39 protein-coding genes (1 of these 39 running past the window's edge) are annotated in these 40,591 nt (G+C 62.1%); 17 read left to right on the forward strand and 22 right to left on the reverse strand.

Annotated features, from left to right (window positions below; all coding sequences use genetic code 11):
- From NKH19_RS18660 to NKH19_RS18695, 8 genes are all read right to left on the reverse strand, one after another.
- Positions 1-402 carry the beginning of a type II secretion system F family protein gene (locus NKH19_RS18660; protein WP_352870169.1) on the reverse strand. Its footprint begins 612 nt before the window's first position, so 402 of the gene's 1,014 nt are visible here — the first part of the coding sequence; it begins with the start codon at positions 400-402; the stop codon falls past the left edge of the window.
- Positions 403-431: 29 nt separating this feature from the next.
- Positions 432-1,934 carry a TadA family conjugal transfer-associated ATPase gene (locus tag NKH19_RS18665; protein ID WP_352870168.1) on the reverse strand — a complete coding sequence of 501 codons (1,503 nt, stop codon included), beginning with the start codon at positions 1,932-1,934 and terminating at the stop codon, positions 432-434.
- A gap of 29 nt (positions 1,935-1,963) precedes the next feature.
- The gene (locus NKH19_RS18670; RefSeq protein ID WP_352870167.1) at positions 1,964-3,253 is read right to left on the reverse strand and encodes a CpaE/TadZ family protein; all 1,290 of its coding nucleotides are present in this window, start codon (positions 3,251-3,253) and stop codon (positions 1,964-1,966) included.
- A 38-nt stretch (positions 3,254-3,291) separates the two neighbouring features.
- Positions 3,292-4,029 carry a CpaD family pilus assembly protein gene (locus NKH19_RS18675; RefSeq protein WP_352870166.1) on the reverse strand — a complete coding sequence of 246 codons (738 nt, stop codon included), beginning with the start codon at positions 4,027-4,029 and terminating at the stop codon, positions 3,292-3,294.
- 14 nt (positions 4,030-4,043) lie between these two features.
- The gene (locus NKH19_RS18680; protein WP_352870165.1) at positions 4,044-5,564 is read right to left on the reverse strand and encodes a type II and III secretion system protein family protein; all 1,521 of its coding nucleotides are present in this window, start codon (positions 5,562-5,564) and stop codon (positions 4,044-4,046) included.
- A complete protein-coding gene (cpaB, locus tag NKH19_RS18685) occupies positions 5,561-6,373 on the reverse strand; it encodes a Flp pilus assembly protein CpaB (RefSeq protein ID WP_352870164.1) in 813 nt (270 codons plus the stop codon). The genes NKH19_RS18680 and cpaB overlap by 4 nt, the downstream gene beginning before the upstream one ends.
- A gap of 210 nt (positions 6,374-6,583) precedes the next feature.
- On the reverse strand, positions 6,584-7,102 hold the full coding sequence (locus NKH19_RS18690) for an A24 family peptidase (protein WP_352870163.1): 519 nt from the start codon (positions 7,100-7,102) through the stop codon (positions 6,584-6,586).
- A gap of 174 nt (positions 7,103-7,276) precedes the next feature.
- Positions 7,277-7,453: a Flp family type IVb pilin gene (locus tag NKH19_RS18695; RefSeq protein ID WP_352554696.1), complete on the reverse strand. Its 177-nt coding sequence runs from the start codon at positions 7,451-7,453 to the stop codon at positions 7,277-7,279.
- A 335-nt stretch (positions 7,454-7,788) separates the two neighbouring features.
- Here NKH19_RS18695 and NKH19_RS18700 point away from each other — a divergent pair, with 335 nt between their 5' ends.
- The 3 genes from NKH19_RS18700 (at position 7,789) to NKH19_RS18710 (ending at position 9,596) form a co-directional block, all read left to right on the forward strand.
- Complete coding sequence (locus NKH19_RS18700) at positions 7,789-8,211, forward strand: pilus assembly protein N-terminal domain-containing protein (RefSeq protein ID WP_352870162.1); 423 nt, start codon at positions 7,789-7,791, stop codon at positions 8,209-8,211.
- Between the two features lie 139 nt (positions 8,212-8,350).
- Entirely contained in the window at positions 8,351-8,932 is a 582-nt protein-coding gene (locus NKH19_RS18705) for a TadE/TadG family type IV pilus assembly protein (protein ID WP_352870161.1), read from the forward strand.
- Positions 8,933-8,978: 46 nt separating this feature from the next.
- Complete coding sequence (locus tag NKH19_RS18710; RefSeq protein ID WP_352870160.1) at positions 8,979-9,596, forward strand: TadE/TadG family type IV pilus assembly protein; 618 nt, start codon at positions 8,979-8,981, stop codon at positions 9,594-9,596.
- Between the two features lie 99 nt (positions 9,597-9,695).
- Here NKH19_RS18710 and NKH19_RS18715 read toward each other — a convergent pair whose 3' ends face one another.
- Positions 9,696-10,583 (reverse strand): phosphate/phosphite/phosphonate ABC transporter substrate-binding protein, encoded by an 888-nt coding sequence (locus NKH19_RS18715; RefSeq protein ID WP_352870159.1) that lies wholly within the window; start codon positions 10,581-10,583, stop codon positions 9,696-9,698.
- Positions 10,584-10,823: 240 nt separating this feature from the next.
- Here NKH19_RS18715 and NKH19_RS18720 point away from each other — a divergent pair, with 240 nt between their 5' ends.
- The 9 genes from NKH19_RS18720 (at position 10,824) to NKH19_RS18760 (ending at position 20,720) form a co-directional block, all read left to right on the forward strand.
- The gene (locus NKH19_RS18720; RefSeq protein ID WP_352870158.1) at positions 10,824-12,065 is read left to right on the forward strand and encodes a phosphopentomutase; all 1,242 of its coding nucleotides are present in this window, start codon (positions 10,824-10,826) and stop codon (positions 12,063-12,065) included.
- A complete protein-coding gene (gene mutM / locus NKH19_RS18725; RefSeq protein ID WP_352875869.1) occupies positions 12,058-12,945 on the forward strand; it encodes a bifunctional DNA-formamidopyrimidine glycosylase/DNA-(apurinic or apyrimidinic site) lyase in 888 nt (295 codons plus the stop codon). Before NKH19_RS18720 ends, mutM begins: the two co-directional genes overlap by 8 nt.
- Before the next feature lie 31 nt (positions 12,946-12,976).
- The gene (locus tag NKH19_RS18730; protein ID WP_352870156.1) at positions 12,977-13,750 is read left to right on the forward strand and encodes an enoyl-CoA hydratase; all 774 of its coding nucleotides are present in this window, start codon (positions 12,977-12,979) and stop codon (positions 13,748-13,750) included.
- A 182-nt stretch (positions 13,751-13,932) separates the two neighbouring features.
- On the forward strand, positions 13,933-14,199 hold the full coding sequence (rpsT, locus tag NKH19_RS18735) for a 30S ribosomal protein S20 (protein WP_013533694.1): 267 nt from the start codon (positions 13,933-13,935) through the stop codon (positions 14,197-14,199).
- An 851-nt stretch (positions 14,200-15,050) separates the two neighbouring features.
- Positions 15,051-16,595 (forward strand): chromosomal replication initiator protein DnaA, encoded by a 1,545-nt coding sequence (gene dnaA / locus NKH19_RS18740; protein WP_352870155.1) that lies wholly within the window; start codon positions 15,051-15,053, stop codon positions 16,593-16,595.
- Positions 16,596-16,900: 305 nt separating this feature from the next.
- Positions 16,901-18,019, forward strand: a complete 1,119-nt coding sequence (gene dnaN, locus NKH19_RS18745; RefSeq protein ID WP_352629705.1) for a DNA polymerase III subunit beta — start codon at positions 16,901-16,903, stop codon at positions 18,017-18,019.
- A gap of 187 nt (positions 18,020-18,206) precedes the next feature.
- Positions 18,207-19,346, forward strand: coding sequence for a DNA replication/repair protein RecF (gene recF / locus NKH19_RS18750; RefSeq protein ID WP_352870154.1), 1,140 nt, complete (start codon positions 18,207-18,209; stop codon positions 19,344-19,346).
- Between the two features lie 125 nt (positions 19,347-19,471).
- Positions 19,472-20,227, forward strand: coding sequence for a molybdopterin-synthase adenylyltransferase MoeB (locus NKH19_RS18755; RefSeq protein WP_352870153.1), 756 nt, complete (start codon positions 19,472-19,474; stop codon positions 20,225-20,227).
- Between the two features lie 4 nt (positions 20,228-20,231).
- Positions 20,232-20,720 (forward strand): GNAT family N-acetyltransferase, encoded by a 489-nt coding sequence (locus NKH19_RS18760; RefSeq protein ID WP_352870152.1) that lies wholly within the window; start codon positions 20,232-20,234, stop codon positions 20,718-20,720.
- Positions 20,721-20,750: 30 nt separating this feature from the next.
- On the opposite strand, the gene NKH19_RS18765 is transcribed toward NKH19_RS18760, so the two are convergent.
- Positions 20,751-21,752, reverse strand: a complete 1,002-nt coding sequence (locus tag NKH19_RS18765; RefSeq protein WP_352870151.1) for a 2-hydroxyacid dehydrogenase — start codon at positions 21,750-21,752, stop codon at positions 20,751-20,753.
- Between the two features lie 159 nt (positions 21,753-21,911).
- Here NKH19_RS18765 and NKH19_RS18770 point away from each other — a divergent pair, with 159 nt between their 5' ends.
- Positions 21,912-22,472 carry an SH3 domain-containing protein gene (locus NKH19_RS18770; RefSeq protein WP_352870150.1) on the forward strand — a complete coding sequence of 187 codons (561 nt, stop codon included), beginning with the start codon at positions 21,912-21,914 and terminating at the stop codon, positions 22,470-22,472.
- A 46-nt stretch (positions 22,473-22,518) separates the two neighbouring features.
- Here NKH19_RS18770 and NKH19_RS18775 read toward each other — a convergent pair whose 3' ends face one another.
- Both NKH19_RS18775 and irrA read right to left on the reverse strand, forming a co-directional pair.
- Positions 22,519-22,893 (reverse strand): DUF4260 domain-containing protein, encoded by a 375-nt coding sequence (locus NKH19_RS18775; protein ID WP_352870149.1) that lies wholly within the window; start codon positions 22,891-22,893, stop codon positions 22,519-22,521.
- Positions 22,890-23,321 (reverse strand): iron response transcriptional regulator IrrA, encoded by a 432-nt coding sequence (gene irrA / locus NKH19_RS18780; protein WP_024503471.1) that lies wholly within the window; start codon positions 23,319-23,321, stop codon positions 22,890-22,892. The genes NKH19_RS18775 and irrA overlap by 4 nt, the downstream gene beginning before the upstream one ends.
- A gap of 242 nt (positions 23,322-23,563) precedes the next feature.
- Here irrA and fabA point away from each other — a divergent pair, with 242 nt between their 5' ends.
- From fabA to NKH19_RS18800, 4 genes are all read left to right on the forward strand, one after another.
- Positions 23,564-24,079 carry a 3-hydroxyacyl-[acyl-carrier-protein] dehydratase FabA gene (gene fabA, locus NKH19_RS18785; protein ID WP_352870148.1) on the forward strand — a complete coding sequence of 172 codons (516 nt, stop codon included), beginning with the start codon at positions 23,564-23,566 and terminating at the stop codon, positions 24,077-24,079.
- 49 nt (positions 24,080-24,128) lie between these two features.
- Positions 24,129-25,349, forward strand: a complete 1,221-nt coding sequence (fabB, locus tag NKH19_RS18790) for a beta-ketoacyl-ACP synthase I (RefSeq protein ID WP_023758107.1) — start codon at positions 24,129-24,131, stop codon at positions 25,347-25,349.
- A 33-nt stretch (positions 25,350-25,382) separates the two neighbouring features.
- Positions 25,383-26,195, forward strand: a complete 813-nt coding sequence (fabI, locus tag NKH19_RS18795) for an enoyl-ACP reductase FabI (RefSeq protein WP_109666399.1) — start codon at positions 25,383-25,385, stop codon at positions 26,193-26,195.
- Between the two features lie 207 nt (positions 26,196-26,402).
- Positions 26,403-27,947, forward strand: coding sequence for a putative bifunctional diguanylate cyclase/phosphodiesterase (locus tag NKH19_RS18800; RefSeq protein WP_352982613.1), 1,545 nt, complete (start codon positions 26,403-26,405; stop codon positions 27,945-27,947).
- A 15-nt stretch (positions 27,948-27,962) separates the two neighbouring features.
- Here NKH19_RS18800 and NKH19_RS18805 read toward each other — a convergent pair whose 3' ends face one another.
- The 10 genes from NKH19_RS18805 to rimP form a co-directional block, all read right to left on the reverse strand.
- Positions 27,963-28,982, reverse strand: a complete 1,020-nt coding sequence (locus tag NKH19_RS18805; protein WP_352870146.1) for a class I SAM-dependent methyltransferase — start codon at positions 28,980-28,982, stop codon at positions 27,963-27,965.
- A gap of 96 nt (positions 28,983-29,078) precedes the next feature.
- Positions 29,079-31,226, reverse strand: a complete 2,148-nt coding sequence (gene pnp, locus NKH19_RS18810; protein ID WP_352870145.1) for a polyribonucleotide nucleotidyltransferase — start codon at positions 31,224-31,226, stop codon at positions 29,079-29,081.
- A gap of 279 nt (positions 31,227-31,505) precedes the next feature.
- Positions 31,506-31,880, reverse strand: a complete 375-nt coding sequence (gene rpsO, locus NKH19_RS18815; RefSeq protein WP_352870144.1) for a 30S ribosomal protein S15 — start codon at positions 31,878-31,880, stop codon at positions 31,506-31,508.
- A gap of 78 nt (positions 31,881-31,958) precedes the next feature.
- Positions 31,959-33,053 carry a magnesium/cobalt transporter CorA gene (gene corA / locus NKH19_RS18820; protein ID WP_352870143.1) on the reverse strand — a complete coding sequence of 365 codons (1,095 nt, stop codon included), beginning with the start codon at positions 33,051-33,053 and terminating at the stop codon, positions 31,959-31,961.
- 43 nt (positions 33,054-33,096) lie between these two features.
- Positions 33,097-34,128, reverse strand: a complete 1,032-nt coding sequence (truB, locus tag NKH19_RS18825) for a tRNA pseudouridine(55) synthase TruB (RefSeq protein ID WP_352870142.1) — start codon at positions 34,126-34,128, stop codon at positions 33,097-33,099.
- Positions 34,128-34,553: a 30S ribosome-binding factor RbfA gene (rbfA, locus tag NKH19_RS18830; protein ID WP_352601443.1), complete on the reverse strand. Its 426-nt coding sequence runs from the start codon at positions 34,551-34,553 to the stop codon at positions 34,128-34,130. Before rbfA ends, truB begins: the two co-directional genes overlap by 1 nt.
- 126 nt (positions 34,554-34,679) lie before the next feature.
- Positions 34,680-37,253, reverse strand: a complete 2,574-nt coding sequence (gene infB, locus NKH19_RS18835) for a translation initiation factor IF-2 (protein WP_352870141.1) — start codon at positions 37,251-37,253, stop codon at positions 34,680-34,682.
- Positions 37,250-37,900, reverse strand: a complete 651-nt coding sequence (locus tag NKH19_RS18840) for an RNA-binding protein (protein ID WP_352870140.1) — start codon at positions 37,898-37,900, stop codon at positions 37,250-37,252. Before NKH19_RS18840 ends, infB begins: the two co-directional genes overlap by 4 nt.
- 38 nt (positions 37,901-37,938) lie before the next feature.
- A complete protein-coding gene (nusA, locus tag NKH19_RS18845) occupies positions 37,939-39,534 on the reverse strand; it encodes a transcription termination factor NusA (RefSeq protein ID WP_352870139.1) in 1,596 nt (531 codons plus the stop codon).
- A 49-nt stretch (positions 39,535-39,583) separates the two neighbouring features.
- On the reverse strand, positions 39,584-40,228 hold the full coding sequence (gene rimP, locus NKH19_RS18850; RefSeq protein WP_352870138.1) for a ribosome maturation factor RimP: 645 nt from the start codon (positions 40,226-40,228) through the stop codon (positions 39,584-39,586).
- Positions 40,229-40,591 lie beyond the last annotated feature (363 nt).

Consider the following 40,591-nt stretch of genomic DNA (forward strand, 5'->3'; position numbering starts at 1 on the left):
GGCGAGCATCGGCGCTCCGGCCACAAAGGCGGCCATCGTCAAAACGACGCCGCATACTGCGGAATATATGTAGAAGCGCTCTACGGTCGCCTTCAGGCCGGCCTGACGGAGTTGGGCTTTCAGCGGCGGTTTCTTGACGGCGCTGTCCTTGGTCCTCTGCTTTGCGTCGAGCTCGTTGAGCGAATCCTGAACCGATTTGCGTCGCTTGGTGGCTTCCGCCGCGCGATCGCGCGAGGCCTTGACGACCGAGCGATCCGTCTCGGCGGTCCTGATCGTTTCGAGCCGCTTGCCGACCTGTTTCTCGTTGCTGATCCGAGTGAACAGAAATGCATAGGCGACGGCGCCGGCGCTGAAGCCGGCGAGTACGATAAACGCCAGTACTGTACCGTCAATTCCAAACATTGGCCCGAACCCTTACGCCCCAGGATGCGTCAGTCAGCGCGTTTCTCCATCGCCTCGAGTGCTATGGCGAGGCGCTGCTCCTCGCCATAGTAGCGGGCACGGTCCCAGAAATGCGGACGACCGATGCCAGTCGATACATGTTCTCCCAGCAGCCTGCCATTGGCGTCCTCGCCCTTGATGTTGTAGAGGACGATATCCTGCGTAATGATGACGTCGCCCTCCATCCCGATCACCTCGGTGATGTGGGTGATGCGGCGCGATCCGTCGCGCAGACGCGCCGCCTGGATGATCACGTCGATAGAGCCGACGACGATTTCGCGCACTGTCTTCTGCGGCAGCGAATAACCGCCCATGGCGATCATGGATTCGATACGGTTCAGGCATTCGCGCGGGCTGTTCGAGTGGATCGTTCCCATCGAGCCGTCATGGCCGGTATTCATCGCCTGCAGAAGGTCGAACACTTCGGGTCCGCGCACTTCGCCGACGATGATGCGCTCGGGCCGCATGCGCAGGCAGTTCTTGACCAGGTCGCGCATCGTCACTTCACCCTCGCCCTCCAGATTGGGCGGGCGGGTTTCGAGGCGGACGACATGCGGCTGCTGCAATTGCAACTCGGCCGAGTCCTCGCAGGTGATGACGCGCTCCTCGCGGTCGATATAGTTGGTCAGGCAGTTTAGCAGCGTCGTCTTGCCCGAGCCGGTACCGCCCGAGATGACGATGTTGCAGCGAACGCGACTGATGATCTTGAGGACTTCGGCGCCCTGCGGTGAGATCGCGCCGAACTTGACCAGCTGATCGAGCGTCAGCTTGTCCTTCTTGAATTTGCGGATGGTGAGCGTGGCGCCGTCGATGGAGAGCGGCGGCGCGATGACGTTGACGCGGGAGCCGTCGGGAAGGCGGGCATCGCAGATCGGGCTGGACTCGTCGACACGGCGGCCAACCTGGCTGACGATGCGCTGGCAGATATTGAGGAGCTGCTGGTTGTCACGGAAGCGGATGCCGGTCTGTTCGACCTTGCCGTTGACTTCGATGTAGACGTTCTTGGACCCGTTGACCATGATGTCGGCGATGTCGTCGCGTGCGAGCAGCGGCTCGAGCGGCCCATAGCCGAGCACATCGTTGCAGATGTCCTCGAGCAACTCTTCCTGCTCGGCGATCGTCATCGCGAAATTCTTGATCGCGATGATGTCGTTGACGATGTCGCGGATTTCCTCGCGCGCGCTCTCAGGATCGAGCTTGGAAAGCTGCGACAGATCGATCGTGTCGATGAGCGCGGAGAAAACCTGGCTCTTGGTGTCGTAGTAAGTTTCGCTCCTTTCGCGCTGTGCCCGCTTCGGCTCAGGCGCCAATGGCGGCGCCTCGACCGCACGGCGCGCCGGCGGCGCGACAGGTGCGCTTGGCGCGGCCGCGGGCCGGGCCAGAACCGCCGTGTCCGCGGAACTTGCAGCCGGCGGCGCAACAGGCGCCGGTGCTGGCTGGCGAAATTCCGGCGTGAACCGGCTGCCGTCGTCGCTGCCTCTTTTACCAAACATGATCGACTACCGATTCCACTGCTGAAGCATCACTTCTTGTTGCGCGAGAGCTTGCCGAGCAAATTGCCAAGCCCGGCCTTCTTCTTGGCCTTGATTTCGCTGCGCCCGGTCAGCACATGCGCGATTTCGTTGATCATTGCGACAACCGGGTTCTTGGCATCCATTTCGCCGAGCATGCGTCCGTTGTTGGCGGCATTGCCGAACAGCAACGGATCAAACCCGATGACCGACATCGGCGACAGGCCGAGCGGCTCGGCGAAATCGGACGGCGAAATCTCCGGGCGCTTCGGGACGCCGGCCTGGTTGATGATCAGCTTCGGCGGCGGGTCGTTGGGACGAAGCCGCTTCAGCATGTCGACGAGGTTCTTGGTGTTGCGCAGATTGGCCAGTTCCGGCGTCGCCGTGATGACGATCTCATCGGCCTTGATCAGCGTGTTCTTGGTCCAGCCCGTCCAGACATGGGGAACATCGAGAACCAAAAGCGGCACGCTGCGCTGAGCGGTGTCAATGAGCTGCGTGAAGGCCTCGGGATCGAAATCATAAACTCGATCGAGCGTCGAAGGCGCTGCCAGCAGCGACAAATGCTCGGCGCATTGAGTCAGCAGCCGGTCAAGATAGACTTCATCGATACGCTCCGGCGAAAACACCGCCTCGGCGATGCCTTGCGCCGGATCCTGGTCGAAGTTGATGTTGGCCGTGCCGAACGCCAGATCGAGATCGGCGACGACCACTTCGGATTTGAACAGGGTGGACATCGCCCAGGCGACATTGTGGGCAATCGTCGAGGAGCCGACACCACCCTTGGCGCCGACAAAGGCGATCGAGCGGCCGAGCGGCTCGGCTTCCGGATCGATGAAAATCGACGATATCACGCTGACGATGTCGGCCATCGACACCGGTGCGATCACATATTCGGAAATGCCGTTGCGGATGAGTTCGCGGTAGAGACCAACATCATTGTAATGACCGATCACCACCACCTTCGAGGTCGGATCGCAATATTCCGAAAGCTGGGCGAGCTGCTCCAGCAATTGCTTCGGCTCGCTGCGCGATTCCAGCAGGATCAGGTTGGGCGTCGGCGCTGACTGGTAGAATTCAATGGCGGTGGGGACGCCGCCCATATGGACCTTGAGATGCGCCTTCGTCATGCGGCGGTCCTCGCCGGCGCGCTCGACCGGATTGGCCACGCCCTCGGTCTCGCAGAATGCCTGGATCGAGATGCGCGGGATCGGCCGCAATGCCTGCATCGCGGCGATGTCCTGCTGCGAGGTATCGCTGCCGTCCACCGGGGCGTCGTAGGCAAGGTTGCTCATCGTCATGCTCTTTCCCGTGGCCTGTTCAATCCGAGACTGGCGGCTCAGTACGTCACTTCCGAATTGCCGAGGAACTCGTCCGAAATGCCTCTTGCACGATAGACATCGATCACCGCACCACGATTTTCAGCATCGATTGTGGAGGGCTTGCGCGGGCCGAGCAGATCGGCCGGATTGGCCATCTGGGCGGCAAGATTGTTCTGATAGGAGCAGCCGAAATCGGCATAGTGCTTGTTTTCCGAGGTGTCGCCCAGGTCATCGGGCCAGCGTCCGCATTTGTCGGTCTGGGCCTTCACCGAGATAAAGGCGACGCGAACCGGGGCCGAGGCCTCGGCGGAATCAGATTGATAGGACGTCATGACGATCCGGTTGCGCTTGATGCCGCTGGCGACCGCCAGCCTGGCGAAATCGCGCCCGGCAGCGGCCGCGGCGATCTCGTTGGCCGAGCCGATCGGGATTGCGATCGTCAGCGCCGGGGCGGCGCTCTTGTCGTAACCGTCGAGAAAGCCCGAAAGCGTATCGCGCTGATAGCCGGTCATCCCGCGATCGCCGGCGCCCACCGGCAGGTCTATCTTCTGATTCTTCTCCGCGATCACGATCGGATGGTTGGTGCGATAGTCATCCGGGATGGCGCCGACGGTGATGCTGTCGCGATGGGCGCAGCCGGCGAGCAGCGCCACAACCGCAACCGCCACGACCGGAACGGCTCGCCGGCAGACCTGCGAACGGCCAAAGCGCATCGTTGTGGCGATGGTGCTTGCCTTCAATGCTAACTGAGACATGTCCGCTTCCCCGCTTACTTGTAGATGAAGCCGACGACGCCGTGGTAGCGGCCGTTGGGCTTGTCGGTCTGCATGGTGCCGTAGACGCGATTGACGCGGCCGAGGAACATGCCGGCGCCATCGCTGGCGGCGTTGAAATTGTCGTCCGGCTTGGCAAGGTCGTTGCGCGCCACCGGCTTCACCAGATAGGGCGTGATGATGATGACGAGTTCGGTCTCGTTGCGCACGAAGTCCCTGCTGCGGAAAAGCGCGCCGAGCACCGGTATCTTTGTCAGCCCGGGCAAGCCGTTGACGGCTTGCCTGACATCGTCACGAACCAGGCCGGCGATCATCATGGAGCCGCCAGATGGCAATTCCACCGTCGTGTCGGCAAGACGCTTGCGCAGCGAAAGGGCATTCATGCCGATACTCTGATTGTCCGTGGATGCCGACACGGACCCCTCGGTTGTCGGTTCGGAAACCGAGGTTCGGACTTTCAGGCTTATGCGGCCGGGAGACAACACCACCGGTTGGAATTCCAGGCCGATGCCGTACTCGATCTTTTCAACGCTGTAGGTCTTCAGGCCGGTCTGGTTGTCTTGCGATACGTTCGCGGAAACGCCGGTCACCATATTGTATTCACCACCGACCTTGAAGGTCGCCTTCTCACCGGACACGGCGGTCAAGGTCGGCTCAGCCAGGGTCTTCATGACCCCGGACTGCTCCATGGCGTTGATATAGGCCTGCAGCCCCGAGGCGGCGATATTGAAGCCCGCATTCGACAGCGGCTTGCCGAGACCCGTGAAAGGGTCACTGAGCGCGCCGTAGCTGATGCCGTTGCTGCCGCCGCTGCCGACCATATTGACGCCGAGCTGCTTCATCACCGAACGGCTGACTTCGGCGACCGTCACCTTCAGCGTGACCTGATCGTCGCCGATGATCTGGAGCAGGTTGACGATCTTGCTGGTGCGGCGCTCCTGGTCCGGATTGTTGATATCGACACCGCTCTGGGCCGAACCGCCGGCCGCGGTCTGCGAATATTGGCCCGTCGTCGCTTCACCGCCCGAAACGAAGATCGTCGCCAGGTCGACCGCGCGTTTTGCGTCCAGCGGCGTATCGACCGTTCCGGTCAGGACGACGTTGTCATTGAGCAGTTCCACCTTGATGGCCGACGTCGGGAGGAAGCGCCTGATATAATCCTCAAGGCCAGCAACGTCGCGTTCGACAGCCAGATCCAGACTGACGATCTGCTCGCCATTCGGGCCAAAGACAAAGATGTTCGTATCGCCGACCGCCTTGCCGAACAGGTAGATGCGCCTTGCGGTGCGGGTCACCGCATCGGCCACCGCCGGGTTGGCGACGAGAATGTCGTAGGCATCGCTCGGCAGGTCGATGACCACCGACTTGTTAAGACCAAGCTTGACGCGCTGGGTGGCCGTCGATGCCGTGACCTGGGCATTCTTTGCCTCGACAGCGCTGCCTTGCACATTCGTTCCGACGAGCAGCAGGCCGAATGCCGCGGCTGCGATTGCCGGCAGTTTACCACTTAGCCTCATTTCCTTGCCCCTACTTCGGAAACTTCGCCCGACTTGATCAGCCTCACCGTTCCCCTGTGGCCATTGCCGGAAACGAGGTAGTCGGCCTCACCCAGATTCTTTTCCTGCGTATCCGCGACCGCCCTCAGCGCCAGGGTCAAGCGATCGGCCATTTGTTGGGCGACAGTGATGATCTCCGCCTGCTTGGGCGTCAGTTCCAGCGTGGCGGTCTGGCCCACCCTGGTCTTCTTGCCTTCCTCGTCCTCCTGAATGGTCTGGTCGATGGCCAGGACGCGGATGTTCTTGAGGATGGTCTCGGTGTTGAAACCGGCGCCAGCGGCGCTGGCATCGGCTCTGCGGGTCATGATCACATCGACGAAATCGTTCGGAAGAATGAAGCCGCCGGCCGACGTGTCGGCCGAAATAGCCGTGGCGACCGCCCGCATGCCGGAAGGCAGGATCGACGACATGAAGCTTTGCCCCTCGCCGATCAGCTTGGAACGCCGCAGAGGCTCTCCGGCATACATCGCCACACGGGCAAGGGAGCTCTTCAGCTTCTCCAGCGCCTCGGGCTCGGCGGTGCGGGTGATGAAATTCGCATTGACGCCGTCGGCGGGCCAGGATTGCCAGGCGATGTTGTTTTCGATCGGGCTGCCCATCGGAACGTCGCCCGAAAGCACAAGCACATCCTGCAGAGCCACGGCCGGGGCCTGGGGGCCGGAATCGACGACGACCTGGGGCGGCGGTGCCACCATGTTTTTCGCGACATAGCCCGCGCCGCCGGCCGCGGCCACCGCCACGCTCAGAATTATCAATCGCGATGCTGGCATCTGTCCGAACCCTTGCCCTGGCAAACCACGTAGCCAGGCCGGACTTTGCAGCGGCAATCGTCAAAACAAGGTTAATGTAATGCTTACGATCGTGATTAATTTAAGGTTTACATAAATTAGCCGGAATGCGCCCTGATCGGCCAAAATGGCCGGGGCCGGGCCTGTTGAGAACCGGTTGCGGCAATGCTGACAGATAAAATTAAATCGCGGTCAGGCCGCGAGCCTGGTGAGCGCCCATCCCATCAAAGGCGAATCCGGATAGGTCAGCAACCCACCAAGGCCGAGCGCTACGCCGTAGGGAACGCCTTTTGCCTCGTCGGCGAAATGGCGCAGAAACGGATTCTGGCCGGTAACGGCCGCAAGCAGCGACTTCCGGTAGAGGATGATCGCGAGCGTCAGCAGGCCACCGATGATTGTCGAGGCGACAAGATACTCGACGAGACTGACATTGAGACCCATCCACATCGCGGTGGCAGCCAGAAGCTTGGCGTCGCCGCCGCCCATGCCGCCCAGAGCGAACAAGCCGAACGTCACGGCCAGGACTAGGGCGCCGGCGGCGAAATGCCCGCCATAGGCCGCCCATCCCATGCCCGTCAGCGGCGCAACCAGCGCGAAGACGACGACGAGCAGCACCGGCACGCGATTGGCGATCGTCATCGACAGCATGTCGGAGATCGCGGCAAACAGCATGCAGAACGGAAAAACGACGAAGATCAGGGCTTCAAGCATCGGCGCTGTGCCTATTTGTCCGAATTCCACGGGCCCCAATCTAGGCATGTTCGATTAACGATTGATGAGGCCGAGAACGAAAGGACGACGGATGTTGGCAGCGGCATGGAAAAAGGACCGCCATGTGGCGGCCCTTTTCGAGAATGCAATCCAAGCGCTCAACAATATGGCAGATTAGCCGCCGCTGGTATTCAGGGTGGAACCGATAGCGGTGAACTTGCCGTTGAGCGCATTGCCGAGTGCGCCGGCGCCGGTGATGATGGCGAGCGCGATGAGAGCGGCGATCAGACCATATTCGATAGCGGTCGCGCCGGATTCGTCCTTCACAAAACGTGCGATGAGATTAGACATTCGAGAGCTCCTACTCCACGTGTTACAGCACTTCCGTCAACTTCTGTGATGGTTGATCGGATGCTGCCAATCTAGGGAGAAGCTCTTTCGATCGGCTTAATAAACAGCCTTACCGATTCCTTTCCCGGTTCGAATATATTGCGTGGTTAACTTCGGGCTAAAGTGCCGCCGGACCTTCCAATCCCGGGTTTGGCGGGGCTTGCGGCCCCGACCGGATCGCGCCTCGCGGGCGCCCTTGCCGGTCATGGCACCATTGGCAGCACCGCATGCTTAACCGTTGGTTCACCAATCTCGTTCATGTTCCGTTGATCAGTCTGCTTGCGTGGAGCGCCTCAATGGCCCAGCCGAGATCGTCAATCGTGATTGCCGCGCTTCTTGCCGCCACGACCTTCGTCGCGCCAGCCATGGCCGGCCCCGGCATCGAAGTCACGATGAACCAGGCCAAGATCGTCAAACTGTCGCGCCCGGCCGACACCATCGTGGTCGGCAACCCGGCAATCGCCGACGCTTCCGTGCAGGACGCCTCGACGATCGTGCTGACCGGCAAGGGCTTCGGCGTCACCAATCTGGTCGTGCTCGACACCGACGGCAGCCCAATCGTCGACGAGCAGGTTACCGTCGTGCGCCAGGCCGCCTCGTCCGTGCGTATCTATAGGCGTGCCGAAATCCAGACGATGTCCTGCACGCCCTATTGCGAAAGCTCCTACAAGAGTGATGCGGAGAAGTCCTCCGAAGCGGAAATGAGTGTCAGCCATTAGGATGGTGCAGCCGAATGCCGTTCAGGTTATCGGCTGGTTAAGAAGCCAACGCCGACTTTAACGATCATCCAAACCGGACCTCAATCGGTTTGCGCTAGTTGCTCCTTCCGAGACCGCATAGAGATCGGCAGGATCAGACATGAGCAAGGAATTCGGCTGTGCAGGCGAACACAAGGCGAGACGCCCAAGGTTTTTCGCCCGTTTTCTTCGTGACCGCCGCGGCGCCACGGCAATCGAATTCGCGATCCTTTCCGTCCCGTTCGCATTGCTTGTCTTTGCCATTCTGGAAAGCTGCATCTCGTTCGCCGCGCAGGAAGTGATGGCCAACATCACCGACGATGTCGCGCGACGATTGCGCACCGGCCAGTTGAGGGCGGCCGACATCGCTGGAACCAATTTGCGGGACATGATCTGCACAAAACTGCAGATCATCGTTTCCCAGGATTGCAAGGATCAGCTGCAAGTGGATCTTCGCCAATATACGACGTTCGCCGACGCGGCCGCGGCCGGTTTCAAGATCCAGGGCGGCCAAATCATCCTGACGAACGGCACCGCCGAGCCGCCCTTTGCTGTTACGGCGGGTGCGCCGGAATCGAGGAACATGCTGCGGGTCTTTTACAAATGGCCCATCATGACCGACCTTTTGGCCCAGTCGATGGGCGGCAACAAGACGCTGCATTTCGCATCCGTGACCTGGCAGAACGAGCCGTTCGACAACTGAGTTCGAGGCGGATGCACGAGCAGCAAAAAGAAAAAGGGCAACGGGCATGATGCGTGCGGGGGCACATCTCAGGACTACGGGAGTTTGGCGGAAAGCAGGTCGATTCTGGGCCGATCGCCGCGGCATCGCGGCGGTCGAATTCGCCTTGATCATGCCTATTCTGCTGATCATGTATTTCCTGACAATGGAGGCGTCACAGGCCATCGAGACCAGCAAGAAGGTCAGTCGTATCGGCAGCATGGTGGCCGATCTCGTCACCCAGCAGACAAGCGTCCTCAAAGCGGATGTCGACGCCATCATGAAGATCGGCACCGTCACCCTTCAGCCCTACAGCCGCTCGGCCCCGAGCATCACCATAACGGCGATACAGGTCTCGGCCGATGGGACGAAGGCATTGGTGGTATGGTCACGCAAGTTGGTCGCGGGCGTCGCCAGCCCCGGCGCCGCCGCGACCACGGAGACCACCGTTCCAGCATCGCTCAAGGTCGCCAACACCTTCCTCATCCGCGTCGAAAGCACTCTCGGCTACACGCCGGTCATCGCCTGGTCGGCGAGCAACCAGCAGAAGCTCGGATTGACCTCGGCTTTCAGCAACATAACGATGGGCGAAACCTACTATCTGCGCCCTCGCAGAAGCGTGACGGTTACTTGCGGCGACTGTTGAACCGGGACGGCCGGGCAGTTTGCAGAACCGCTCCGGCTCTTAATCCCACGCGATTGCAGGTGAGAACCCGTTACGCAGATTTTCCGTTTTGGAATTGCGCTACTGCTGCTGACCTCTGCCCGAGACGAAGCGCACGATAGAAGCGGCCATCTCGTAATCCTTTGTTGTCACGATGGCGAAGCCGCCGGAATGCTTCGATTCCAGGAGGTCGTAGATATCAGGCGTCGTCGACTTGAGGTTGGTGAGGAACACGGTGAGCCGACGCTTGGCTTCAGGATCAAGATCGCTGCGCACCGCATGAGGACCATATCTCAGCAGGCCCGACGTCCACACGATCCGAAGTGCCATAACCGAAAGCCCTGCCGCTTCAAGCCTGGCCTGCGTGCCCGATGCTTCCGGCTGACCGTCGGCAGCGGCCGTCGCCCAGCCGAACAGGCCATCGGCCCTACCATCGATCAGCATCGTCTCGGCGGCCGCGGCCGAGTCGGCATGGATCAGAAACGGTGCGTCTTCAGCGACCTCGCGGCCTTCCCCGGTCAAAGCCGCAAGTGGCAAGAGGGAACCGCCGACGCTGTCAGAAGGCGCCATGGCGATGCGATGGCTCTCCATCGCAGCTAGGTCGGGCAGCTTGCCGTCCCGCGTCAGCAGAACGGAGCGGATGCCGATCGCACCGTCGGAATCGACCGGAGCCACAAGCGGCTCGATACATTCGCAGCGCTGCGAGGCCGTCGCATAGGCGGTCGCCGAATAGATCGCGTATTCGATGCGGGCATTGGCCTGCGCCTCGATCAGCGCCGCATAGTCGTGGGCAACGACAAACTCGACCTTCATGCCCAGGGCCTTGGTGTAGGCGTCGGTCAACGCAGCCAGCCCGGGAACGGTGTTGCCGGCGCCTGGCTCGGCAACGATGCCGATGCGAAACGTGCCTATGTCATCGCGCCAGTCGGCATGCGCCGGACTGGACCAGACCACGGCCTGCACCAGCATGAGGGCAGCAGAGGCCTTCAGTGCAACGCTCCGAACCGCCGTCTCGTTTCCTCGACCCATACCCATCCGTCGCATCGTTGCGACATGCATTCCTTGTTTGTGCATGTCGTTGCCCAAAACCGCCGCGCACCTTTGGGCGACATCACTGGACTATCGCGCCAAGCCGTTGCCGTTTGGTTTCCGAATTGCCAATGAAGTCGCGGAACCCTATGTCTGGTCGTTCAAACTGGCAACCAACCGATGGCGCGCGCTTTTCTCTTCGTTCTGGACTCTTTCGGCATCGGTGGCGCGACCGACGCCGACCGCTACGGCGATGCCGGCGCCAACACATTCGCGCACATCACCGAGGCCTGTGCCGAAGGCCGCGCGGATCGCGAGGGGCTTCGCGGTGGACCGCTGTTTGTCCCCCACATGGCCTCGCTCGGGCTTGGCAAGGCTGCCGAAACCGCGACGGGACTGGGCTTTGCCAGCAGCGGGGCGGATCTGCTCGCCACGGCCTTCCACGGCGCCGCGCAGGAGATTTCAAGCGGCAAGGACACGCCATCGGGCCATTGGGAAATCGCCGGCCTGCCGGTGCGCCTGGACTGGGGCTATTTCCCGGATACGGTTCCCGCCTTTCCGGCTGAACTGACCGAGGCGATGATCCGCGAAGGCAAGGTGCCGGGCATTCTCGGCAATTGTCATGCATCGGGCACCGAGATCATCGAGCGGTTCGGCGAGGAGCACATCCGCACCGGCAAGCCGATCTGCTACACGTCCGTCGACTCGGTCCTGCAGATCGCCGCGCATGAAGTCCATTTCGGCCTCGATCGGCTTTATGAATTCTGCAAGGTGGTACGCAAGCTGGTCGACCCGCTGAGGATCGGACGGGTTATCGCACGGCCTTTCGTCGGCGAAACCGCCGCCACTTTCGAGCGGACCTACAACCGCCATGACTACGCCGTGCCGCCGCCGGAGCCGACCCTGCTCGACCGGCTGACGGCGCGTGGCAGCCGTGTCATCGCCATCGGCAAGATCGGCGACATCTTCGCTCATCGCGGAATTTCGCAAGTGCGCAAGGCGGCGGGCAACATGGCGATGTTCGACGAGGCGCTGGGCGCGATGGATGATGCCGGCAACGGTGATCTCGTCTTCGCCAATTTCGTCGACTTCGACACCGAATTCGGTCATCGCCGCGATGTTGCAGGCTATGCCGCCGCGCTCGAAGCCTTCGACCGGCGACTGCCGGAGGCATTTGCAAGGCTGCGGCAGGGCGATCTTCTCATCCTGACGGCCGATCACGGCAATGATCCGACCTGGCGCGGTACCGATCATACGCGCGAGCGCATTCCGGTGATCGGCACCGGACCGGGTTTCAAGGGCGGCGACATCGGGCTGAGAACGACATTCGCCGACATCGGTGAAACCGTGGCCGAGCATCTTGGGCTGGCGCACGGCCGCTATGGCACTTCTTTCTATACGGCGATTGGCGGTCATGCCTGAATTGCCGGAGGTCGAAACCGTCCGGCGCGGACTGCAGCCGGTTCTGGAAGGCGCAACCATTGCCCGTGTCGAGGCGCGCCGACCGGATCTGCGCTTTCCATTTCCCGAGAAATTCTCGCAGCGGCTGACCGGCAAGACGATCACGGCACTTGGTCGCCGGGCCAAATATCTGACGATGGACCTGAAAGGCGGTCCCGTGCTGATCTGCCATCTCGGCATGTCGGGCTCATTCCGCATCGAAACGGCGGACGGCAGCGACACGCCTGGCATCTTCCAGCACGACCGTTCGAAGAGTTCCAACCACGACCACGTCGTCTTCCATGTCGTATCTCCGGCGGGCGCCCGATCTCGCGTGATCTTCAATGATCCGCGCCGCTTCGGCTTCATGTTGTTTGCGGAAGGGCCGAACGTTCATCCGATGCTGGCCGGACTGGGCGTTGAGCCAACGGGCAACACGTTGGACGGCGCCCTGCTTGCCTCATTGATGAAAGGGCGGCGATCGCCGCTGAAGGCAGCGCTTCTCGACCAGAGGCTGATCGCCGGGCTCGGCAACATCTATGTGTCGGAGGCGCTGTGGCGCGCCGGCCTGTCGCCGCTGCGCGAGGCGGGCACGATCGCCAAGCCCGGAAAGAAAGCCCAGGCCCAAAGCGAACATCTCGCCGAAGCCATTCGCTCGGTGATATCAGATGCGATCGCGGCAGGCGGGTCCTCACTGCGGGACTATATGCAGACCGATGGGTCCCTGGGCTATTTCCAGCATTCCTTCGCCGCCTACGACCGCGAAGGCGAGGCCTGTTCGAAACCCGGCTGCGGTGGCCACATCGAACGGATCGTGCAGAGCGGCCGATCGACCTTCTATTGCCGGACATGTCAGCGGTGAGTTAGACGAGCGCGAGCGAGGAGAAGCAGTCATGACCTATGAAACGATCATCACCGAGACGCATGGCAAGGTCGGACTGATCAGGCTGAACAGGCCGCAGGCGCTCAACGCGCTGAACTCGCGGATCCTGACCGAAGTGGTCGCGGCCGTGAACGGTTTCGGTGCCGATGCCGGTATCGGCGCCATGGTCATCACCGGTTCCGAAAAGGCTTTCGCCGCCGGCGCCGACATCAAGGAGATGCAGTCGATCTCCTATGCGGACGCCTACGCCCAAGACTTCTTCGTCGGCTGGGAGGAGCTTACGCGGGCGCGAAAGCCTGTTATCGCGGCCGTAGCGGGCTATGCACTCGGCGGCGGCTGCGAGTTGGCGATGATGTGCGATTTCATCATCGCCGCCGACACGGCAAAGTTCGGCCAGCCCGAAATCACGCTCGGCGTCATTCCAGGCATGGGCGGGTCGCAACGGCTGACCCGCTTCGTCGGCAAGGCGAAGGCGATGGACATGTGTCTGACCGGGCGGATGATGGATGCCGCCGAAGCCGAGCGTTCGGGCCTAGTGTCGCGGGTCGTGCCCGCGGGCGACCTTGTCGAGGAGGCGCTGAAGGCGGCCGCCAAGATCGCCAGTTTCTCGCTGCCATCGGTGATGATGGCAAAAGAGGCTGTCAACCGCGCCTTCGAGACGACGCTTGCCGAGGGATTGCGGTTCGAGCGCCGACTGTTTCATTCGCTGTTTGCGCTGGACGATCAGAAGGAAGGCATGGCGGCGTTCGCCGAGAAGCGGAAGCCGAATTTCACCAACCGCTGACGCCAATCCTTCAACTGCGAAGAAGATGGTTGTTGGCCGCCAAAAAGAAGGCCGGGCAGCGTTGACGCGCCGGAAAAGCTGAACTATAAGCCCCACCAACCGAGGCGGCCCCGTGGCTGCCCGTTTGTTTTTTGCGCCCTGCGGCATCCCGCATGCGCCGACCAGATCAGAAGAGAGGCATCATGGCCAATACATCCTCGGCCAAAAAGGCAACGCGCAAGATCGTACGCCGCGCAGCGATCAACAAGAATCGCCGCTCGCGCGTGCGCACCTATATCCGCCAAGTCGAAGAGGCACTTGCCTCCGGTGACAAGGCCGCCGCGCAGGCTGCGTTCAAGATCGCGGAGCCGGAATTGATGCGCGCCGCTACCAAAGGCGTGATCCACAAGAACACGGCGTCCCGCAAGGTGTCGCGACTGGCTCAACGGGTCAAAGTCCTGTCAGCCTGACATTACTTGCCTACACTGACGTTGTTCGAACCCGGCCGTTTGTGCCGGGTTTTTTCGTTTGCCGGCAAGCACTTAAAAAGAATGTCCGGAAACGACGTTCTATGCGGATTTCACCATTGGGAATACTTTGCCGGCATATGCATGCCTGCACTTGATCAGCACGCTTGGAAATGACCGGCTTGCGGATTCTTAGCTACCAGAAATAGTCTTTAATTTTCAGACGTTTACCGGCGGTGATCCACAGCTTGTCCACATCGAGCCGGGGCGATGGGGGACAAGTGGCTGTCAAGTGAATTATTTCAGAATATTTCTCTCAGCGCCCGGTTTTTCATATTCGCCGGAAAAGGGTTTGAATCACAATGGCTTTGTTAAAATGTGCCGTTGCGGTACGCCACCCGAACCCGCCTCCAGTAACCAGATTCCTTAAAAATCCGTTAGACGTGGCCTTGCCCTATCCACAGCGATTTCGGTAATGTCGATCTATCGAAAGGGACGGGCCTCTGGCCCTCAACCAGCCTGACACGGACCAGCTTAAATTGGCGGGATTTGCAACGCGGATCAAGTCTGCGGACGGGTTTGGTTTGTCTTTTTCGATGCGGTAGGGGACTGGCGTAACTAGACATGGCGGGTAGACGGCGGCCGGCGATCTTTTCGACGGACGGTGTTTTGTTGCCCTGACATACCCAACGCGGACTGGCTTCCATGAGCCGGCACCGGTTCCCGCAGACAATGGGCGACGTTCATCTGCCGGCGGCGGCAGCGGACATCGCAGCAAAGACGCAGTCGCCGGAACCGGATGCAGGAGGCGCATCCCCGGTGGAAAACAGGTACGGAAGGACAAGGAAAAGATCATGCAGAGCGGCATCGAAAGGGAACTTACGGGCGACCTCCCATTTCCTGGAACTTTGATCGGAGCAAAAGACATGGCGGTGTCCAGCGACGCGGAGCAAAAATTCGACCGGGTCAAGACTCAGTTGAAGGCGCGTCTGGGAACCGAAGTCTATTCGAGCTGGTTTGGCCGCATGAAGGTCGCGGAGGCTTCCAAGGGCATTGTACGCATCTCGGTGCCCACCGCCTTCCTGCGCTCGTGGATCAACGGCCACTATCTCGACCTCATCTCCGAGCTGTGGAAGCAGGAGGATCCTGATCTCCTCAAGATCGACATTGTCGTGCGCACGGCGACCCGTCAGGGACGCAGCCAAGCCGAGCCGGAGGTGGTACCGGCACGCAAGATGACGCGGCAGACGCAGACGGCGCTTGCCGCGGGCACCGTCAGCCCCGGCCGGACAGAGCGTGCACCGGTTCCGCGTCCGGGCACGCCGGTCGAGAGCGAATTCCGGCACAATGTGCTGGGGTCACCGCTTGATCCTCGCTATACGTTCGGCTCCTTCATCGAGGGCCCGTCGAACCGGGTGGCCTTCGCCGCCGCCAAGGCAGTGGCGGAATCGCAATCGAGCGCGGTGCGCTTCAACCCGCTTTTCCTTCACGCAACCGTCGGGCTCGGCAAGACACATCTGCTGCAGGCTATCGCCGCGGAATCGCTGAAGCAGAATCCCAAGTCGCGCGTCGTCTATCTCACGGCCGAGTATTTCATGTGGCGCTTTGCCACCGCTATCCGTGACAACAACGCGCTGACGCTCAAGGAACAGCTGCGCGACATCGACTTGCTCATCATCGACGACATGCAGTTCCTGCAGGGCAAGTCGATCCAGCATGAATTCTGCCACCTGATCAACATGTTGCTCGATAGCGCCAAGCAGGTCGTCGTTGCCGCCGACCGGCCGCCGTCGGAACTGGAATCGCTCGAACCGCGGGTCCGTTCGCGCCTCAATGGCGGTGTCGCGCTTGAAATGTCGGCGCCCGATTTCGCCATGCGCCTTGGCATGCTCAAATTGCGCCTTGCCACCGCCAGGGTCGATGATGCGTCGCTGAACATTTCGGAAGAGATCCTCAACCACGTTGCCCGCACCGTGACCGGCAGCGGACGCGAACTGGAAGGCGCCTTCAACCAGCTGCTGTTCCGTCAATCCTTCGAGCCGCAGATCACCATCGACCGGATCGACGAAATCCTCGGCCACATCTATCGAACCGGCGAGCCGAAGCGGGTCCGTATCGAGGACATCCAGCGCATCGTCGCGCGCCACTACAATGTGTCGAAGACCGAATTGCTGTCCAACCGGCGCACGCGCACCATCGTCAAGCCGCGGCAGGTGGCCATGTACCTGTCGAAGGTGATGACGCCGCGCTCGCTGCCCGAGATCGGACGGCGTTTCGGCGGCCGCGATCACACTACGGTGCTGCATGCCGTGCGCAAGATCGAGGACCTTTCCGGCAACGACAACACGCTGGCGCAGGAACTCGAGCTCTTGAGGCGGTTGATCAACGACCAAGCCTGACCGGTCCGGGCGAGCCCGAACCGGAACAACACCGGAATTCAATGGCTTGCCTGTGCGGTCCGGGGCCCGGAATGGGCTCGTGGCGCCGCCTGGAAGCGGCCCGGATTTCGGTTTTACAACACCGGCTCGCGGGCTTCGTGCCCTTTATCCCCAGAAAGCCCGCGCAGCCGACCCTTACCGGTGGCGCGGGCTTGCGTTTGCCGGTTTTTTCCTGTCAGTTTACGCAGATTCTGAGCCTGTTCAGACCTTTCGCGGGACGCCGCTCATTGGTGCCCCGTCATTCATTCAAGCGAGCCTGTTTCGTCATGCGTGTTATCCTGGAACGGTCAAACCTCCTGAAGTCGCTCAACCACGTCCACCGTGTGGTCGAGCGGCGCAACACCATACCGATCCTGTCCAACGTGCTGCTCAGCGCCGAAGGCGCCAGCCTTGAAATGAAGGCGACCGATCTCGACCTCGAGGTGACGGAAGCGACGCCCGCCAAGGTGGAGCGCGGCGGGGCGACGACGGTTCCGGCACATCTGCTCTACGACATCGTTCGCAAGCTCGCCGACGGCGCCGAGGTGATGCTGAAGACGGACGAGGACGGCAACGCCATGACGGTGACGTCAGGCCGCTCAAGCTTCCGCCTCCAGTGCCTGCCACAATCCGACTTCCCCGAGCTTTCGGCCGGATCGTTCTCGCATATCTTCCGTCTCGACTCGGTTGCCCTGAAGGGCCTGATCGAGAAGACCCAGTTCGCCATCTCCACCGAGGAGACACGCTATTATCTGAACGGAATCTACCTGCACACGCATGAGGTCGGCGGCAAGCTGAAGCTGCGCTCGGTGGCGACCGACGGCCACCGCCTGGCGCGCGCCGAAATCGACGCGCCGGCGGGTTCCGAGGGCATGCCGGGCATCATCATTCCACGCAAGACGGTGAGCGAGCTGCAGAAGCTGGTGGACGATCCGGACGTCGCGGTGACCACGGAACTGTCGGACACCAAGATCCGCTTCACCATCGGCAGCGTAATTTTGACCTCGAAGCTGATCGACGGCACCTTCCCCGATTATCAGCGGGTCATTCCGACCGGCAACGACAAAAAGCTGATCATCGACCGCCAGAGTTTTGCCGCCGCTGTCGATCGCGTCTCGACCATCTCTTCCGAACGCGGCCGCGCGGTGAAGCTTTCGATCAGCGAGGGTCAGGTGACGCTTGCGGTCAACAATCCGGATTCAGGCAGCGCCACCGAGGAACTCGCAGCCGACTATTCGTCGGATCCGATCGAAATCGGCTTCAATGCCAAGTATCTGCTCGACGTTGCCGCGCAACTGACCGGCACCGAGGCCAAGTTCATGCTGGCCGACGCCGGTTCGCCGACGCTGATCCACGACATGGCCGACGAAACCGCACTCTATGTGCTGATGCCGATGCGGGTGTAGCCTAGGCCGAGTCATCAATCCGGCTCTGCGGCCGGGACCGGCTATGAGAACCATGGTTGCGGCGACTTCCAGAGCAATTCCAGGAAAAGTGTGAAACGGTTTTCCGTCCGGAATTGCGTCAAAACAAAGAGATAGGGCCGTTCGGCGTTTACGTGAAACGATGAACCGCTCTACAGGCGGATAGCGGTTGCCGGCACAGACCTACATAAGTAAGCTTACGCTTACTAATTTTCGCAACTACGCGGCGCTGACGATCGATCTGGCGCCGGGTGCCGTGGTTTTTTCCGGCGACAATGGTGCCGGCAAGACCAATCTCCTCGAAGCGATCTCCTTTTTGACACCGGGGCGTGGCTTGCGCCGCGCCCCTTATGCGGATGTCGCGCGTGAGGGTGGCGATGGCGGCTTTGCCCTGCATGCCCGGCTCGACGGAGCTGACGGTCAAGTCGAGATCGGAACAGGCATTTCCGGCGGCGACAGCCCCGGCGAAGGCGGCAGGCGGGTGCGCATCAACGGAGCTTCGGCACGTTCGGCCGAGGACATGCTGGAATGGCTGCGCGTCGTGTGGCTGACACCGGCGATGGACGCCTTGTTCACAGGACCGGCCGCGGATCGACGGCGCTTTCTCGACCGGCTGGTGCTTGCGATCGACCCCGGCCACGGGCAACGTGCGATCGATTACGAAAAGGCGATGCGTGGCCGTAACCGACTGCTTACCGAAGGATCCCGGGACGACCGCTGGTTCGACGCGATCGAGACGCGGATGGCCGAGACCGGTGTGGCGATCGCCGCGGCACGGGCCGAGATGGTGCGCCTGCTCGCCGCCATGATCGACAGGCTGCCCGACACGGGGCCATTTCCGCAGGCCGATATCGGCCTTTCGGGGGATCTGGAGGCCGAGGTTTCCAGCATGCCAGCAGTCGATGTCGAAGAGCGCTTCCGCAGGACGCTTGCCGAGGGACGCGACCGCGACCGCGCCGCCGGGCGCACGCTCGAAGGGCCACACCGTTCGGATCTGGTGGTTCGGCACCGTCCCAAGGCGATGCCGGCCGAGCTCTGTTCGACAGGCGAGCAAAAGGCGCTGCTGGTCGGCATCGTGCTATCGCATGCCCGGCTGACCGGCGAAATGTCGGGCATGACACCTATCCTGCTGCTCGACGAGATCGCCGCGCATCTCGATGGCGGGCGGCGCGCGGCGTTGTTTTCCATCCTTGAGGAATTGAACTGCCAGGTGTTCATGACCGGAACCGATGCGGCGCTGTTTTCCAGTCTCAAGGGGCGTGCGCAATTCCTGACTGTCGACCACGGCACGGTTGGGCCAACGATCTAGATATTTGACGCTTGCATAGGTCATCATCCCAGAACCGCTTCGCACTTTTGGGCGACCCGCCGCAGGTTTATGCATGTCATGGATTAGCCCCTGACAAGGTTTTTCAGCCGCTATATGATCCGGCGATGACCCCTGCCGCCCTGAACGCCGACGAGATCGAACGCTATGCCCGCCACATCGTGCTGCCCGAGATCGGCGGCGCCGGCCAGCAGAGGCTGAAGCAGGCGCGAGTGCTGGTCATCGGCGCCGGCGGGCTGGGCGCGCCGGTGCTTGAATATCTTGCCGCCGCCGGCGTCGGCACGCTCGGCGTGGTCGATGACGACACCGTTTCGCTTTCCAACCTGCAGCGTCAGGTCATTCACGGCACCGATAGTGTCGGCATGCTGAAAACCCATAGCGCCGAGGCGGCAATCGCCCGCATCAATCCCAACACCTTTGTCGAAACGCACACGTTCCGGCTGACCACGGACAATGCCCCCGCCCTCGTCGCCGGCTATGACATCGTCGTCGACGGTTCCGACAATTTCGAAACCCGCTATGTGGTGGCCGATGCCTGCGCGAACGCTGGGAAACCGCTGGTGCATGCCGCTGTCGGACGCTTCGACGGCTCCGTCACGGTGCTGAAGCCATTCGAGGACGGCAAGGACGGCAAGCCCAATCCGGGCTACCGCGATCTGTTTCCCGAGGCGCCACCGCCTGGCCTGGTGCCGTCCTGTGCCGAAGCCGGCGTGCTTGGTGCGCTGACCGGTGTCGTCGGCACGCTGCAGGCAATGGAGACGATCAAGCTGATCACCGGCGTCGGCGAGCCGCTGGTCGGCAGGCTGCTGCTCTATGATGGGCTGGCGGCGCGCTTCGACACGATCCGCTACAAGAGAAACTGACTGCGTGGAGCGGACCGAAGCTGTCTCCATTGCGCAGATTCCGGCCGATTTCGACCGTTGGAACGATGTGCTCGCACTGATCATGCGTGCCTTCGCCTCGATGGACGGGGTTATCGACCCACCCTCCTCCGCCCACCTGCTGACCGCGGACAGCCTGCGGGACAAGGCTCGGCGGGAGACCGGCTTCGTGGCACTCAACGGCGACAGGATCGTCGGCTGTATCTTTGCCCTTGAAAGGCCGGCGGAACTCTATGTCGGCAAGCTCGCCATCGCGCCGGACTGGCAGGGACAGGGCATTGGCCGGCGGCTGATGCAGGCGGTCGAAGATTTTGCCCGCAGCCACGGCAAGGTGGCAATCGAGCTTCAGACGCGGATCGAGCTGACCGGAAACCATGCAGCCTTTGCCCGCTTCGGCTTTTATGAGACCGAACGGACGGCGCATGAGGGCTACGACAGGCCGACCTCGATCACCATGCGCAAGGTGCTTGTGTAAGCCCGGTCTTTCATCTGCGTTTCGATTGCGTCAGGTTCGCAGTGGCAGCACGCGGTCCGGCGGGCGATGGCCATCGACGAAGGCGCGGATGTTGATGATGACCTTTTCGCCCATGTCGATGCGGCCTTCGAGCGTCGCCGAGCCCATATGCGGCAACAACACGACCTTGTGCTTGGCGGCGAGCTTCAGCAGCTTGCCGTTCAAAGCCGGCTCGTGCTCGTAGACATCGAGGCCGGCGCCGGCAATCTTGCCGTCCTGGATCAGCTTGACCAGTGCTTCCTCGTCGATGATGTCGCCGCGCGCGGTGTTGACGACATAGGCCGTGGGCTGCAGCAGCGCCAGCCGCCGCGCCGAAAGCAGATGGAAGGTTGCCGGCGTCGATGGGCAATTGACCGAAATGATGTCCATGCGGGCCAGCATCTGGTCGAGGCTTTCCCAATAGGTCGCCTCCAGCCCGTCTTCGACGGCCGGCAGCACGCGATGGCGGTTGTGGTAATGGATCGACAGGCCGAAGGCCTTGGCCCGCCTGGCGACGGCGGTGCCGATGCGCCCCATGCCGACAATGCCCAGCCGCTTGCCCCAGATGCGCCGGCCAAGCATCCAGGTGGGCGACCAGCCGGCCCATTTCTTGTCGCCGGTGAGCACGTTGGCTCCTTCCGCCAGCCGCCGCGGCACCGCCAGCATCAGCGCCATGGTCATGTCGGCCGTGTCCTCGGTCAGCACATTGGGCGTGTTGGTGACGGTGATGCCCCGCTTAGCCGCGGCCTCGACATCGATCTTGTCGACGCCGTTGCCGAAATTGGCGATCAGCTTGAGGTTGTCGCCGGCCTGGGCGATCAGTGCCGCGTCGATGTGGTCGGTCACCGTCGGCACCAGCACGTCGGCCTCCTTGACCGCCGCCACCAGTTCCGGCTGCGTCATCGGCCTGTCCTCGACATTCAGCCGGGCGTCGAACAGTTCGCGCATGCGGGTCTCGACCGGGTCGGGCAGCTTTCGCGTGATGACGACGAGAGGCTTCTTTTTGCCTACCATTGTTTCCTCGTACCCCGATCTCGTTGAGACCTCTTTAACCAAGACCGGCGAAACTGAAAGCCGGTCGCGGTACCGATTACCTCATGTAACAAGCGGTGCCGCCGAAGACAAAGAAAAAGGGGCGCCGCTGCCGCCAGGCAAGCGCCGAAAGGAATGAAAGTGTCTGGTTTCGCGTCGTTTCGCCTGACCCTCAGCGCAGCACTTCTCGGCGCTTTGCTTTATTCTCCGCTTGCCGCGGCGCAGAGCGCGGCGGCACCCGCGCAGAGCGTCGTCACGCTCGGGCCGAGCGGTTTGCCGCTGCCGCGATTCGTCAGCCTGAAATCCGGCCGCGTCAACTCGCGCGTCGGCCCCGGCGCCAACTACTCGGTCGACTGGATGTATATGAAGGCCGGCCTGCCGATGGAGATCATCCAAGAATTCGATACATGGCGCCGCGTGCGCGATGCCGATGGGTCGGAAGGCTGGATCAACCAGTCGCTGCTTTCCGGCCGGCGCACGGCAATCGTCGCACCGTGGCAGCGCGGCAAGGGCGCCCAGATCAATCTTCTCAACAGCCCCGACAAGGACGCAAGGGTGGTCGCGATGGTCGAGCCGGGCGTCATGGGCACGATCAAATCCTGCGATGGCCAGTGGTGCGAAATGACGTTCGATGGCCACACCGGCTGGCTTGCCCAGTCGATCGTCTGGGGCGCCTACCCCGGCGAGCGGGTCAAGAACTGATTTTTACCCCTTTGACCGCGACATCTCGAAGAGTCGCGGTGGTGGTTTAGCGCCCGATGCGGCCGAGATGGGTGTCCTGAAAGCCGGTTGGCAGCTTCAGGCCGTAGCCCAGCGCACGGTCGATGGCGATGTGGGCGATCCAGATCAGCGCAACCGCCACCGCGGTCGCATTGCCCTCCATGTGCCCGGCGAGCAGCAGCAGCACGGGCACGATCAGAATATGCAAGGCGTTGTAGGCAAGGGCACCGACGCGCGGTCCCGCCAGATAGCCTGACATCGACAGGTCAGGCGCCAGGACAAGCAATCCGAAGAGCCACCAGGAAACGCCGATCGACGCATAGAATACGAAGGCGCCCACCGCAACGATTGCCCATTCGAGCCGTATCGTCAGATCAAGCGGCTTCAATCCCTCGCCGCTCATTCGCGGCGCTTGGGGCGCAGCCTCACCACGATGTCGACATTGGCGATTTCCATCCCCTCCGGCGGCTCCGGCAGGTTGGCAACGGTCACCGGACCGCTGTCGATGTCGAATATGCGGTTCTCGCCTTCGATATAGAAATGGTGATGGTCGGAGGTGTTGGTGTCGAAATAGGTCTTGGCGCCCTCGACGGCGAGGATGCGCAGCAGTCCCGCCTGGGTGAACTGGTGGAGGGCATTGTAGACGGTGGCCAGCGATACTGGCACGCCGGCGGCGACGGCCTCCTCATGCAGTTCCTCGGCCGACAGATGACGGTCGCCCTTGGCGAAAAGCAGGTCGGCCAGCGCAATGCGCTGACGCGTCGGCCTCAGGCCGGCTTCACGGACCCGTTTGTCCACAGCGACATTTTCCTTCCGGCCGTCCAGGTCCATCTTCTTGTCGAACCCCACAGTTCCGCCCCAAGACACGCCCAGAATGGCAAAAAAATGAACGTCTGCCGAAACCGGGCCTCCGCCGACATATATTCTGTCGCCCGAATGCGATCAATAGCGCGCATTGACCCAGGCAGACGAGCAGGTTAAGCGCAAACGCCGGTTTCCGGCCTGAAACAGATTGTGTTAGGAAACCAACGACAAGGGCGCCCGATAGCCCGGAACGATATGGGGAGAGATTGATGCCGGGTAAATCCAGCTACGAGTACGACGAATTGCTGGCCTGCGCCCGCGGCGAATTGTTCGGACCGGGCAATGCCCAGCTTCCCTATCCGCCCATGCTGATGTTCGACCGTATCACCGAGATCAGCGAGACGGGCGGCGCCTTCGAGAAGGGTTTCATCCGCGCGGAATTCGACATCAAGCCCGACCTGTGGTTCTTTGCCTGCCATTTTATCGGCAATCCGATCATGCCGGGATGCCTCGGCCTCGACGCCATGTGGCAATTGACGGGCTTCTATCTTGGCTGGCTCGGCGAACCCGGCAAGGGAATGGCGCTGTCGACCGGTGAAGTGAAATTCAAGGGCATGGTGACGCCCTCGGTGAAAAAGGTTGAGTATGGCATCGACTTCAAGCGCGTGATGCGAGGCCGGCTGGTGCTCGGCATCGCCGATGGCTGGCTAAAGGCGGACGGCGAGCCCATATACGCGGCAACGGACCTGAAGGTCGGTCTGTCCAAGCAGTCGGCGGTCGTTTGACCGCAGCCCTGGCCAGCCTCCTGGCCAGCATCCCTGGAAGGAGTTGCGAATGAGACGTGTCGTAGTCACAGGCCTCGGCATTGTGTCGTCGATCGGCAACAATGCCAACGAAGTGCAAGCCTCGCTGCATGACGCCAGATCCGGCATCAGTTTCTCCGATTCGTTCGCCGAGCATGGCTTCCGATGCCAGGTCTGGGGCGCGCCGACGCTCGATCCATCCGCCATGATCGACCGCCGGGCGATGCGCTTCCTGAGCCAAGGTGCGGCCTGGAACCACGTCTCCATGGACCAGGCGATCGCGGATGCGGGCCTCGAAGAGAGCGACATCACCAATGAGCGCACCGGCATCGTCATGGGATCGGGCGGACCATCCACCCGCACCATCTTCGAGGCAGCCGAGACCACGCTGAAGAACGGCAGTCCCAAGCGTATCGGTCCATTCGCGGTGCCGAAGGCGATGTCGTCGACCGCATCGGCAACGCTTGCCACCTGGTTCAAGATTCACGGCGTCAACTATTCGATCTCTTCGGCCTGTTCGACCTCGGCGCATTGCATCGGCAATGGCTACGAACTGATCCAGTGGGGCAAGCAGGACATAGTCTTTGCCGGCGGCCACGAGGATCTCGACTGGACGATGTCGGACCTGTTCGACGCCATGGGCGCCATGTCGTCGAAGTTTAACGACAAGGCATCGACCGCTTCTCGCGCGTATGACGCCAATCGCGACGGCTTCGTCATCGCCGGCGGCGCGGGCGTGCTGGTGCTGGAAGAGCTTGAGCATGCCAAGGCGCGCGGCGCCAAGATCTACGCCGAGATCGTCGGCTACGGCGCGACCTCGGATGGCTACGACATGGTTGCCCCGTCAGGCGAGGGCGCGGTCCGCTGCATGCGCCAGGCACTGGCCACGGTTTCCACGCCGGTCGATTACATCAACACCCATGGCACATCGACGCCGGTGGGCGATTCCAAGGAAATGGGCGCGATCCGCGAGGTGTTCGGCGAAAAGATGCCCTACATCACCTCGACAAAATCGCTGACCGGCCATTCTCTGGGCGGGGCCGGCGTGCAGGAATCCATCTACTCGATCCTGATGATGCAGGGCGGTTTCATCGGCGAAAGCGCCCATATCGAGACCCTCGACCCCGAATTCGAGGGCATGCCGATCGTGCGAAAGCGCATCGACGACGCCAGGATCGACACTGTCTTGTCTAATTCGTTCGGCTTCGGTGGCACCAACGCAACGCTCGTTTTCCAGCGCTATTCCGCATAAGGCCAGCGTTTTTTTTAATAAGGATTGGCGGCCATGGACGGATTGATGAAGGGCAAGCGCGGGCTTGTCATGGGTGTCGCCAACGATCATTCGATCGCCTGGGGCATCGCCCGGAAATTATCCGAACATGGGGCGGAACTCGCCTTCACCTATCAGGGCGATGCCTTCGGGCGCCGGGTCAAGCCGCTGGCAGACAAGCTCGGTGCCTCGCTGGTGGTGCCGTGCGACGTCGAGGACAGCGCTTCGGTCGCCGCGACGTTCGAGACCCTGGGCAAGGAATGGGGCGGGCTGGATTTCGTCGTCCACGCCATCGGCTTTTCAGACAAGAACGAGTTGAAAGGCCTTTATGCCGACACCAGCCGGGACAATTTCGTCCGCACCATGGTGATCTCCTGCTACTCCTTTACCGAGATCGCCCGCCATGCCGCCGCCCTGATGCAGGACGGCGGATCGATGATCACGCTGACCTATGCGGGGTCGGTCCGCGTCATGCCGAACTACAACGTCATGGGCGTCGCCAAGGCAGGGCTGGAGGCCAGTGTGCGCTACCTCGCCAATGATTACGGTCCGCGCGGCATCAGGGTCAACGGCATATCGGCTGGACCCGTGCGCACGCTTGCCGGCGCCGGCATTTCCGACGCCCGCCACATGTTCTCCTACCAGCAGCGCAACTCGCCGCTGCGTCGTACGGTGACCATCGACGAGGTCGGCGGCTCCGCGCTTTATCTACTGTCCGATCTTTCTTCCGGCGTTACCGGCGAAATCCACTACGTCGATTCCGGCTATCACATCGTTTCCATGCCTACGCTGGACGAATTGAAGCAGACCGACGGTGGACGAGACTAATGCATGTCGCCCAAGAGTGCGCGGTGGTTTTGGGACAACGACATTTATAAAACAAAAGCTTAAAATGCGCCGACGGAATCCGTTTCAACCCGACGCGCTTTAACCCTCTCAAGAAATACTTTCGCTCCAATAAAATTAGACGCATTCGCGGAAACTCATTTTAAGGACATATCCGCTAGAAAGCCCCGTACTCTGGGGATCTTTTCAATGTCCGCCGTCAGCAACCCGAAGCGAACACCGGTGTTCCGGCTGCTCACCATAGCGAGCTCGGGCCTCGGCAGTTTCGTCCTCGGACTCTGGGGCCTGAAGCTCGGTCTCGGCGATGGCTTTGCCGGCATCTCCGCGGACATGATGGTCGCGGTGATGGCCGCGCTTTGCGCACTGGCGGCGTCGGCAGCCGCGATGTCCTTCTTCGCCGGCGTCGACGAATCGGCGGATTTCGTCTTCACGGAAACCCATTTCGACAAACTGACGGGTCTTTTGGCGCGTCCGGCGATGGTCGGCAAGATTGCCGAGGCGGCGTGCTCGACAAGCCGGACCGGCGAGCCGATGTTCCTCATCGACATCGATATAGATCGCTTCAAGCAGATCAACGACGCCATCGGCTACAGCCAGGGCGACGAGTTGATCCGCGCCTTCACCAACCGCTTGAGAACGTGCGTGCCGCAGCGGGCGCTGATCGGACGCATCGGCGCCGGTGAATTCGCGGTTCTACTCCCCGACAATCAGGTGTCCGGGTCGCTGGAAAGCACCATCGAGAGGCTCATCGACGAGATGATGGAGCCCTATGAACTCAGCACGCACCTGCAATCGGTCAGCCTTTCGGTGGGCATCGTGGCGATGCCAAAGGACGGTGTCGATCCCGTCCTCATCCTGCGCCGCTCCAATCTGGCGCTGCAGAATGCCCGCGCCAGCGGCGGCGGCAACTGGTCTGTCTTCCATGCCGAAATGGGCAGGGTCGCCGATCATCGCCAGTGGATCGAATCCGAACTGAATACAGCTTTCGAGCGCGGTGACTTCGATCTTCACTACCAGCCGCAGCTCGACCTCCCGACCGGCCGCATCGTCGGCTATGAAGCGCTGATCCGCTGGCGGCATCCCGAACGCGGCATGATCCCGCCGATGGAATTCATCCCGATCGCCGAGGAAACCGGCATGATCGGCCCGATCGGCGAATGGGTGCTGCGCAAGGCTTGCAGCGACGCCCGGCATCTGCCCGACGACTGCTTCGTTGCCGTCAACATCTCGCCCGTGCAGTTCATGACCAAGGACTTCGTCGGTACCGTGCGCGATACCATGACGAGCACCGGCATCAAGCCGTCGCGGCTGGAGCTGGAAGTGACCGAGACGGCGATGATGCAGGACCGCGACCGCGCCGCCGCCATCCTGAAGCAGCTTGCGGACATGGGCATCTCGGTCGCCGTCGACGATTTCGGCACCGGCTATTCCAATTTGAGCTATCTCATCGATTTCTCTTTCGGCAAGCTGAAGATCGACCGGTCCTTCGTCAGCCGCCTCGATACCGATTCCAGCTCCGGCGCGGTCGTCTCGACCATCGTCGGGCTTTCGCGGGCGCTCGGCGTCAGCATCATTGCCGAAGGCGTCGAGACCGAAAGCCAGGCGACGCTGCTCAGGGCGGCTGGCTGCGAGGTGGTGCAAGGCTATCTGTTCGGCCGGCCGGCACCACTCAAGTTCAGGGTTGGCGACTCGCATGTCACCGACGAGGTCCGGCGCGTCGCCAATCTGCATTAAACGCTACGCATTGTATCAACGCCGCGCGGCAAGCACCTTGAACATGCCGTCGCGAGCGAGTTCGGCATGGCTCGAAAAGGCCGCCGACAGGATCGGCTCATAAGGAAGCTGGCGGTTGGCGACCATGAACAGCCGCCCGCCTGGCTTCAAGGCCTTGGCCGCAGCGCGGATCATGCCGGCGCCGATCTCGGGCTCGGCCGCACGGCTGCGATGAAAGGGCGGGTTCATGACGATCGCGTCGTAGCGCTTCTCGACCGGTTCTTTCAGCAGATCGGTCCAGAAGAAGTTCCTGGCGATCGACTGGCTAACCCCTGCCAGATTGAGCTTCGCGGCTTCGAGCGAGGCGAAATCCGCCTCATGGAGGTCGAGCGCCAGAATGCCGGGTGAATGGGCGGCTATCTCGGCGGCCAAATAGCCCCAGCCGGCGCAGAAATCGGCAACACTGCCACGCAGATCATTGGGCAAGTTTTCGACCAGCAGTTTCGAGCCGGTATCGATCCGGTCGAAGGAAAACATGCCGGGCGCGGTATGGAACCGGCCTTCGACCAGCAAGGCGGGATTGGCGGCACGCAATTCTTCTGCGGCGGCCAGATCGGCGGAACGGCGAAACCAGAAGGCGATGCCGTGATGTTTCGGTAGATGACCCTCAAGCGGCACAAGCTCGTCAACGCGCCTGCGCAGGCTGGCAATACCATCGTCCTTGCCGCCGGCAACGACGACCAGTCCGCCCGGCGCCACGCGCTCAAACGCCTGCGCGATGCGCACTTCGTTCAGGCCGCGATGCCGACCAGCCAGCACGAGTGCCATGTCGAAGCCGTCGCCTTCCGCCTGCGCGGTGACGATGACACCGGAGGCCTGCAGCGCGCGAAAATGCGGCCGGAAGCCCTGCACGAGATGAAGCGCGGCCTCGAAGCCTTCGGGCAGCCGAAAACCCGGTTCGGCGCCGAGAAACAGGACGCGATTACCCTTTCCTGGCAGAGGAACGGCCTCGGCCTCAAAGGGATGAAAAAGGGTCTTCAGCGGCTCGGCGGACATTTTTCGATCTCGAAATGAAGTCTGTCTCTACAGCCCGAAAATGAAAACGGGCGCGACATAAGCCGCGCCCGTTTCGATTCATGACCTCAAGACCGATCAGGCGGCGTTTTCTTCGCCTTCGGTCTTCTTGTCGCGGGCAAGTTCCTTGCCGGTGGCCTGGTCGACGACCTTCATCGACAGGCGGACCTTGCCGCGCTCGTCGAAGCCCATCAGCTTGACCCAGACCTTGTCGCCTTCCTTGACCACGTCCGAGGTCTTGGCGACCCGGTCGTTGGCAAGCTGCGAGATGTGGACGAGGCCGTCGCGCGGACCGAAGAAGTTGACGAAAGCGCCGAAGTCGGCGGTCTTGACGACCGTGCCTTCGTAGATTTCGCCGACTTCCGGCTCGGCAACGATGGTGTGGATCCACTTCTTCGCCGCCTCGATCTCCTTGGCGTTGGACGAAGCGATCTTGACCGTGCCGTCGTCCTCGATGTTGATCTTGGCGCCGGTCTTTTCGACGATCTCGCGGATGACCTTGCCGCCCGAGCCGATGACGTCGCGGATCTTGTCGGTCGGGATGTGCATCACTTCGATGCGCGGCGCGAACTCACCGAGTTCCGAACGCGCGCCGGTCAGAGCGTGCGCCATCTCGCCGAGGATATGCTGGCGGCCATCCTTGGCCTGGTCCAGCGCGATCTTCATGATCTCCTCGGTGATGCCCTCGATCTTGATGTCCATCTGCAGCGAGGTGATGCCGTTGGCGGTGCCGGCGACCTTGAAGTCCATATCGCCGAGGTGATCTTCGTCACCCAGGATGTCGGACAGAACCGCGAAGCGCTCGCCTTCCTTGATCAGGCCCATGGCGATACCGGCGACTGGCTTGGCCAGCGGCACGCCGGCATCCATCAGCGCCAGCGAGGTGCCGCAGACGGTGGCCATCGACGACGAGCCGTTGGACTCGGTGATCTCCGAGACGACGCGCAGCGTGTAGGGGAACTGGTCGGCACTCGGCAGCATCGGGCGAATGGCGCGCCAGGCGAGCTTGCCATGGCCGATTTCGCGGCGGCCCGGCGAACCCATGCGGCCGGTCTCACCGACGGAGTAGGGAGGGAAGTTGTAGTGAAGGAGGAACTTCTCCTTGTACATGCCGGTCAGCGAGTCGACATACTGCTCGTCCTCGCCGGTGCCGAGCGTGGCAACGACCAGCGCCTGGGTCTCGCCGCGGGTGAACAGCGCCGAACCATGGGTGCGCGGCAGGACGCCGACTTCGGAGACGATCTTGCGGACCGTCTTGAGGTCACGGCCGTCGATGCGCGAGCCGGTGTCGAGGATGTTCCAGCGCACCACCTTGGCCTGGAGTTCCTTGAACACGGTGCCGATCTGCTCGGAGGTGTACTTGGCGTCCTCGCCTTCGGCCGGGGCAAACGCGGCCTTGACCTTGGTCTTGACGGCGTCGACGGCGGCATAGCGCTTCTGCTTGTCGACGTTCTTGTAGGCAGTGCTGAGCTCGTCGCCGACGATCTTCAGCATCTCGGCTTCAAGGGCGGAATAGTCCGGCGCGGTGAAATCACGCGGCTCCTTGGCGGCGACTTCGGCCAGCTTGATGATGGCGTCGATGACCGGCTGGAAGCCCTTGTGGCCGAACATGACGGCGCCGAGCATCAGCTCTTCGCCGAGTTCCTTGGCTTCGGACTCAACCATCAGCACGGCGTCGGTCGTGCCGGCGACGATCAGGTCGAGCTTCGATTCCTGCATCTCATCGACGTGCGGGTTGAGCACGTATTCGCCGTTAATGTAACCGACGCGGGCGCCACCGATCGGGCCCATGAAGGGTACGCCCGACAGGGTCAGGGCAGCCGAGGTGGCAACGATCGACAGGATGTCGGGATCGTTCTCGAGATCGTGCTGGACGACGGTGACCACGATCTGGGTGTCGTTCTTGTAGCCCGAGGCGAAGAGCGGGCGGATCGGGCGATCGATGAGGCGGGAAACCAGCGTTTCCTTCTCGCTCGGACGGCCTTCACGCTTGAAATAGCCACCCGGGATCTTGCCGGCGGCGTAGGTCTTTTCCTGGTAGTTGACGGTCAGCGGGAAGAAATCGAGGCCTGGCTTCGGCTCTTTCATCGAAACGACGGTGGCGAGAACCTTGGTCTCGCCGTAGGTGGCGAGCACCGCGCCATCAGCCTGGCGCGCGATCTTGCCGGTTTCGAGGATGAGCGGACGGCCGCCCCATTCGATTTCCACTTTGTGGTGATTGAACATATCTTGTCCTTAATATGAGGAAAGGGCCGCGCCGTTTCACGGTGCGCGGATGCCCTTTCCCTTGGCTTCCTTTCTCGGGCAGCCACGGGCAAGACAACGGGAAGCTCGGGTAATTTCGGCGCGGCTAGCGCGCACGAGCGTCCTGCAATCCTGCCCCATGACCGTCCATGGGCGGTTTCGAGTGCCCTCTGCACGATCGAAACCGGGTCTGGCCAGTCGATGCGACTGGCAGAATGCGCGACCGGCGGACTTTCCGAAGAAAGCCCGCCGGTCAATTCGTCAACGGCGCAGACCGAGCTTCTCGATCAACGTCTGGTAGCGCGCGTCGTCCTTGCGCTTGAGATAATCAAGCAGGCTGCGGCGCTGGGAGACGAGAGCGAGCAGACCACGGCGGGAATGGTTATCCTTCTTGTGGTCCTTGAAATGGTCGGTCAGGTTCTTGATGCGCTCGGAAAGGATGGCCACCTGGACTTCCGGAGACCCGGTATCGCCCTTGGCGGTTGCGAATTCACCCATCAATTCCTGTTTGCGCTCGGCAGTAATCGACATCGTGTTTTTCCTTATCTGTTTGAGGAAACGGGTCGCCCTCAGCCGGGATGTCGTCCAGCAGGGGCCGGTACTAGCAAAGCGCCTTAGCGCTGTGCTGCGGCGCATATAGTGCAATTCCCCGGAAAATACCAGCCCAATTCACAAGCCGGCTTTTCAGGTCGGAAATGGCCGGTTTTATCCTTGTCAGAGCCATTTCTTCCATTTGAAGAAGGCAATCAGCCCGAACGCGACAAGCGCCATGAACAAAAGCGATAGGGGATAGCCGTAGTAGGCCTTCAACTCGGGCATGTTCCAGGGCGAAGACCCTGGATCGAAATTCATGCCCCAGATACCGACCAGGAAGGTAAGCGGCATGAAGATGACCGAGACGATGGTGAGATAGCTGATGACGTCGTTGGTGCGCGCCTGGCTCAGCGACAGATGCATCTCGATCAGGCCGGTCAGCATGTCGCGCTGGGTTTCGACCAGTTCGATCAGCCTGAGCGAATGGTCGAGTGTGTCGTTGAGGAAGATCTTGGTCTCGGCCTTCACATAGGGCACGTCGTTGCGGATGAGCGTCGCCAGCGCGTCGCGCAGGGGCCACAGCACCCCTTTCAGCACATTGGCATCGCGCCGCAATTCATGCAGCTGCCGCATCTGATGCTTGTCCGGCGAATGCAGCATCTCGTCCTCGATGCTGTCGACCAACTCGCCGGCCGCCTCGATCGGCGGAAAATAACTGTCGACGACGGCGTCGACCAGCGCATAGGCGAGATAGTCCGCTCCACGCGCGCGCAACCGGTTGGGCGCCGAACTCTCGATGCGCTTGCGCACGGGATCGAAGGGATCGCCTTCACGTTCCTGGAAGGTGACGACGAAATTATTGCCGAAGAAGACGGAGATCTGCTCATAGCGGTGCGACGTGACATCGTCGATCATCCTGACGACGACGAAGGCATGGTCCTCGAAGAAATCGACTTTCGGCCGCTGGCCGGTGTTGACGACGTCCTCCAGCGCCAATGGATGCAGGCTGAAAATGCGGCCGATCTCCTCGATCAGGGGGATATTGGCGAGGCCGGTGCAGTCGAGCCAGATAACCGGCCATTTGTCGCAATGGGTGTTGAGGTCGTCGATGCTGGCGTTTTCGATGGTCTGGAATTTCTGCGGCGAGATCATGGTCAGCCGCAGTTCCGAGCGACGAGCCGCCGGGTCGGCGATCAGCGTGCCCGGCGATGCACCGACCGGCGGCCGCCGCGTCCTCACCGGCGCCCGCTTCTTCACCGCTTCAGCCTTTGCCATGGAGCCCCTCTAACGCTATCCCGCGGACATTAGATGAGTGCCCTCAGCCGGCAAAGACCCGCTTGGGCTTGAACATGCCTTGCTCGATGGCACCGATGGCGACCAGCTTGCCGCGCGCCGTGGCGCAGGCTTCCTCGGCTTCCACCGGCGCGTCGCGGCCACGGATGATGACTGGATTGCCAAGGCGGATCTTGGTCGCCGCATCGTCGCTGATGGCGACCTGCGGCAGGCAGTCGAGGGCGGCCGCCGTATCGACCAGAAGCGCATCGATGGCGTCGAAGTCGATTGGCGCTTCCACCGCGCCAGCGGCTTCTCTCGCGTCAATGGCTTCTGTCATGCCGGAGGCTTCTGCCGTGTCGGCGACATCCGTCGCCTCCGAGCTGTCTTCATCCCGCACGCCGAAACGAGCGGCTTCCAGCTCGGCGATGGTGACGAAATCCTCCGGCGTGAACGGCTCGACCTCGACCCGGCGCAATTCTGAAATATGGCCGAAACAGCCGAGGTCGCGGCCCATGTCGCGGGCCAGCGAGCGCACGTAAGTGCCCTTGCCGCATTCGACCTCGAAAACCGTGTGGTCAGCGTTGTGCCCGACAATATCGAGCCGGCCGATCTCGACCTCGCGAGGTGGAATATCGACTGTCGCGCCATCGCGGGCCAGATCATAGGCGCGCTCGCCCGCGATCTTGATGGCGGAGAATTGTGGCGGCGTCTGCATGATGATGCCGGTGTATTTCGGCAGCAGGGCAAGCACCTCGGCCTCCGACGGACGCAGATCGGACTCCTTCGTCACCGGACCCTCGAGATCATCGGTGGAGCGCTCCTGCCCCCACGCCACGGTAAAGCGATAGATCTTGGCGCCGTCCTGCACGTAAGGCACGGTCTTGGTGGCCTCGCCAAGCGCGATCGGCAGCATGCCGGAGGCGAGCGGGTCGAGCGTGCCGGCATGGCCTGCCTTTTCCGCCTGGAACAGCCATTTGATCTTGGAGACGGCCTCGGTCGAGCCCATGCCGACCGGCTTGTCCAGGATCAGCCAGCCCGAGATCGGCCGGCCTTTCTTCTTGCCGCGACGCGCCACTATTCGGTGTCCTTGTTGTCGTCTTTGTCCTGGTCTTCAGGACCCAGATCGCGCGCCACCTCGGGCGACTTCAACAGGTCGTTGATCCTGGCGAAATTGTCGAAGGAGGTGTCGAGCTTGAAGCGGAACTCCGGCATGAACTTCATCTGCCGCAATGCGCCCGAGACCCGGCCACGGACGAACTTCGCATGCTTGTTCAGCGCCTCGACCACCGCATCGGTATCCTTGGCGCCGAGCGGCGAGACGAAAGCGGTGGCGACCTTCAGGTCGGGCGACATGCGCACTTCCGAGACCGAGACCACGGTGTTCTCGATCAGCGGATCGATGATCTCGCCGCGTTGCAAGGTCTCGGACAGCGCATGGCGAACCTGTTCGGCGACGCGCAGCATGCGCTGGGATGGGCTGGATGCGGTTGGACGGGGCATTTTTCTCGATCCTGAAAGCGTGGGGCGCGGGATGGGACCGTGCCGCATGTCTCATATGGGCCATTCTCAATAGACCTTGGGCGGCGGCCTTTCGACCACCGCCCGGTATGGACAAGTCACTCGAACTCAGAGCGTCCGGGTCACCATCTCGACGCGGAAGCACTCGATGACGTCACCGACGCGCATATCCTCGTAGTTCTGGAAGGCCATGCCGCATTCCTGGCCGCCGGGGACTTCCGAAACTTCGTCCTTGAAGCGCTTCAGGGTCTTCAGCGTGCCTTCGTGGATGACGACGTTGTCGCGGATCAGGCGCACGCCCGCACCACGCTCGACCTTGCCTTCGGTGACACGGCAGCCGGCGATCTTGCCGACCTTGGTGATGTCGAAGATTTCGAGGATCTGCGCGTTGCCGATGAAGGTCTCGCGACGCTCCGGCGACAGAAGGCCCGATAGAGCCGCCTTCACGTCATCGACGAGGTTGTAGATGATCGAGTAGTAGCGGATCTCGATGCCCGCGGCCGCCGCGGCGGCACGCGCCTGGACGTTGGCGCGGACATTGAAGCCGATGATCGCGGCACCCGAAGTCTCCGCCAGCGACACGTCGCTTTCGGTGATGGCGCCGGCGCCGGCATGGACGATGCGCGCACGCACTTCGTCGGTGCCGAGCTTGTCCAGCGCCGCGTTGATCGCCTCGATCGAGCCCTGCACGTCGCCCTTGATGACCAGCGGGAATTCCTTCAACCCGCTCGTCTGCAACTGCGACATCATCTGCTCGAGCGAACCGCGCTGGCCGGCATGCTTGGCAACCGCCTTCTCGCGCGCCAGACGCTGGCGATATTCGGTGATCTCGCGGGCGCGGGCCTCGTTGTTGACCACGGCGAAGCGGTCGCCGGCCTGCGGTGTACCCTGCAGACCAAGCACCTCCACCGGCATCGCCGGCGGCGCTTCCTTGATCTGCGCGCCACGATCGTTGACCAGCGCACGCACCCGGCCCCATTCGTTGCCGGCAACGAGGATATCGCCCGGCATCAGCGTGCCGGTCTGCACCAGCACGGTGGCGACCGGGCCACGGCCCTTGTCGAGTTGGGCTTCGATGACGACGCCCTCGGCGGTACGATCCGGATTGGCCTTCAGGTCGAGAATTTCGGCCTGCAGCAGGATCGCCTCGAGCAGCTTGTCGAGATTCGTGCCCTTGGTCGCCGACACTTCGACGTCCAGAACTTCACCGCCCATGGATTCGACGAAGACCTCGTGGCGCAGCAGTTCCGAGCGGACTTTCTGCGGATCGGCGTCATGCTTGTCGATCTTGTTGATCGCCACGATGATCGGAACGCCGGCCGCCTTGGCATGGCTGATCGATTCGATCGTCTGCGGCATGACGCTGTCGTCGGCCGCGACCACCAGGATGGCAATGTCGGTCGCCTGGGCGCCACGAGCACGCATCGCCGTGAAGGCGGCGTGACCGGGGGTGTCGATGAAGGTGATCTTGTGACCGCCCTTCTCGACCTGGTAGGCGCCGATATGCTGGGTGATGCCGCCGGCTTCGCCGGAGACCACGTTGGCGTTGCGGATGGCATCGAGCAGCGAGGTCTTGCCGTGATCGACGTGACCCATGATCGTCACGACAGGCGGACGCGACACCAGGTCCTCGGCATTGTCGGCGATGTTGAAGAGGCCTTCCTCGATGTCGGATTCGGCGACGCGGCGAACCGTATGGCCGAATTCGGTGGCAACCAGTTCGGCCGTGTCGGCGTCGATGACGTCGCCCGGCTTCAGAATCTGGCCCTGCTTCATGAAGAACTTGACCAGGTCGACCGCACGCTCGGACATGCGTTGCGCCAGTTCCTGAATGGTAATCGTCTCTGGCAGGATCACTTCGCGCATGACTTTCTCGCGAGGCTCATTGTGCATCGCGCGCTTGAATTTTTCCTGGCGGCGACGCATCGACGACAGCGAACGGGCTCGCGCATCTTCGTCGGACAATGCTGAATTCAGGGTCAGCTTGCCGCGGCGGCGGTCTTCCTCGCTCTTGGTCGGCTTGGCCGGACGCGCCACTTCGGGCGTGACCGGACGGCGCACCGGAGCACCGGCACCAGTCCGCTTCGGCTTGGCCTGTTCTTCGTCGTCGACCGTCGCAAGTTCGGCGGTCAGCGGCGCGCGGCGGCGCGCCTCTTCCTCGGCCCGACGGCGGGACTCGGCCTCGGTCTGCAACCGCGCCTCTTCCTCGGCCTGGCGGCGCGCGGATTCATCACGTTCGCGCTTGCGGCGCTCTTCATCCTCGGCGCGGCGCTTGGCATCCTCGGCGGCGCGCTGACGGTCTTCGACCTCGCGAACCTTCGAGCCCTCGAGCGCCCTGCGGCGTGCTTCCATTTCACTGCGCGACAGTTCGTTCAGCACCATGCCGCCGCGCTCGACCGGGGCCGGCGGCGCGGGTGGTGGCGCCTTCGGCGCTTCCTGAACGACGGCGGGTGCGGCCACGACCGCCGGCTTCGGTGTGAAGACGGGAGCGGCAACCGGCTCCGGCTTGTCGCCGGGCATCGAGAACTTGCGCTTCTTGGTTTCGACGACGACCTGCTTGGTGCGGCCGTGCGAGAAGTTCTGGCGCACAGTGCCCTGTTCCATACCGGGGCGCTTCAGCGTCAAGGTCTTCTTCGGCGTCACACTCAGCGTATTGTCGTCACCCGATTTCGTATCGTTCATTCCATATCCTCTGCGGCATCATCTTCGTCAGCAACAGCCGCAAGCATTGCCAGATCGTCCGGGGAACCGCCCCGATACCGGTCGAGCGCAACCATGCGCTTCTGGACCGCCCTGCCCGCGTCTCCCGCGAGAACGGCAGCATGTATCACATTTGTACCCCCCAATGCCAAGCTCAACTCGGCCTCGGAGAAAAGTTTGTAGGCAAGGATTGCGGGGCCGCCGAGATGGACTGTCGCCCGTCGTGCCTGGCTGATCTTGCGTACACCGTCGTCGGACGCTTCGGTCGCGTGAAGCACGAAAAGCGCCAATCCGCCGCGCACAGCGCTCTCGACCTTGGTGGCGCCCAGCGCAATCGCGCCTGCCTTGCGGGCAAGACCAAGCATGCCCAGAGCGTATCTGGAAAGCAACCCGTCGACCATGCCGCCAAGATCGGGCAGCACGGCCACCTGTGCCTTGAAGGCGCGAGCGAAAAGGTTCTTCGCCGCAGCCTTGTCGATATGTAGGCGGTCGGCGCTCACCCAGCAACCTCGGCCGGGCAAATTTCTCTTGATGTCGGGAACGACGACCGAATCCGGGCCGACGACGAACCGGATCAGATCATCCGGTTCGGCCTGTCTGCGGGTGACGATGCAGGTGCGATCGTTCATCTCGTCCAAGGGCGGGTTCGGTGCGATGCGGTTTCACCTCACGCACCAACGGCTTCGTCAGCCGATTCTTCTTCGGCCGCAAGCTCGTCTTCGGTGATCCATCCAGCCTTAAGGCGGGCGGCCAGAACCATCTGTTCGGCATCGGCGCGTGTCACGCCATGATTGGCCAGCACGCCGGGGAATACCTTGGTTTCGCCGTCCTTGCGTTCCTTCCAGCCGGTCAGGTCGTCGGCGGCATAGCCGGCGAAGTCCTCGATCGTCTTCACGCCGTCCTCGCCGAGCGTCACCATCATGGCGGTGGTGATGCCAGGGATTTCGCGCAATTCGTCCGAGACGCCGAGGGCCTTGCGCTTGTCGTCGTGTTCGGCTTCGATCTTCTCCAGATATTCGCGGGCGCGGGTCTGGATTTCCGAAGCGGTGTCCTCGTCGAAGCCGTCGATCGAGGCGATCTCGCCGGAATCGACATAGGCGACTTCCTCGACGCTGGTGAAGCCTTCGGAGGCGAGCACCTGGCCGACCATCTCGTCGACGTCGAGGGCTTCCATGAACAGCGACGACCGCTCGACGAATTCCTTCTGGCGACGCTCGGACTCTTCGGCCTCGGTCAGGATATCGATATCCCAGCCGGTCAGTTGCGAAGCAAGCCGCACGTTCTGGCCGCGGCGGCCGATGGCCAGCGACAGCTGGTCGTCGGGAACCACGACTTCGATGCGTTCGGCATCCTCGTCGAGCACGACCTTGGCGACTTCCGCCGGCTGCAGCGCGTTGACGATGAAGGACGCCGCCGAGGGCGACCACGGAATGATGTCGATCTTCTCGCCCTGCAACTCGCCGACGACGGCCTGGACGCGGCTGCCGCGCATACCGACGCAGGCGCCGACCGGATCGATCGAGCTGTCGCGCGAGATGACCGCGATCTTGGCGCGCGAGCCGGGGTCGCGGGCGACCGACTTGATCTCGATGATGCCGTCATAGATTTCCGGCACTTCCATGGTGAACAGCTTGGCCATGAACTGCGGATGGGTGCGCGACAGGAAGATCTGCGGGCCGCGCTGCTCGCGGCGCACGTCGTAAACGTAAGCGCGGACGCGGTCACCGTATTTGTAGTTTTCGCGCGGGATCAGTTCGTCGCGACGGATGATTGCCTCGCCGCGGCCGAGATCGACGATGACGTTGCCGTATTCGACGCGCTTGACGGTGCCGTTGACGATCTCGCCGATGCGGTCCTTGTATTCGTCATACTGGCGGTCGCGCTCGGCCTCGCGCACCTTCTGCACGATGACCTGCTTGGCCGACTGGGCGGCGATGCGGCCGAAATCCATCGGCGGCAGCTGTTCGGCGATGAAGTCGCCGAGCTGGGCGTCCGGATTGCGCTCGCGGGCCGAGGAAATGGCGATCTGCGTGGCGTAGTCATCGACCTTCTCGACCACTTCCATCAGCCGCTGCAGCTTCATCTCGCCGGTGTTCGGGTTGATGTCGGCGCGGATGTTGGTCTCCTGGCCGTAACGCGAACGCGCCGCCTTCTGGATCGCATCGGCCATGGCGGCGATGACGATCGACTTGTCGATCGACTTTTCGCGCGCGACCGCGTCGGCGATCTGCAGCAGTTCAAGTCTGTTGGCGCTTACAACCATCGTTTTTCTCCCGAGCCTGTTTGCCGGACCTTCGCGCCCGGCAGCTCAATCATAGTTCCTGTTCGTGTTCTTCCGTGGCGTCCGCTTCCGTACCCGACTCATCGTCGTCCGGTTCGCCGCGACGTTTTTTTGCTTCCTTGCGCGCCCTGTTGTCCTTCGACAGGGCATCGCGGATGAGATCGTCGGTCAGGATCAGGCGCGTTTCGGAAATCGCGTCATAGGGGACACGCACCGTCGGCTCCTCGCCATAGGCTGCCTTTTCGCGCTCGATCAGCACATCGTCTTCGCCGGCCTCGACGATCTTGCCCTTGAACCGCTTGCGGTCGGCGACCACGATCGAGGTTTCCATCTTGACCAGATGACCCGTCCAGGTCGTGAAATCCGATTTGCGGACGAGCGGCCGGTCGATGCCGGGCGACGAGACCTCCAGATGATAGGCCTTTTCGATCGGATCGTCGACGTCGAGCGCCGGCGACACCGCGCGGCTGACCTCTTCGCAATCCTCGACGGTCATGGTGCCGTCCTCGCGCTCGGCCATGATCTGCAGCGTCAGCCCGTTCTGGCCCGACAGATGCACCCGCACGAGGCGGAAGCCGATGCCGCGCAGAACCGGCTGGACGATCAGCGCGATGCGCGCATCAATGCCGCTTTCGCGGATGATGCGATCGTCGCCCTCGCTTGCCGTTGCAGTCATTGAGATCCTGTCGCTCTATTCCGAAGTTATCGGCGGGTAATAAAAAAGAGCGGGACCGGGTGGACCCACTCTTCGTCATACCGACCAAGAATTTGAGGCTGATATAAACGATCGTGGCCGGTGTTTCAAGCCCGCCGTGCGGGCCGTACAAAAGCCGTGACGGCGCCAGTGTTGCGCCAGACGCATGGCCTCCATCCGGCGAAACCCCTGCGAGCCGTGCCGCTGCATCCCCACTTATATCACATCGCACAAGATTTGCACGACACAGCACCGAAGGGGCAGGGGAATCGGGTGAGTTAATTATCGTGAGATGACGCTTACGAGGAATTCGTCGTCCCACGCCGCCACTTTTCGTTTCAATCG

The organism is Mesorhizobium sp. M1338, assembly GCF_040318045.1.
In the GTDB taxonomy this organism is placed as follows: domain Bacteria; phylum Pseudomonadota; class Alphaproteobacteria; order Rhizobiales; family Rhizobiaceae; genus Mesorhizobium.

What these genes read in the sequence shown, in the direction of transcription:
- NKH19_RS18665 (WP_352870168.1), bottom strand. Translation starts at nt 1,934, where the DNA reads ATGTTTGGTAAAAGAGGCAGCGACGACGGCAGCCGGTTCACGCCGGAA.
- NKH19_RS18670 (WP_352870167.1), bottom strand. Translation starts at nt 3,253, where the DNA reads ATGACGATGAGCAACCTTGCCTACGACGCCCCGGTGGACGGCAGCGAT.
- NKH19_RS18675 (WP_352870166.1), bottom strand. Translation starts at nt 4,029, where the DNA reads ATGTCTCAGTTAGCATTGAAGGCAAGCACCATCGCCACAACGATGCGC.
- NKH19_RS18680 (WP_352870165.1), bottom strand. Translation starts at nt 5,564, where the DNA reads ATGAGGCTAAGTGGTAAACTGCCGGCAATCGCAGCCGCGGCATTCGGC.
- cpaB (WP_352870164.1), bottom strand. Translation starts at nt 6,373, where the DNA reads ATGCCAGCATCGCGATTGATAATTCTGAGCGTGGCGGTGGCCGCGGCC.
- NKH19_RS18690 (WP_352870163.1), bottom strand. Translation starts at nt 7,102, where the DNA reads ATGCTTGAAGCCCTGATCTTCGTCGTTTTTCCGTTCTGCATGCTGTTT.
- NKH19_RS18695 (WP_352554696.1), bottom strand. Translation starts at nt 7,453, where the DNA reads ATGTCTAATCTCATCGCACGTTTTGTGAAGGACGAATCCGGCGCGACC.
- NKH19_RS18700 (WP_352870162.1), top strand. Translation starts at nt 7,789, where the DNA reads ATGGCCCAGCCGAGATCGTCAATCGTGATTGCCGCGCTTCTTGCCGCC.
- NKH19_RS18705 (WP_352870161.1), top strand. Translation starts at nt 8,351, where the DNA reads ATGAGCAAGGAATTCGGCTGTGCAGGCGAACACAAGGCGAGACGCCCA.
- NKH19_RS18710 (WP_352870160.1), top strand. Translation starts at nt 8,979, where the DNA reads ATGATGCGTGCGGGGGCACATCTCAGGACTACGGGAGTTTGGCGGAAA.
- NKH19_RS18715 (WP_352870159.1), bottom strand. Translation starts at nt 10,583, where the DNA reads ATGCTGGTGCAGGCCGTGGTCTGGTCCAGTCCGGCGCATGCCGACTGG.
- NKH19_RS18720 (WP_352870158.1), top strand. Translation starts at nt 10,824, where the DNA reads ATGGCGCGCGCTTTTCTCTTCGTTCTGGACTCTTTCGGCATCGGTGGC.
- mutM (WP_352875869.1), top strand. Translation starts at nt 12,058, where the DNA reads ATGCCTGAATTGCCGGAGGTCGAAACCGTCCGGCGCGGACTGCAGCCG.
- NKH19_RS18730 (WP_352870156.1), top strand. Translation starts at nt 12,977, where the DNA reads ATGACCTATGAAACGATCATCACCGAGACGCATGGCAAGGTCGGACTG.
- rpsT (WP_013533694.1), top strand. Translation starts at nt 13,933, where the DNA reads ATGGCCAATACATCCTCGGCCAAAAAGGCAACGCGCAAGATCGTACGC.
- dnaA (WP_352870155.1), top strand. Translation starts at nt 15,051, where the DNA reads ATGCAGAGCGGCATCGAAAGGGAACTTACGGGCGACCTCCCATTTCCT.
- dnaN (WP_352629705.1), top strand. Translation starts at nt 16,901, where the DNA reads ATGCGTGTTATCCTGGAACGGTCAAACCTCCTGAAGTCGCTCAACCAC.
- NKH19_RS18755 (WP_352870153.1), top strand. Translation starts at nt 19,472, where the DNA reads ATGACCCCTGCCGCCCTGAACGCCGACGAGATCGAACGCTATGCCCGC.
- NKH19_RS18765 (WP_352870151.1), bottom strand. Translation starts at nt 21,752, where the DNA reads ATGGTAGGCAAAAAGAAGCCTCTCGTCGTCATCACGCGAAAGCTGCCC.
- NKH19_RS18775 (WP_352870149.1), bottom strand. Translation starts at nt 22,893, where the DNA reads ATGAGCGGCGAGGGATTGAAGCCGCTTGATCTGACGATACGGCTCGAA.
- irrA (WP_024503471.1), bottom strand. Translation starts at nt 23,321, where the DNA reads ATGGACCTGGACGGCCGGAAGGAAAATGTCGCTGTGGACAAACGGGTC.
- fabA (WP_352870148.1), top strand. Translation starts at nt 23,564, where the DNA reads ATGCCGGGTAAATCCAGCTACGAGTACGACGAATTGCTGGCCTGCGCC.
- fabB (WP_023758107.1), top strand. Translation starts at nt 24,129, where the DNA reads ATGAGACGTGTCGTAGTCACAGGCCTCGGCATTGTGTCGTCGATCGGC.
- fabI (WP_109666399.1), top strand. Translation starts at nt 25,383, where the DNA reads ATGGACGGATTGATGAAGGGCAAGCGCGGGCTTGTCATGGGTGTCGCC.
- NKH19_RS18800 (WP_352982613.1), top strand. Translation starts at nt 26,403, where the DNA reads ATGTCCGCCGTCAGCAACCCGAAGCGAACACCGGTGTTCCGGCTGCTC.
- NKH19_RS18805 (WP_352870146.1), bottom strand. Translation starts at nt 28,982, where the DNA reads ATGTCCGCCGAGCCGCTGAAGACCCTTTTTCATCCCTTTGAGGCCGAG.
- pnp (WP_352870145.1), bottom strand. Translation starts at nt 31,226, where the DNA reads ATGTTCAATCACCACAAAGTGGAAATCGAATGGGGCGGCCGTCCGCTC.
- rpsO (WP_352870144.1), bottom strand. Translation starts at nt 31,880, where the DNA reads ATGCGCCGCAGCACAGCGCTAAGGCGCTTTGCTAGTACCGGCCCCTGC.
- corA (WP_352870143.1), bottom strand. Translation starts at nt 33,053, where the DNA reads ATGGCAAAGGCTGAAGCGGTGAAGAAGCGGGCGCCGGTGAGGACGCGG.
- rbfA (WP_352601443.1), bottom strand. Translation starts at nt 34,553, where the DNA reads ATGCCCCGTCCAACCGCATCCAGCCCATCCCAGCGCATGCTGCGCGTC.
- infB (WP_352870141.1), bottom strand. Translation starts at nt 37,253, where the DNA reads ATGAACGATACGAAATCGGGTGACGACAATACGCTGAGTGTGACGCCG.
- NKH19_RS18840 (WP_352870140.1), bottom strand. Translation starts at nt 37,900, where the DNA reads ATGAACGATCGCACCTGCATCGTCACCCGCAGACAGGCCGAACCGGAT.
- nusA (WP_352870139.1), bottom strand. Translation starts at nt 39,534, where the DNA reads ATGGTTGTAAGCGCCAACAGACTTGAACTGCTGCAGATCGCCGACGCG.
- rimP (WP_352870138.1), bottom strand. Translation starts at nt 40,228, where the DNA reads ATGACTGCAACGGCAAGCGAGGGCGACGATCGCATCATCCGCGAAAGC.